Source organism: Streptomyces sp. NPDC031121, from assembly GCF_055570615.1.
The window spans coordinates 204,244-261,374 of sequence record NZ_JBVIGV010000004.1; the positions used below are offsets into that span (position 1 = coordinate 204,244).

Sequence of the window (57,131 nt, forward strand, 5' to 3'; positions counted from 1 at the left end):
CCATCCAGATGCCGAAGCGGATCCACGTGTCGACCGGCAGGTTGAGCATCAGCCACAGCGAGGCCGCCATCGACAGGATCGGGATGAACGGCACGAGCGGCGTGCGGAACGACCGGTGCAGGTCGGGCCGGGTCCGGCGCAGGATGATCACGCCGAGGGCGACCACGACGAACGCGAACAGCGTGCCGATGTTGACCAGCTCGGCGAGCTTCTCCAGGCTCGTGAACCCGGCGACGACCGCGATGACCACGCCGAGCAGGATCGTCGCCCGGTACGGGGTGCGGTACTTGGGGTGGGTGACGGAGAAGACGCGCGGCAGCAGTCCGTCGCGGCTCATCGCGAAGAACACGCGGGTCTGGCCCAGCAGCAGGATCATGCACACGGTGATCAGGCCGACGGAGGCGCCGAGACTGATGGCGCCCGCGAAGAACGGCTGGTTCACCGATTTGAACGCCTCGGCGAGCGGGGCGCTCGGCGACATCTGCGCGTAGTTCTGCATGCCGGTGACCACCAGCGTCACGGCCACGTACAGCACGGTGCAGATGAGCAGCGAGCCCAGGATGCCCCGGGGCATGTCCCGCTGCGGGTTCTTCGTCTCCTCCGCCGCGGTCGCCACCACGTCGAAGCCGATGAAGGCGAAGAAGACGAGCGAGGCCGCGGTGAAGATGCCCATGACGCCGAAGTTGGTCGGAGCGTACCCGAACAGCACTTGCACCAGGGGTGCGTGGAGGCCGCCCCCGGCGGGCTGCGGCTCGGCCGGCGGGATGAACGGCGAGTAGTTGTCGGCCTTGATGAAGAACACGCCGGCGACGATGACCAGCAGCACGACGGTCACCTTGATGGCGACGACGATCGCGGTGATCCGCGCCGACAGCTTGGTCCCGACGACCAGGATCGCCGTCAGGACGAGCACCAGCAGGAACGCGAACAGGTCGAAGGTGCCGCCCGCATCCGGCCCGGACAGCGCGGCCGGCATCTCCCAGCCGAGGTTCGTCTGCATCAGGTGGCGGATGTAGCCGGACCAGCCGACCGCGACGACCGCGGTGCCGAGGGCGAACTCGAGCACGAGGTCCCACCCGATGATCCAGGCGGGCAGCTCGCCGATCGACGCGTACGAGAACGTGTACGCCGAGCCCGCCACCGGCACGGTGGACGCGAACTCGGCGTAGCACAGGGCCGCCAGCGCGCAGACGATGCCTGCGGCGACGAAGGACAGGGCGGTGGCGGGGCCGGCATTGTTGCGCGCTGCGATGCCCGTCAGGACGAAGATGCCGGTGCCGATGATGACACCCACGCCGAAGACGGTCAGGTCCCAGGCCGACAGCGACTTGCGGAGCGCGTGTTCCGGCTCCTCCGTGTCGCGGATGGACTGCTCCACCGTCTTCGTGCGGAAGGGGCTGTTGAGATCCGTACTCACCGACGCACCTCCGAAAGGCGACGACGCAACGCAACGGGCCGGGAGGCCCACCCACTCCAGGGTGATCTCCCGGCCCGTGTGCTGCAACCGCGGGGGCGCGCCGCGCCCCGGCGGCTAGTCGACGGCGGCGGCCGGCTCGTTGTCGAGGCGGCCGTCCAGCTTGGCGACCAGGCCGGTGACCTGCCGGGCGATGTCCGGGGCGGTCAGGCCGACCTCGGCGAGGATCTCCTTGCGCAGCGCGTGGTCGAGGAACCGCTGCGGGATGCCGAAGTCGCGCAGCGGGACGTCCACGCCGGCGTCGCGGAGGGCCTGCGACACGGCGGCGCCCACCCCGCCCACGCGGCCGTTGTCCTCGACGGTGACGACGACGCGGTGCTGCTCGGCGAGCGGGGCGAGGGCCTCGTCCACCGGCTTGACCCAGCGCGGGTCGACGACGGTGGTGGAGATGCCCTGCCGGTCGAGGAGGTCGGCGACCTCCAGGCACATCGGGGCGAAGGCGCCGACCGAGACCAGCAGTACGTCCGGACGGGTGACCTCGGGGGCGGGGCGGCGCAGGACGTCCATGCCGCCGATGCGGCCGACCGCCGGGACGGCGGGGCCGACGACGCCCTTGGAGAAGCGGACGACGGTCGGGGCGTCCTCGACCTCGACGGCCTCGCGGAGCTGGGCGCGCAGCTGCTCCGCGTCGCGCGGGGCGGCGAGCCGCAGGCCGGGGACGACCTGGAGGATCGACATGTCCCACATGCCGTTGTGGCTGGCGCCGTCGTCGCCGGTGACGCCGGCGCGGTCCAGGACGAAGGTGACGCCGCACTTGTGCAGGGCCACGTCCATCAGGACCTGGTCGAAGGCGCGGTTGAGGAAGGTGGCGTAGACCGCGAAGACCGGGTGCACGCCGCCGGCGGCCAGGCCGGCCGCCGAGGTGGCGCCGTGCTGCTCGGCGATGCCGACGTCGTAGATGCGGTCCGGGAACTCCTCGGCGAACTTGTGCAGGCCGACGGGGTGGAGCATCGCGGCGGTGATGCCGACGACGTCCGGGCGCTCGTGCCCGATCTTGACCATCTCGTCGGCGAAGACGGAGGTCCAGCTGGCGGCGGCCGTCTTGACGGGCAGGCCGGTGTCCGGGTGGATGACGCCGACCGCGTGGAAGCGGTCCGCCTCGTGCTCCAGGGCGGGCGTGTAGCCGCGGCCCTTCTGGGTGAGGCAGTGGACGATGACCGGGCCGCTGAAGCGCTTGGCGCGCTGGAGCGCCGACTCCAGGGCCTCGATGTCGTGGCCGTCGATGGGGCCGATGTACTTCAGGCCCAGGTCCTCGAACATGCCCTGCGGGGCGATGAAGTCCTTCAGGCCCTTCTTGGCGCCGTGCAGGGTCTCGAAGAGCGGCTTCCCGACGACCGGGGTGCGCTCCAGGATCTCCTTGCCGCGGGCCAGGAAGCGCTCGTAGCCGTCCGTGGTGCGCAGGGTGGCCAGGTGGTTGGCGAGGCCGCCGATGGTGGGGCCGTAGGAGCGCTCGTTGTCGTTGACGACGATGACGAGCGGGCGGTCCTTGGCGGCGGCGATGTTGTTGAGGGCCTCCCAGGCCATGCCGCCGGTGAGCGCGCCGTCGCCGATGACGGCGGCGACGTGGTGGTCGGTACGGCCGAGCACCTCGTTGGCCTTGGCGAATCCGTCGGCCCAGCCCAGCACGGTGGAGGCGTGGGAGTTCTCGATGACGTCGTGCTCGGACTCGGCGCGCGAGGGGTAGCCGGACAGGCCGCCCTTCGTGCGCAGCCCGGCGAAGTCCTGGCGGCCGGTGAGCAGCTTGTGGACGTACGCCTGGTGCCCGGTGTCGAAGAGGACCTTGTCCTTGGGCGATTCGAAGACCCGGTGCAGGGCGATCGTCAGTTCGACCACACCGAGGTTGGGGCCGAGGTGCCCGCCGGTCTTGGAGACGGCGTCGACGAGGAAGGACCTGATCTCGGCGGCGAGCTGGTTGAGCTCCTCCTGGCTGAGCCGGTCCAGATCGCGCGGTCCCTTGATGCGGGTCAGCAGCACCCGTGCCTCCTTGCAGTTGCTGGCTGGTCTGTCGAGTCTAATGTTCCGTCGGCGACGCCGGTCATCGGGCTGCCGCAGGCGGGTCACAGCTTTGTCATTCCTGCGCGCATCGACCCGATGTCACACATCACATTCGGGTACATATCCGCGCATGTGCCCGCCCTATCGGCGAACTGATGTACGCACAGGTGCCCGGTGCCACGAGGAGTGGCACCGGGCACTGTGACCGGTCTTACCGCGCCGGGCGGGCTGTTACCGCGCCGGGCGGGCTGTCAGACGCGTCCGGCCGTCCTCTGGGTCTTGCGGGTGACCGAGTCGATCACCACGGTGGCCAGCAGCACCGCACCGGTGATCATGTACTGGACGGGGGTGGCGATTCCCTCGAGGGCCAGACCGTACTGGATCGAGGTGATGACCAGGACACCGAGGAGGGCGTTCCAGGTCCGGCCGCGGCCGCCGAAGAGGCTGGTGCCGCCGATGACGGCCGCCGCGATCACGTTCATCAGCAGGTCGCCGGCGCCGGCGCTCTGGTTCGCCGCCGCGATCTTGGAGGCCCAGAAGAGCCCGCCGACGGCGGCGAAGGTGCCCGCGATGGAGAAGACCGCGATCCGGACTCCGGTGACGTTGATGCCGGCGCGGCGGGAGGCCTCGACGCTGCCGCCGAGGGCGAAGACGTTCCTGCCGAAGGTGGTGCGGCGCAGGACGAAGTCCGTTCCGACCAGGACCAGCACGAAGAGCACCACCGCGAGCGGGAGGCCCTTGTACTGGTTGAACATCGCGGCGGGGCCGAAGGTGAACAGCGCCAGCAGGCCGGTGCGCAGCAGCAGCTCGCTCATCGGGCGCGACGGGACGCCGGCGGCCGCCCGGCGCTTGTTGTCGGTGAAGGCGGCCAGGAAGTACCCGGCGGTGGCGACCGCGGCGAGGCCGTAGGCGGCGGCCACGTCCGTGAAGTAGTACGTGGTCAGCCGGCCCACGACACCGTCGGAGTCGATGTTGATCGTGCCGCTGCTGCCGAGGATCTGGAGCATCGCGCCGGACCAGAACAGTAGGCCCGACAGGGTGACGGCGAAGGCCGGCGCGCCGATCTTGGCGAAGAAGAAGCCGTGGATTGCGCCGATCAGGGCACCGCCGCCGATGGCCACCAGGACCGCCACCCACTCGTTGACCCCGTTGGTGACCGCCAGGACGGCGAAGAGGGCGCCCGAGACGCCGCTGACCGAGCCGACCGAGAGGTCGATCTCGCCGAGCAGCAGCACGAAGATGATGCCGACGGCCATCATGCCGGTGGCGACCATCGTGATCGCGATGTTGGTGAGGTTCTCCGGGGAGAGGAAGTTCTCGTTCAGCCCCTGGAAGATGCCCCAGATCACGATCAGGCCGACGACGACGGGAAGCGACCCGAGGTCGCCGGCCTTCATCTTGCGGCCGAATTCGCTCAGGTAGCCCGAGAGGCCCTGCTCGCGGACGAGCAGGCGCGGGTCCACCGCGGGGATGGCGTCGGCCGGGGCCGCGGGGTTGGCCAGCTTGGCCACGTCCTCCGCGTGGTGGTGGTGGGTGCTCACTTGCGGGCCTCCCCGGTGCGGGCCGCCCGGCGGGTCACGGCGTTGTCCGTGGCCCCCGTGATGGCCGAAATGATCTCTTCCTGCGAGGTTTCGGCGACCGTGAAGACACCGTTGTTGCGGCCCAGCCGCAGGACCGCCACGCGGTCGGCCACGGCCTTCACATCGGCCATGTTGTGGCTGATGAGGATGACGGCGTGGCCGCGCTCGCGGAGCCGCTCCACCAGGTCGAGCACCTGTGCGGTCTGCTCGACGCCGAGGGCGGCGGTGGGCTCGTCGAGGATGACCAGCTTCGGCTCGCCCAGCATGGAGCGGGCGATGGCCACGGTCTGGCGCTGGCCGCCGGAGAGCGAGGCGATGGGGATACGGACGCTGGGGATCCGGATGGACAGGGTGGTCAGGAGCTCGCGGGCGCGGCGCTCCATCTCCACCTCGTCCAGGACGCCGCGGCGCTTGAGCTCGCGTCCGAGGAAGAGGTTGCCGACGACGTCGATGTTGTCGCACAGCGCGAGGTCCTGGTAGACCGTCGCGATGCCCAGGTTCTGGGCGTCGTGGGGCTTGGTGATCGTCACCGGCCTGCCCTCCCACTCGATGACGCCGTCATCGATGGGGTGGACGCCTGCGATCGTCTTGACGAGCGTGGACTTGCCGGCGCCGTTGTCGCCGACCAGGGCGACCACCTCGCCGGAGTGGATCTCGAGTTCTACGTCGGTCAGCGCCTGGACGGCGCCGAACCGCTTCGAGACCCCTCGCAACGCCAGCACGGGCGCAGCGGACACATGAACCATCTCCTTCGCCGCCGACGGGCGGGGATGTCGTGCAGTAAGTGCAGGAGCGGGGTGGAGGAATCGTTTCTGCCCGGCGTCCCCGCCTCTGGCGGGGGATGAGTGGGGCGGGGCGCCGGGCAGGCGCGGGGGTCCTGGGCCGGACCGGAGGCGTCGGGGGACGGCCTCCGGCCGGGAGGACGCTGGGGCCTACTTCAGGCCGAGGGAGGCGCAGGCGGCCGCGTACTTGTCGGTGCAGATCTCGTCCGCGGTGTAGACGCCGTCCTTGATGACAGTGTCCTTGATGTTGTTCTTCGTGAGCGAGATGACCGGGATCAGGACCGCGGGGACGCCCTGCGTGGTGGGGCTGTCGACCTTGTTGTTGATGATCCCGTCGATCTTCTCGCCCTTGGCGAGGGCGACGGCCATCTCGGCGGCGGCCTCGGCCTCGGGGGCGTACGGCTTGTAGACGCTCATGAACTGCTCGCCCGCGACGATGCGCTGCACGCCCGCGAGCTCCGCGTCCTGGCCGGTGACCGGCGGCAGCGGGCTCATGCCGGCGGCCTTGAGGGCGGTGATGATGCCGCCGGCCATGCCGTCGTTGGCGGAGTAGACGCCGACGATGTTGTTCTTGCCGAGGGCGGAGATGGCGCCGGCCATGTTGGTGTTGGCGTTCTCCGGCTTCCACTCCTTGGTGTCGTACTCCTTGCCGATGGTCACCTTGCCGTCGAGGACGGAGTGGGCGCCCTTCTTGAAGAGTGCGGCGTTCGGGTCGGTGACCGAGCCGTTCATCATCACGATCTGGCCGGACTGGGCCTTGTCGCCGAGGGCCTCCAGCAGGGCCTTGCCCTGCACGCGGCCGACCTCTTCGTTGTCGAAGGAGGTGTAGGCGTCGATCGGGCCCTCCGCCAGGCGGTCGTAGGCCACGACCGGGATGCCGGCGTCCTTGGCCCGCTTGACCGCGCCCGCGATGGCCTTGGAGTCCACCGCGTCGACGATCAGCACGTTCACCTTGTTGGTGATCATGGTGTCGACCTGGGAGTTCTGCGTGGTCGCGTCCTGCTTGGCGTTGGCGTAGACGACCTCGCCCTTGCCGTTGGTGAGCTGCGCGACCTTCTTCTCGATGAGCGGCTTGTCGAACTTCTCGTAGCGCGCGGTCTGGTTCTCGGGCAGGAGCAGCCCGACCTTGATCGCCCCATCCGCGGCCGCGGCCGTGCCGGTGCCGTTCGGCTGGGTGCCGGCCTCCTTGGCGCTGCCACAGGCGGCGAGGGAAACGGCGGCTGCGCCGGCGGCGACGACAACGGCGGCTCTACGCATACGCGTGTTCATTTCTTGAACCTCCCTGACGAGGCCGCAACGCTGCGGCCGAGGTGGGTGCGAGTCAACCCGGCCGCAACTTTGCCGTCAAGGAGTGAATCCTTAACGAGATGACAACGGTGCCATCCGTTATCTAACTGAAGACAAGAGCTTCGGCGACGGGGAATCGACCAAGAGGGTGGAATCACCCATTTCGCTCAGGACCAGCGCGAGGGCGCCGAGCACCTCGGCCCGACTGCCCAACGAGCCGGTCAGGACGGACAGTTGACGGGCCGCGCTGGGGATGGCGTACCGCCCCACGGACTCGCGTATGGGGGCCAGGACGAGCTCGCCCGCCTCGGCCAGGGACCCGCCGAGCACGACGCGCGTCGGGTTCAACAGATTGCAGAGGTTCGCCACGCCGCTGCCCACGTGGCGGCCGACGTCGGCGATGACGCGGCGGCACCCGGGGTCGCCGTCGCGGGCCAGCTCGACCACGCGCTCCATGGTCAGCCCGGGCCCGTGCGTGCCCTGGAGCAGCGGCAGGACGTACCGGGCCGCGGCGAAGGTCTCCAGGCAGCCGCGGTTGCCGCAGCGGCAGACCGGGCCGGACTCGTCGAGGGTGATGTGGCCGATCTCGCCTGCGGTGCCGCCGGGCCCGCGGTAGATCTGCCCGTTGATGACCAGGCCGGCGCCGACACCGCTGGCGACCTTGATGTACGCGAGGTCCTTGACCCCCCGCCCGCTCCCCCACACCAGCTCGCCGAGAGCGCCCAGGTTGGCGTCGTTGTCGACGTGGACGGGCACGCCCAGGCGCCGCGAGAGCTCCTCGCGCGGGTTGATCCCCGCCCACCCCGGCAGGATGGCCGTGGAGCCCAGCGTCCCGGACTCCACGTCGATCGGGCCGGGGACGCCGAGCCCCACCCCGATGACCTTGCCGAGGTCCACGCCTATGCCCGCGACCAGCTCCCCCACCAGGGCTTCCGCCCGGTCGAAGCCGTCGGCCCACGAGGCGTCCACGTCCAGCGGGGCGGCCTCCTCCGCCAGTACGCGGTGGGCCAGGTTGCCGACGGCGACCCGCAGGTGCGTGTGGCCGAAGTCGACGCCGATGACGATGCCGGCGTCCCCGCTGAGGGAGACGCTGCGCGCCCTGCGGCCCCCCGAGGAGGTGTCGGTGACCTCGACCGTCCCGCCCTCCTTGAGCTCACGGACGATGTTGGACACCGTGGCCGCCGACAGTCCGGTGGACCGGGCGATCTCCGCCTGGGTCAGCGAACCCGCGAGCCGTACCGCCCGCACGACCCGTTCGAGATTCGCGCGGTGCAGCGAGGACTGCGATCCGGGAGTCTGCACGACTCATCCACTCCTGCCCATGGGCGACGGCCCGCCGTCGCCCTCCGGCCGGCGGCCGCGGCTGACGGCTCCGAGACCCCGGCGTCTCCAACTTGTGAACCCTTAGTCGAACCCTCGGACATCCACACGTCAAGAGGCGGACACGGCGCAAAACGACCCTTATGGCTCATAAGTATGAGAGATGTCGAGCAGATCGTGCCACGGACGGCGCGGACCGGCGACCGGAGGCCACCGGAGCCGGGGAGGCAGGGACCGCGGAGAGGCGTGCGCGGAGGCGCCGCTACTTCAGGGTGCCCGAGGTCAGCCCCGCCTGGATCTGGCGCTGGAAGGACAGGTACACCACCAGCATCGGCACCATCGCGAGGGTCACGCCGGCGAACAGCACCGGCAGGTCCGTCTCGTACCCCATCTGGTACTGGAGCTGGATCAGGCCCTGGGTGAGCATGTACCGCTCCGGGTCCGAGCCCGTCTGCGGCTGCATGAGCACGGACGGCAGGATGTACTGGTTCCACTGGCCCAGGACGTTGAAGATCCCGACGCTGATCAGGCCCGGCTTGGCCATCGGCAGCATCACCTGGAAGAAGATCCGCGTGTCGGAGGCCCCGTCGAGCACCGCCGCCTCGTGCACGGCGGTCGGCAGCGTCCGGAAGAAGGAGTGCATGAAGAAGACGGTGAACGGCATCGAGTAGGCGACGTACACCAGGATCAGGCCCTGGTAGGTGTTCAGCATGTCCAGGCGCTTGACCATGAAGAAGAGCGGCACGAGCGCCAGGAACACCGGGAACATGGCCCCGCTGACGAAGAAGAAGTAGACCACCCGGTTGCCCGGGAAGGGGTAGCGGGCCAGCACGTACGCGGCCATCGACCCGAGCAGCATCGTCAGCGGCACCGAGAACGCCATCACGATCAGCGTGTGCGCGAAGTAGTCGCCGATCCCCTTCTCCCAGGCGCGGGCGAACGCGTCGAAGTGCCAGTTGGTCGGCCGGCTCAGCGCCGATCCGCCGATCTCGGTGTCGGTCTTGAACGAGCCGAGCGCCAGCCACACCAGCGGCAGCACGATCAGCACCGCCCAGACGGCCAGGAAGCCGTGGGAGAAGACGTTCAGCACCGCCCCGTCGGAGCGGCCCCCGCCCGGCGCGGCCGGGCGGCCGCCGCCGGCCCGCTCCGCCGAGGACTCCCCGGGCGCCTTGATCACTGCGGTCATCGTGGTCTCCCGGTCAGAACTCGATGCGGTCGCGCCGGGTGGCGCGCAGCACGACGACGGAGAGGGCCATGGTCAGGACGAGCATCACGACCCCCATCGCGCAGGCGTAGCCGCTCTTGCCGAAGTACAGGAAGTTGCGCATCAGCACGGTCGCCATGACCTCGCTGTGGTGGTCGGGGCCGCCGCCGAACTGCCCGGACGTCATCGTCGAGACCAGGACGAACATGTCCATGGCGGCGATGCCGAGGTAGACGGCGGAGGTCTGCACCGCGTCCCACAGCAGGGGCAGCGTGACCCGGAAGAAGGTCTGGGCGCGCCCCGCCCCGTCGAGGAGGGCGGCCTCGTAGACGTCCTTGGGGACGGACTGCATGGCGGCCGAGAACAGGACCAGGTAGAAGCCGACCCCGTGCCAGACGACGACCAGCAGCAGGCACCACAGCACCAGGTCGGGGTCGTTGAGCCATTCGACGGGCCGCCCGGCGTCGACGAGACCGAGCCGGATCAGCAGCCCGTTCAGCAGGCCGCCCTCGTCGCTGCGGTACACCGCGCCGAAGAGGACGGCGAGGATGGCGAGGGAGAGGACCTGGGGGAAGAAGTAGACGATCTTGTAGAAGGAGGAGCCGCGGACGCCCCGGACCCCTCCGGCCCCGCTGCGCCCTCCCGCGTTCACCATGAAGGCGAAGAAGAGGGCCAGCAGGATGGTGGTGGCCGGGACGAACACGAGGAGCAGCAGGTTGTGCCAGAGGGCGCCGCGGAAGACCCCGTCCTCCATGAGGGCCGCGTAGTTCTCCCAGCCGACGAAGTCGAAGGTGGGGGACTGGCCGGACCAGTTCGTGAAGGAGTAGCCGAAGGTCTGGACGTACGGCCAGATGACGAATGTCAGGTACAGCGCTAGCGGCAGGACGAGGAAGCCGGCGATGAAGCCGGCCCGCCCGCGCCCCCGGGCTACGTGGCTCATGGTGTCCGTCCGTCCCTAGGCGTCAGCTGCGGCGGTTGTTCTTCGCGTTGGGGTCCTTGGCAGCCTTGTCCACCGCGGCCTGGGCCCGCTTGATCCACTCCTTGGGCTGGATCCGCTTGGCCATCAGTTCATTGGACGCGTTCTGGATCTCGGTGTCCATTTCGCTGTACCAGTCGGGGTACAGGTACTGGAAGGTGTTGGTCCCGGCGGCCTTCACGGCGGCGACGGCGGACCGGGTGCCGGGGCGCAGGGAGACCCCCGGGTCGACGCCGTCCTTGACGACGGTGAGGGAGTTCGCCTGCTGGGCGAAGACGGTGGACCATTCGCGTGACAGCATCGAGCGCAGGAACTCCAGCCCGGCGGGCTTGTTGGCGGCCTTCTCGGGGACGATGAAGGGCTCGCCGGCTCCGGCCCGGATGGCCTCGAAGGGCAGCTTGCTGTCGGGCAGCAGCGGGACCGGCAGGAACCTCATGTCGAAGTCCTCGGGGGTCTGCTTGAGCTGCTCGTTCTCCAGCCAGGAGCCGGAGGGGATGAAAGCCGCCTTGTACTGGTTCCAGGCGGTCTGGGACTCCGTGTGGGTGAGGCCGTTGGTGCCGGCCATGAGGAGGCCCTTCTCGACGACCTCGTAGACGGCCTCGACGGCGGCGAGGGCGGCCGGGTTGTCCGCGAAGGCGTTCGGCTCCAGGTTGTCGATGGCCTTGACGGCGTCGAGGCCGCCCTTCTTGGCGATCAGGTCCATGATGACGACGTTGATGTAGTACGGGTACTTGCCCTGGTGGGCGAGGCCGCCGATGCCCGCGTCGCGGGCCTTGGTGCAGACGTCGAGGAACTGGTCCCAGGTCTTCGGCTCGGTCCAGCCCTTCTCCTTGAAGAGCTTGCCGGAGTACCAGAAGCCGAAGACGGTGTAGACGTAGTTGAGGGCGACGAACCTGCCGCCCTGGGTGCCCTGTTCGACGGTGCCGGGGATCAGGAGGTCGCGGACCTTCTTGCCCGGGTCGTCGAGCGAGGGGGCGTCGAGGACCGGGGTGAGGTCGGCGAGCTGGCCGCCCTTCGCCAGTACGTCGATCTTGATCGCCTGGGCTCCGGCGTCGTCGACGACGTCCGGCGGGTTGCCGGCGTTGAAGCGGGGCTGGAGCTTGGCGGCGATCTCCTGGGTGCCCAGGTGGGAGCTGGTGGTGCCCCACTTCTTGTCGAAGGCGGCCTCCCAGGCCTTGGCGTAGTCGTCGCCGAAGCCTCCCTTGAAGACGACGACGTCGAGCTTGCCGCCCTTGGCTACGCCGAAAGGGTTCTCCTTGGTGACGGCCGCCTTGCCGGGGCCGTTCGTCGCGGCCTCGCCGCCGGAGGCGCAGGCGGACAGGAGGCCCATCGCGGGCGTGGTGATGAGGCCGAGTGCCGCGGAGCGCTTGATCAGATCGCGGCGGCCGAGGCCGCCCTCGCCGGTGGATCCCATGCTCATGTCCTCGCCTTCGTCCGAAGTGTGAAGGAGGCCGGGAGCACGGGCGTTGCGGCACGCGCGGGCACAGCCGCAGGTCCCCGCCCATCCCCCCGTCCGGCGCCGCTGGACAGCGGCGGGCCGGACGCGCACAGGTATAGTCCACTTCCACTCGTGTGAGCAAGATCATGCGCAGCCATGTCTGGCAGCTTTTCCGAGTTGAGACCTCGGTGAAACCTGGGCCCTCCGCCATCCGGACAGACGAGAAGGGCCGCACCCCCGGGAGGGGTGCGGCCCTTCGGCGGCGGCGCGGGCGCCGCTCAGGCGGTTCAGCCGCGGATCAGGTTCCGCAGGACGTACTGCATGATGCCGCCGTTGCGGTAGTAGTCCGCCTCACCGGGGGTGTCGATGCGGACGACCGCGTCGAACTCGACACCGGTGTCGGTGCTCACCTTGACGGTGCGCGGGGTGGTGCCGTCGTTCAGCTCGGTGACGCCGGTGATGGAGAAGGTCTCCTCGCCGGTCAGGCCCAGGGAGGCGGCCGAGGCACCCTCGGGGAACTGCAGCGGCAGGACGCCCATGCCGATCAGGTTCGAGCGGTGGATGCGCTCGTAGGACTCGGCGACGACGGCCTTGACGCCGAGCAGCGCGGTGCCCTTCGCGGCCCAGTCGCGGGAGGAGCCGGAGCCGTACTCCTTGCCCGCCAGGATGACCAGCGGGATGCCGGCGGCCTGGTAGTTCTGGGAGGCGTCGTAGATGAAGGAGACCGGGCCGCCCTCCTGCGTGAAGTCACGCGTGAAGCCGCCCTCGGTGCCCGGCGCGATCTGGTTCCGCAGGCGGATGTTCGCGAACGTGCCGCGGATCATGACCTCGTGGTTGCCGCGGCGGGAACCGTACGAGTTGAAGTCGCGGCGCTCGACGCCGTGCTCGGTGAGGTACTTGCCGGCCGGGGTGTCGGCCTTGATCGCACCGGCCGGGGAGATGTGGTCGGTGGTGACCGAGTCGCCCAGCTTCGCCAGCACGCGGGCGCCGGCGATGTCGGAGACCGGGGTGGTCTCCATGGTCATGCCCTCGAAGTAGGGGGGCTTGCGGACGTAGGTGGACTGCGGGTCCCACTCGAAGGTGTTGCCGGTCGGGATCGGCAGCGCCTGCCACTGGGCGTCGCCCGCGAAGACGTCCTGGTAGGACTTGGAGAACATGTCCTCGCCGATGGCGTTGGCGACGACGTCGTTGACCTCGGCCTCGGACGGCCAGATGTCCTTGAGGAAGACCGGGTTGCCCTCGGTGTCGGTGCCGATGGCGTCCTTGGTGATGTCCACCTTCATGGAGCCGGCGATGGCGTACGCGACGACGAGCGGCGGGGACGCCAGGTAGTTCATCTTGACGTCGGGGTTGATGCGGCCCTCGAAGTTGCGGTTGCCGGAGAGCACCGAGGTGACCGCGAGGTCGTGCTCGTTGATCGCCTTCGAGATCTCCTCGTCCAGCGGACCGGAGTTGCCGATGCAGGTGGTGCAGCCGTACCCGACGAGGTTGAAGCCCATCTTGTCGAGGTACGGGGTCAGGCCGGCCTTGTCGAAGTAGTCGGTGACGACCTTCGAGCCGGGGGCCAGGGTGGTCTTGACCCACGGCTTGCGGGCCAGGCCCTTCTCGACCGCCTTCTTGGCCACGAGCGCCGCGGCGACCATGACGTAGGGGTTCGAGGTGTTGGTGCAGGAGGTGATCGCGGCGACGGTGACGGCGCCGTGGTCGATCTCGAAGGAGGAGCCGTCGGCCAGGGTGACCAGGGTCGGCTTCGACGGGGCGGCGGCGGAGATCGCCGGGGCGTCGGAGGCCGGGAAGGACTCCTTGCCCGCCTCGTCGACCTCGTCGACGTAGTTGCGGACGTCCAGGGCGAACTGCTCGGCGGCGTTGGCCAGGACGATGCGGTCCTGGGGGCGCTTCGGGCCGGCGATGGACGGGACGACCGTCGACAGGTCCAGCTCGAGCTTCTCGGAGAAGTCCGGCTCGGCGGCCGGGTCGAGCCACAGGCCCTGCTCCTTGGCGTACGCCTCGACGAGCGCGACCTGCTGCTCGGAGCGGCCGGTGAGCTTGAGGTACTTCAGGGTCTCGCCGTCGATCGGGAAGATCGCGGCGGTGGAGCCGAACTCCGGCGACATGTTGCCGATGGTGGCGCGGTTGGCGAGCGAGGTGGCGGCGACGCCCTCGCCGTAGAACTCGACGAACTTGCCGACGACGCCGTGCTTGCGCAGCATCTCGGTGATGGTGAGCACCAGGTCGGTGGCGGTGGTGCCGGTGGGCAGCTCGCCGGTCAGCTTGAAGCCGACGACGCGCGGGATCAGCATGGAGACCGGCTGGCCGAGCATGGCGGCCTCGGCCTCGATGCCGCCGACGCCCCAGCCGAGGACGCCGAGGCCGTTGACCATGGTGGTGTGCGAGTCGGTGCCGACGAGGGTGTCGGGGTACGCCTGCCCGTTGCGCACCATGACGGTGCGGGCCAGGTGCTCGATGTTCACCTGGTGGACGATGCCGGTGCCGGGCGGGACGACCTTGAACTCGTCGAACGCGGTCTGGCCCCAGCGCAGGAACTGGTAGCGCTCCTTGTTGCGGCCGTACTCCAGCTCGACGTTCTGGGTGAAGGCGTCCTTGGTGCCGAACTTGTCGGCGATGACCGAGTGGTCGATGACGAGCTCGGCCGGGGCCAGCGGGTTGATCTTGGACGGGTCGCCGCCGAGCTCCTTCACGGCCTCACGCATGGTGGCGAGGTCGACGACGCAGGGGACGCCGGTGAAGTCCTGCATGATCACGCGCGCCGGCGTGAACTGGATCTCCTGGCTCGGCTGGGCCTGCGAGTCCCAGTCGCCGAGGGCCCGGATGTGGTCGGCGGTGATGTTCGCGCCGTCCTCGGTGCGGAGCAGGTTCTCCAGCAGCACCTTCAGGCTGTAGGGCAGGCGGGCGGAACCCTCGACCTTGTCCAGCCGGAAGATCTCGTACGACTCGTCGCCCACCTGCAGCGTGCTGCGGGCGTCGAAGCTGTTCGCCGACACGACAGTCTCCTTCATGCATGAAATTCGCGCGTATAACCGCAATCCTGCCGCCACGCCCTGTGGCCAATCCGCTAAGGTAAGGCTAAGTTAGGTCACCCTTACCCGTTGTGGCGGCTGCGGTACGCCCTCGGCAGATATCTCGATGTCGAGATAACTCTAGTGCATCCCCGCCGGAAGGTCATGCCCGGCATGCCCACTGTCCGCTGTCCGCTGTCCGCTGTCCGCTGCCATCTCGAGGCGCAGCCAGTCGTTCCGCCTGCCTTGCCGGCGAACCCAGTCGTACGAGGGGACGTACTGGGGGTGCTGGGTGGCCGTACCGGCCGGGGCGGATCTTGCGGAGCCGTACGTCGAGCTGTCGTACACGGATGCAGCACGGGAGTGCTGGCGGCATCCGCTGCTGGAGTGGGTGACGGCACGGTTCGAGGACGTGGCCGCGGTGCGGCCGTTTTTCGCTGGACGCGTGGTGAGCGTCACTTCTCGGGCTGGTACTGGGCGGCGACGACCGGGCGGCACGTCGGTTTCGAGACGTGGCTCCCGGGGTCGTGGGGACCGCCTCGCAGCCGTTCTGGTTGCACGGGCACGACGGCGGGCGTGAGCGTCGGCACGCACCGGACTACTTCGTACGCCGCGCGGACGGCGACATCTCCGTGTCCTCCTCCATCAACGTCTACTTCCGGACCCGCCCACGGCCCGCCGGCCACATCAGCGAGTCCTGACACTGTTTGCCGATCGGGAGCCGATGGCGCCCAGTGTCGGCCGGGGAATCGCTTGGCCAGCGCTCGGCGGAGAGATCATCATGTGGGAATGCCTGACAACCGATCCTCTGCGGCACCCACTGTGGTGCGGCTCTCCCAGTACACGAAGGCGGACCAGGAGGAGATCCTTGGCAACGGCGATGATCCCTTCGGTGTCGTCTCGACCGGTCTGACCTGGCTGCCGAAAGAAGAACACTTCGGCATCAGACACGAAGACCGGCTCGTGGCACACACTGGCCTGCTGCGACTGCCTGTCGCGATCGGCGACACCAAGACAGAGGTGGTGGGCGTCGGCGGGGTCGCCGTCGCACCGGGCATGCAAGGCCAGGGCCTGGCTCGGCTCGTCGTCACAGCTGCCCTGGAGCATGCCCGCACGATGGGTCCTCAGCACGCACTCCTGTTCTGCCGACCTCCCCTCATGCCGCTCTACCAGCGCCTGGGATGGCACCCGCTCAACACGGACGTACTCGTCGAACAACCCGAAGGCCGCCTGGTGACCATGCCGCTGCGGACCATGGTGACGCCCCTGCGCGACGACGCCCGCTGGCCCCCGGGGCCAGTACGACTGTTCTCGCTCCCAATGTGACGGAGGGGCACCCAGCACGGCGACAAGGGTTCACACATCCCACATCGGCGGCCAACCCGCCTCACCTGATCGTTTGCCAATCAATCCAGTCGCCGCAGGCCAACGCGAGCAGAGCGACCAACTTCGCTGTCGTCACAGCCGCCGTCGTACAGGCACGACGGCTTCCGCTTGCTCGTCGGCTCGGCCACTCCGAACACGCCAGCGCCACATCGTGTGTCCCACAAGAACCAGGGCGACGAGGCATGCTGCGACGCGAGTCACGTTCCAAGTCATGGCGAAAGCGGGCCCCTCCGAGCCCACTTCCACCCTCAATCGCTGGGTGGCCTCAAAGAAGGCGATGAACGGAACAAGCAGACGGAACAGGAGGCCACCGATCCCGGGAGTCCGCGCGAGGTTCCCCATGAGCCCCAAGGGTGCACCAAACACGAAAGCCGCTATTCCCCACAGAGCAATATGCCCCCCGCCGACGGCGCCGGACTCCATCTCCATTTCGGGCGGGACGTAGGCGGCCTGTTTCATTCCCTCTGGAATGGTGGGGTTGACTTCCTTGAACAGGTAGTACGTAACCACACCGACGGCCAATCCAAAGCAGGCAAGCAGGGCCGACTCCATCTTGGAACGACGGAAACGACCCACCAGAAATGCATAGCAGGCCCACGGCCAGCCGCTGGAAAAAACTATTCCCACGGCGAGACACACAGGATTGTCCCATTTGTTGGCGACGGGGCCCACCAGGCCGAGCAGTGCACCCGCTGCGAGAGACACAGCCGCAGAAGCAACGCGAACACGTGCAGAGCGTGTGATTGCATTCCTCCGTTCAGTGGGCAACTCCGCGTTGGAAACCGTCTCTGGTGCTGCACGAGCTGCGCAACAGCCCCAGAGGAGGTGCCAACCTAGCGCACTCTCCCGGGAGTTACTGCCCCGGGGGTCCCGTCTGGTGCGAACGTCCGCCGGAACGTGAAGGCGTACGGCTCGGGACCCCTCCCGTGCAGGTTCTCGAGCCTGGCGACGCCTTCCCGCCACGTCGGTATCACCCCGTCGGAGACCCACCAGAACGCGTACGGCGGGTGCCCGGTCCGCTCGAACCAGTCGTGACGCCTGTTCAGCGCCTCGCGGTGCAGTCCGGAGTAGATGGCGTCGCGGGCAAGCCGCAGGTCGGTCCAGACGGAGAGCGTCGCGGCCAGGGCGACACGGTCCGCCGTCCTGCCCTTGCCGTACCACCACGGCACGGCGAACTCGCCCCACACGCCCCAGTCCAACTCGAAGTGCGTGCCCCGCCCGCCGGGCGCCGGCTCCGCATGGGCGACGTATCCGGGCTGCCGGGCGATCTCGGGGTAGACGGCCTCGCCCCTGGCGTGGAGTTCGCGCGTGAGCGGTCCGGGATCCGCCAGAGGCGCCTTCAGGACACCGAATGTGTACAGAGCAAGCTGAGGCATACGTCTCCCCCTGATGGTTGGCGCCGGGCGCGACCGCCGCACGCCGAATGCCCCGTGAACGTAGCCGCCTCCGCGAGCCTTGTCGAAGTTGCGCTTTTGCTCCCGAAATGGCCTCCCGCAGCCCCCGCCAGGAGGAGCGCCCGTTACAGGACGGCCCGCCCCGGAAGGACGAGGGGACTGGCAGCAAACCCCACCGCCGAGCCCTGTCCGCTCCCGAGCGCGCGCACCGGCACCGGCACCGGCACCGGCACCGGCACCGGCCCACACGAAATCCGCTTGCCCGACTCCCGCCGCCCTGCGAGCGTCCCCCGCATGCCCACCTTCACCTCGTACGACGGCACCCTCCTCAACTACCGCGTCCTGGACGGGCCCGGCCCGGACCTGGTCTGCCTCCCCGGCGGCCCGATGCAGGATTCCGCGTACCTCGGCGACCTGGGCGGCCTGGCCGCGCACCGCCGCCTGGTCCTGCTCGACCCGCGCGGCACCGGCGCCTCGGCCGTCCCCGCGGACCCGGCCACGTACCGCTGCGACCGCCAGGTCGCGGACCTCGAGGCCCTGCGCCGACACCTCGCCCTCCCCCACCTTGACCTGCTCGCGCACAGCGCCGGCGCGAACCTGGCCGCGCTGTACGCCGCCCGGCACCCGCAGCACACCGGGCGGCTCGCACTGATCACCCCGAGCGTCGCCGCCACCGGCATCACCATCACCGGCGAGCAGCGGCTGGCCGCCGCGCGGCTCCGCCGCGACGAGCCGTGGTTCCCGGCCGCGTTCGCGGCGCTGGAGCGCATCGTCGCGGGGCAGCCCGGCGCCGACGACTGGACGGCGGTGGAACCCCTCGTGCACGGCCGCTGGGACGAGTCGGCCCGGCGGTTCGCCGACGAGGGAGCGCGCCGCAAGAACCAGGAGGCGGCGTCCGTCTTCGGCGCGGACGGCGCCTACGACCCGGACGCCCTGCGGGCCGCACTCCGCCAGTCCGAGTCCCCCGCACTCGTACTGGCCGGCGAACTCGACCTACAAGGCCCGCTTCCCGCGATGACCGCGTACGCCGGCCTCTTCGGGAACGCGAAGCTCCTCGTCCAGCCGGGAGCCGGCCACTTCCCGTGGCGCGACGACCCGGCCGCCTTCACCGCAACCGTGGCAGCGTTCCTCGCGGACTGAGGGCGGGGGCCGGGGGCCCGGGGGGCCGAGGGCGGATCCAGGCCCCCGGCCACACGCCCACCCCGAGACTTCACCCATATGTCCGTATCAGAGCAGAATCCCCCAGCTCACCCCACCCTCACCGCCTTTAATCCACACCCCACCTGACGGTCGGTGACACCCGTCCGCCACACCCAACACGCGCCTCATCTCATATCTGAGATACGGTGCACCCATGGCAGACGACTACCTCGTACGCATCGGCAAGCTCATCCGTGACGCCCGGCAACACCGCGGCTGGACGCAGAGTCAGCTTGCAGACGCCCTGGGCACCAGCCAGAGCGCCGTGAACCGCATCGAGCGCGGCAACCAGAACATCAGCCTCGAAATGATCGCGCGGATCGGCGAAGCGCTGGACAGCGAGATCGTCTCCCTCGGCTACGCCGGCCCGATGCACCTGCGCGTCGTCGGCGGCCGCCGCCTCTCCGGCTCCATCGACGTCAAGACGAGCAAGAACGCCTGCGTCGCCCTCCTCTGCGCCTCCCTCCTGAACAAGGGCCGCACCGTGCTGCGCCGCGTCGCCCGCATCGAGGAGGTGTACCGGCTCCTGGAGGTCCTGAACTCCATCGGCGTCCGCACCCGCTGGATCAACGACGGCGTGGACCTGGAGCTCGTACCGCCGGCGGACCTGGACATGGACGCCATCGACGCGGAAGCAGCGGTCAGGACCCGGAGCATCATCATGTTCCTGGGCCCCCTGCTCCACCGGATGGACCAGTTCCGCCTCCCCTACGCGGGCGGCTGCGACCTCGGCACCCGCACCATCGAGCCGCACATGATCGCGCTGCGCCGCTTCGGCCTGGACATCACCGCGACCGAGGGCATCTACCACGCCAAGGTGGAGCCGAACGTCAGCCCGGACCGCCCCATCGTGCTGACCGAGCGCGGGGACACCGTCACCGAGAACGCGCTCCTGGCCGCAGCCCGGCACGACGGCGTCACCGTCATCCGCAACGCCTCCTCCAACTACATGGTCCAGGACCTGTGCTTCTTCCTGGAGGCGCTGGGCGTACGGGTCGACGGCGTCGGCACCACGACCCTCACCGTCCACGGCGTCCCGAACATCGACGTGGACGTGGACTACTCCCCCTCCGAGGACCCGGTCGAGGCGATGAGCCTGCTCGCCGCCGCGGTGGTCACGGAGTCGGAGCTGACCATCCGCCGGGTCCCGATCGAGTTCATGGAGATCGAGCTCGCGGTCCTGGAGGAGATGGGCCTGGACCACGACCGCTCGGCGGAGTACACGGCCGACAACGGCCGCACCCGCCTGGTCGACCTGACGGTCCGCCCCTCGAAGCTCGAGGCGCCGATCGACAAGATCCACCCGATGCCGTTCCCCGGCCTGAACATCGACAACGTCCCGTTCTTCGCGGCCATCGCGGCCGTCGCCCAGGGCCAGACCCTGATCCACGACTGGGTGTACGACAACCGGGCGATCTACCTCACCGACCTCAACCGCCTCGGCGGCCGCCTCCAGCTCCTGGACCCGCACCGCGTCCTGGTGGAGGGCCCGACGCGCTGGCGCGCGGCGGAGATGATGTGCCCGCCGGCCCTGCGCCCGGCGGTGGTGGTCCTCCTCGCGATGATGGCCGCGGAAGGCACCTCCGTCCTCCGCAACGTGTACGTCATCAACCGCGGCTACGAGGACCTGGCGGAACGCCTGAACTCGGTGGGCGCCCAGATCGAAACCTTCCGCGACATCTAGGTCTGTCGCCCCAACCCCGGCGCGCAAGGCGGCCGGTCAGAGCGCGGCGTGACACGCGGATGCCCCGGACTCCGAAGGGTCCGGGGCATCCTCCCGCCACGGCTCTACCGGCTCGCGAAGCCGACGAAGGCGGTCCACGCCGGTCCGCCGACCACGAGCCCCGGGCGGCTCGTGTCCTTGGAGTCGCGGACGTGGACGCTGTTCAGGCGCTCAGCCACCTCGACGCACTGCCCGCCGACCCCGGCGCTGCAGCTGCTCTTGAACCAGGCAAGCGTGTCGTTCTCGTGCTCGGACTTGTTCGCGTTCATCGGTCTCCCAGCAACCTCTCGAGCAGGATCCCGCCCAGTGTGCAGACGGGGGCATCCCCATGACGGCTCTACCGACCGGCGAAGCTGACAAAGGCGGTCCATGCCGGGCCGCCGACCACGAGCCCTGGGCGGCTCGTGCCCTTGGAGTCGCGGACGTGAACGCTGCCGGGGCACGCGGCCACCTCCACGCACTCCCCGCCCGATCCCGTGCTGTAGCTGCTCTTGAACCACGTCAACTCGTTCGCGGCCCCGGGGGGCTTTTCGGTGTTCATGACTCTCCCAGCAACTTCTCGACGAAGACCAGCGATGCCCGCGGAGTGAGCGCTTGGGCCCTGAGGAGGCCGTACTGCTCCTCCAACTCACGGACCGGCTTGCGATCGGTGTGCAACCGACTGTCCTTGTACCCCTCCACGTAGGCGATCCTCCGCCCGTCACGCGTCTCGATCAAGGTGAAGGGGCCCTCAAGTCCAGCGTGCTCCTCCAAGTCGGTGGGCACCACCTGAATCTCGACGTTTCGGCGCTGGCCAGTCATCAGCACGTGCCGGAGCTGACCGTGCATCACCGTCCGCCCTCCCAGAGGTCGCCGCAGTACCGACTCCTCGATGACGAAGCTGATCGTCGGCAGCGGCGTCCTCCTCAGGATCTGCTGTCGCGCGAGCCGCGCCGCAACGCGTTGCTCCACCGTCTCCTCAGCCAACAACGGGCGAGACATGGTGAACACCGCTCGGGCGTAGTCCTCGGTCTGGAGGAGGCCCGGCACGGCCTTGGTCGCATACACGTGCAGCTCAACCGCCTCGGCTTCGAGCCTCGCCGCATCACGGAAGAACGCCGGGTACTGCGCCCGCGCGACCTCCTCCTTCATCTCCTTCAGGACCTCGCCCGCGTCCAGCAGGTCGTCCGCCTGGTCGATGAAGCGCGGCGGCGGGACGCGCCGCCCCTGTTCGTACGCGGCGATGGTCGACGCCGAGTAGCCCAGCCGCGCCCCCATCTCGGTCCGCTCCACCCCGGCCCGGACCCGAAACCGTTTCAGCTGACGCCCGAAGACGCGCAGGATCCCGGAACCCGGGTCCGGCGCGGCGTCGCCCGCGTCCTCGTCCTCCGGCCGCTGGGTGGGTTCGCTCATGCCCGCCATCACCTCCACCGGCCAACGCCGCTCCGCATCGGCCGTCACGCTCCGCACCGCCTACAGGAACCGACACCTCGCGTACCGCCACCACCTGTAAGCGCTCGGTGTCTTACTCAGCGTAAGCGGCCCCCGGAAGCCTGTGTCCCATGAACAGCGAGACTTCCCCCACCAAGGCAGACCTTGAGTTCTCGATGCGTTTCACGTCCTCGCCCCGCGGCGCCCGTCTGGCCCGCCGACTCGTCTCCCACTGCCTCACCACGTGGGGCCACCCGTACGGCTCCGCAGCCAACCAGAAGCTGACGCTGATCGTCGCCGAGCTAACCGGCAAGGCCGTCCGTCACGGGCACGTCCCCGGACGGGACTTCCACATCCGGCTGACCGGCTCGACCCGCACCCTCCGCGTCGAGGTCACCGACACGCGCACCGAACGCGTGCCGCTGCTCCCCACCCAAGAGCCTCCCAATGACGCCGAGTCGGGGCGCGGGCTGCTCGTCGTGGCGCGGCTGGCGAGCCGCTGGGCGGTGGTGCCGCGGGCCGGTGCGCCGGAGAAGACCGTCTGGGCGGAGGTGTGCCTATCAGACCGTTGACCGACAATCCGTCGACCTGGTGTTCACCGCGGACGAGGTATCACCCAGCCCGTACGGCGCGGTCCGGTCAGGCCGGGAGGCTGCGGACGACGTACGCCATGTGCTGGATTGTGCCCGTCCTGAGCCCGTCCCGAAGGTCTCGCCCACGCTCGCCGCCGCGCCGGGAAGGCCCAGTAGGGCGCAAAGCTCCGCGGCGGCGGCTGTCAGGGTGACTGGGCTCGGTGCTCGTCCGGCGGACTTGCGGCCACTCCCGGATACCCGGCCGCACACAAATTCGCTCGTTCACGCCCGAATCCAGCCACAAGCCCGTAGCTTGATTCGCTCAAAGCACCGGTCTGCACCCAGGAGTTCCCTGTGACCAACCCGCCCGGTGGCAGCCGGATAAGGGCGCGCTGCGCAGGCGCCCTCGCTGCCATGGCCATCGTCCTGTCGCTCGCCGCCTGCGAACCCGCTGCGTCCGGCACCGTCCCGAACAGCAGCGGTACGGCGAGTGCGCCGGTGACCCCGTCGGAGACACCGACTCCGAGCCCCACTCCCACCCCGAGCGTCTCCCCGAGCACGGCATCGCCGACGCCGTCGGCCCCGCCGCCGTCCGCCGAGCCCACCGCCAAGGCTCCGGCACCGACACCGCCCGCCCCCGCGCGCACGCAGGCGCCCGCGCCGGCGCCTGCGCCCACCAAGGCGACAACCGACTGCTACCCGAAGTCGAACAGCGGGAACTGCTACAGGGCCGGCCAGATCTGCCGAAAGGCCGACGTCGGCACCTCCGGCCGCGACGCCAACGGCCGCACCATCCACTGCCGCCAGGACGACAGCGTCGGCCAGCGCTGGGGTTACTGACCGGAAGCGCAAGGTCGTCCACGTACTGCCCCGGCAGCGGCCGGTCTTCCGGGGAAAAGTCCCCTCACGCCGTGAATGGCGACCATCCCCACGAGGGGGCCATGACATGAGCGATGCGTCCTGGGAGAAATTCCGGCACCTGTCGGTAGCCGAAAAGCCCCGAGAGTGGTTCTCCTGGACGCAGTACGGCGGCGACCACGGGCCCGGCCTCGAAGTCCTGCACACCGGGCCCGGGAAGCGCGTGCTGCAGCTCGGCGTGGGCAAGGGGGACAACCTCGCCTCGTCACGCGAACCGGGGCCTCGGCCTCGGCGTCGACCTCTCCACCCCGCACATCGAGGCGGCCCGCGAGCGGTTCGGCGGTCTGATCGAGGCCCACCACGGGCGCTGGTTAGGCGCCTGCGGGCCGGGTCAGGTGAACACCCCCGGCTTGAGACAACTTTTGAACGGCTCGCATTTGCCTAGACCGTCACCAGGTTCAAACCTAGCGTCACTCCCTGGACATTGATCAACGAGTTGGGGAGGGGATCCCATGCTCATGCGAACATTGGCCATCGGAGCCGTCACCGGGGCACTCGTCGTCGGGGGGACCGCGGCCGCATACGCCGTCACCACCAGCACCAAGCTGAGCAACGGAACGCTGTCGTTCACCGCTCAGGACGGGTCCGCCTACGGGGACTCCTCGGTGTTCTACGCGTCCACCGCCTACAGGAAGACCGCCGGATCCACGGTCTCCGTTCGCCTGGAGATGATCACCAAGGACGGCCGCTTCGGGAGTGGCGACGCCTACAAGTCCGTCTCCGCCGGCCAGACGGTCATCACGCAGTGGGGCGGCGTCAGCAAGTCACGCTACGCCTCCGACTGCAAGGCCACCGGGTCTATGTGGGCCACCGGCAGCATCTACTACACGCCGACTGTCCATTTCTGCTGACCCGCCGCACCACCACCCTGCCGGGTGCGACGCTGACCGCCAGCGCCGCACCCGGCAGTCCTTTTTCAAGGAGACACCTTCATGATCGAAGCGTCGATGGACGCAGTGCCGGGCCTCATCCTCGGCTTCTGCATCCTGGCCGTGGTGCTCGGCGTACCGGCCGCAGTCTTCGCCCACCGCAACACCATCCCCGCCGTCCCGACCGTCTTGTCCGCCCTATCCGTGGCGGGCATCGTCTGCGTCACCCTCATGCCCGGTCTGTCCGCCGACGCAGGCCGCAACTCCTGCGACCTCGGCTTCGAACTCGCCGGGCTCGGCCCGTCAGCGTGGCTGAACTTCGCCCTGTTCATCCCCGCCCCCCTGTTCGCCGCCATCGCATCCCGCAAACCACTGCTGACCGCGGCGGCGGCCGTCGTCGCCAGCGCCGCCATCGAGGCCGCCCAGACCCGCCTGGCGACCGGCCGCACGTGCAGCCTCACCGACCTCGTCATGAACTCCGCCGGAGCCCTCACCGGCACCGCAGTCGCCGTCACGTGGCTGCTCGCCGCCGCGGCTTCGCCCGCCCTGCGCTGGAAACGTGACGCCGTCCTCTCCGCGATCACGGCGGTTGCCGGATCCGTGGTCCTCACGGCCGTCCTCGCGATCTGGACACCCGACACCCGCGACGGCGTCGCTTCTGATCGAGAGACGGCCGCTATGGTCGCCGCCACCGAGGAAGCCGTCCACTGGATGGGCGAAGTCTCCACCGCAGCGTTCGGCCCAAACCAGCAGAACAGCGGCATCCGCACCGAACGCCGCGACGGCCGATGGATGCTCGCCTTCGAATCCGATAGCGGCACCATCGACGGCGTGTGGCCGGACCGCACCCTGACCAGCATCAAGGCCCGCAACAACGAAGCCGAACCTGGCACTCTGACCGCCGCCGACGCAATCGCCGCCGGGAAGACGTTCGCCGAGACCTGGTTCCCCGAGCAAGTCCGGGGGAGCACCCTCACCACACAGCCGCTCGGCACCAGTCCACGCACCGTGTACGAACTCACCTACCGCAGGCACGCCAACGGCGTCATGCTCCCGATGCGCCTCGACCTCGCCGTCACCTCCACAGGCCGCATCCTGCACGTCTCATGCATCCCCGAACCAGACCCCGCCATGCCCACCCCCGTCCTCAACCGTGAAACGGCCGAGACCCGCGCCCGAGAACACACCGGCCGTACTCCGACCGCTGCCGTCCTGCTCGCACAGAGAATCGGCGGGACATGGCGGCCGGTATGGATGGTCGGCATGCCCGAGGGATCCCCCCAGCCCGACGTCTTCCTCGACGCCGTCACCGGAACGCCAGTCACCCCCGACCCCGCCCGTCAGCCCCCCAGCTAGGATTCAACCAGCGCGCAGGCGCTGTTCAGCCCCCTGGGTGAGAACCAGTCGTGGGGGTTGCGTGCTTTGCTGATCCGGCAGGTCATGAGGGTGACGGCTGCCCAGGTGATGAGGGTGTCGGAGTCTCCTCACCATCACCCGGTGGTGCTTCCGCCCCTACATGTGGGAGGAGAGGCTGCGCGCCGCCGGTTTCGCCTCGGCCGCCGGTCAGCGGCTTCCCTGTCCGAAGCACCGGCAGACGATCGGCACGCTCATCGTGCAGGCGACGGCATGAGCATCGGTCCCCTCGCCCGTCAGGGTGAATGGGCGGGCGACTCGCCCGGGGGCGGGGTGCAGGGCGGGCGATCATGGGTCGCGCGTGCACGCGACCGCGTGCCGGCGGAGCTTTCGGAGGGCGGATCCATGGCCGACAGGATCACCATCGACACCGACGTCTGCATCGGCAGCAGCCAGTGCGCCCTCAGAGCGCCCGCGGTGTTCACCAGTGACGACGACGGCTTCGGGATGGTCATCCCGGGGCGCGAGGACGGCGGCGGCGACCCGATGCTGAAGGAGGCCGCCCGCGCATGTCCCGTACAGGCGATCACACTCCCCGGCACGTGACCTCGGGCTGGCTGCCCGCCGAGGAGTTCGCCGCGACCCTGCCCAAGGCGACCGCCTTCGGCTGCCTGTTCTTCACCGACGAGCAGGACCGGCCCGTGCAACTGCGGGCCGTGTACTCGCGCAGCAACCCCTGGCAGTGGCCCGGCGGCTGCATGGACGAGGGCGAGCGCCCCTGGGAGACCGCGCTGCGCGAGTGCCGCGAGGAGACAGGCATCGTGTACGAGGGCCCCAGGCGGCTCCTGGCCACCGTCTTCGGGCTGCCGGGGAAGGAATGGCCGCTGAGCTCCATCGGGTTCGTCTTCGACGGGGGGCGGCTGACCTCCGGGCAGGTCGACGGCATCGTCCTCGACCCGGCCGAGCACGACGACGTACGCGCCCTGCCGCTCGCGCAGTGGCGTCCGCTGATGCCGCCGCGGGACTTCGAGCGGCTCGAAGCGGTCATGGCGGCCCGGCGGACCGGGACGGCCGCGTACTTCGACACCTGGGACTGGGGCGACTGAGCGCCTGCCCGGCGCCCGCCCTCTGTCCGGATACCGCCCCTACGGCGATTTTCGGCCAGCCGGAGCACCGGATCGGCTCGCTCCGCCCGGGGACGGGGCAGAATCGGCAGGCCGGAACAGGTCCGGCGGGGTGAGGAGTCAGGGGGCGGCCATGGCCACACTGGGCACGGGGACGGACGAGGGCACGGGGACGGGAGCCGCGCCCGGCGCGGGCGGCGGCCGGCAGGTGCCCGTCCTGGCCGGGAACCCGCTGCTCGGCTCCCTCCCGGAGCTCAAGTCCGACGCCCTCGGCACCTACCTGCGGGCCCACCGCGAGCACGGCGACGTAGTCCGGGTGTCCGCGGGCCCGCCCGGACTGCGCACCGACCTGTACTGCGTCTTCTCCGCGGAGGGCGCGCAGCAGGTCCTGGCCTCGGAGTCCGCCAACTTCCGCAAGGACAACCCCTTCTACCAGGAGATCCGCGACTCCTTCGGAAACGGCCTCCTCACCAGCCAGGACGCGGACTACCTGCGCCAGCGGCGCCTCGTCCAGCCGCTGTTCACCAAGCGCCGCGTCGACGGCTACGCCGCAGCCGTCGCGGCCGAGGCGCGCACGACGCTCGCCGCCTGGGAGCGGCTCCCGGACGGGGTCGTCGACGTCTCCGAGGCGATGATGCAGCTCGCGCTGCGGGCGGTCGCGCGGATCCTGTTCGGCACGGACGTCGACACCACCGTCGACGTCGTCGACCGGTGCTTCCCCGTGATCACGGAGTACGTGCTGCGCCGCGGGTACTCCCCCGTCAACATCCCGCGGACGTGGCCGACGCCCGGCAACCGGCGGGCGTCGGAGGCGCTGGACGAGCTGTACGCGGTCTGCGACCGGATCATCGCCGAGCGCCGGTCGGGCGGGCAGGACGCCCAGGGCGAGGACCTGCTGGGGCTGCTGTCCGCGGCGTCGAGTTCGGAGGACGGCGCGTTCGACGCCGCCGAGCTGCGCGACCAGGTGCTGATCTTCCTGCTCGCCGGGCACGAGACGACCGCGACGTCCCTGGCGTACTCGCTGCACCTGCTGGCGCTGCACCCGGAGCAGCAGGCGCTGGCCCGGGAGGAGGTCGCCCGCGTGCTGGGCGACCGGGAGCCGGAGGCGGCCGACCTGGAGCGGCTGCCGTACCTGACGCGGGTGCTGAAGGAGGCGATGCGGCTGTACCCGGCGGCGCCGGTGATCGGCCGGAACAGCGTCGCCGCGACGGAGATCGGCGGGTACGCGATCCCCGGCGGCGCCAATGTGATCCTGGCGCCGTGGGTGACGCACCGGCACCCCCGCTACTGGCCGGACCCGGAGCGCTTCGACCCGGACCGCTTCACCGCGGAGGCGGAGGCGGGCCGGCCCCGGTACGCCTGGTTCCCGTTCGGCGGCGGGCCGCGCGCGTGCATCGGGCAGCACTTCTCGATGCTGGAGTCGGTGATCGCGCTGGCGGAGCTGCTGCGGGCGTACGAGTTCGAGGCGGTCGACCGGGACGTGCCGCTGAGCGCGGGCATCACCCTGCGCACGCACGGCGCGCTCCGCTGCCGCGTCCGCCGCGTGGCCGGGTGAGGGGTCCCGTGGCTGCGCTCGTGTATTTCCGCAAGGTCTCCGAGACCGGACGGCTGGTGGAGTACGAGTTCGGCGGCGACCCCGGCGCCCTCGGGCGGCGGCTGGCCGTGGACAAGGCGTCCCGCACCGCGACGGCGGGGGACGGGCGGGTCGACCACGCGTTCCTGCTGGCCTCGCGGAAGCTCGCCGTCCTGTACGCGGAGCGGGGTGTGTGGCCGGAGCGCGGCATGAGCGCGACCTGATCACAGGTGCGGGCTCCCGTCACGCCTCCGCTGCCGTCGGCTGCTTGCGGCCGCGGAGGCGTTCCAGGTCGGAGGGGCGGACCTTGATGGCGAAGACCGCGATGACCGCGCCGACCAGGGTGAACGCGGCCGCGACGACGAACGCGGCGTTCACGCCCGCGGTGAGCACCTGGTCGGCCCACGGGTCCGGCAGCCGGCCGGTGCGCCGGAAGGCGAGGAGCTGCTCGGGGGTGGCGGTGGCGAGGAAGTCGCGGGCCTGGGCGCGGCCCTCGCTGCGGCCGGCGGTGCCGAAGACGGTGACGAGGACGGACAGGCCGAGCGAGCCGCCGACCTGCTGGGTGGCATTGAGGAGCCCGGACGCGGCCCCGGATTCGCGGTCGGTGACGTGGGACAGCGCCATGAGGGTCAGGGACACGAACTGCAGGCCCATGCCGAGGCCGAAGAGGAGCATCGGGCCGAGGACGCTGCCGAGGTAGGTGGAGTCGGCGTCGGCCCGGGTCAGCCAGGCCAGGCCGGCGGAGCAGCACAGGGCGCCGCTGACCATGAACGGTTTGGGGCCGCGGACGGGCAGCAGGTGGGAGGTGATGCCGGCGCCGACGGCGATGATCGCGCTGACCGGCAGGAAGGCGAGGCCGGCCTCCAGGGGGCTGAAGCCGAGGACGTTCTGGACGTAGAGGGTCAGGAAGAAGAACATGCCGAAGATCGCGCAGGCGAGGAAGAGCATGATGCCGTAGGTTCCGGCGCGGTTGCGGTCGGCGAACATGTGCAGCGGGGTGATGGGCTGGGCCGAGCGCCGCTCGTTCACGACGAAGAGGGAGAGCAGCACCACCGCGGCGCCGAACGAGGCGAGGGTGAGGGGGTCGCGCCAGCCGTCCTGGGCCGCGCGGATGAACCCGTAGACGAGTGAGGCCATGCCGAGCGTCGACAGGAGGGCGCCGGCCACGTCGAAGTGCCCGGGGTGCCGCTCGGACTCCTGGAGGACGCGGGCGGCGAGGACGGCGATCAGTACGGCGATGGGGACGTTGACGAAGAGCACCCAGCGCCAGTCGAGCCACTCCACCAGCATGCCGCCGGCGAGCAGTCCGATCGCTCCGCCCGCGGCGGAGACGGCGGCGAAGACGCCGAACGCCCGGCTGCGGGCGGGCCCCTCGCGGAAGGTGGTGGTGATGAGGGCGAGCGCGGTCGGCGAGGCGATGGCTCCGCCGGCTCCCTGGAGGGCGCGGGCGGCGAGCAGCTGGCCCTCGTTCTGGGCGAATCCGCCGAGCAGCGAGGCCAGTCCGAAGAGCAGGACGCCGGCGATGAAAACGCGTTTGCGTCCGAGGATGTCGCCGGCGCGGCCGCCGAGGAGGAGGAGTCCGCCGAAGGTGAGCGTGTAGGCGTTGACGACCCAGGCGAGGCTTTCGGTGGTGAAGCCCAGCGACGTCTGGATGTGCGGCAGCGCGATGTTCACGATGGTGATGTCGAGGACGACCATGAGCTGGCACGAGGCGATGGTGAAGAGGGCGAGCCCGCTGCCGTTGCCGCGGCCGCCCGCGCGGCCCGCGCCGTCCTCGCCGCCGCCGGTGGCGTCGGTCCCCTTGCCGGGTGCTGCGTTGGGGTCCACCTTGTCGACGCTAAACCTGCTCCCACCCGTACACCACTCGAATGGGCTAGCCGACGTTACATGTACAGTGTGCCATTTCACATGGCACACTCGCCTGCATGGACGAATTCCTCCGCCTCTCCACCGACACCGGCCGCTTCGCCCACGGCGCTCCCCGCGCCTTCGCCTTCGGCGACGACGGCCGGCTCCTCTGGTTCCTGCGCTCCACCGGCCCCACCGACCCCCGCGACTCGCTCTGGGTCCTCGACGCCTCCACCGGTGCCGAGACCCTCCTCGCCGACCCGCGCCGGCTCGCCGCCGAGCCCGGCCCCCTGCCCGAGGCCGAGCGCCGGCTGCGCGAGCGGATCCGGCTCACCGCCGCCGGCATCGGCAGCTTCGCCCTCTCCGACGACGGCCGCCACGCCGTCTTCGCCCTGTACGGCCGGCTCTACCGCGTCTCGTACGCCGGCCCCGGCGCCCCCGCCGCCCCGCCCGCCGAGGTCCCCACGGCCGGGCCCGCCTTCGACCCCCGCCCCAACGGCGACGGCTCCCGCACCGCCTACGTCGCCGGCGACGCCCTCCACACCTCCCCCGGCGGCCGCGTCAGCCCCGCCGACGGGGCCCGCTGGGGCGTCGCCGAGTTCGCCGCCGCCGAGGAGCTGGGCCGCGACCGCGGGCACTGGTGGTCCCCGGACGGAGTCACCCTGCTGGCCGCCCGCGTCGCCGAAGGCGCCCTCCAGCGGCGCCACTTCACCGACCCCGCCCACCCCGAGCTGCCGCCCGAGGACTTCGCCTACCCGGAGGCCGGCGGCCCCAACGCGGACGTCCAGCTGTGGGTGCTCGGACCGGGCGGCCACCGCGTCCGCATCCACTGGGACACCGGCCGCCACCCCTACCTGTCCGACGCCGGCTGGGAGTCCTCCGAGGAGATCCTGCTCACCGTCCAGGACCGGCTCCAGCGACACGTCCTCCTGCTCACCGCCGACCCCGCCACCGGCCGCACCCGCGAGCTGTCCCGCACCACCCACCCCCAGTGGGTCGACCCGCTCCCCGGCACCCCCGCCCGCCTCCCCGACGGGCGGATGCTCACCGCCGCCGACACCCCCGGCGGAGCCGCCCGCACCCTCGCCGTCGACGGCCGGCCGCTCACCGGCGACGCCCTGCAGATCCGCCGCGTCGCCGGCCTCCACCAGGGCCGGCTGCTCGTCGAGGCCGGCCTGCGCGACCCCGCCGAGCAGCAGGTGCTCCTCCTCGACCCGGACTCCGGCGCACACTCCGTCCTCGCCGACGACACCGGCGTCCCGACCGTCCACAGCGTCCTCGCCTCCGCCGGATCGCTGCTGCTGACCGCCGCGAACCGCGACGGCATCCGCCGCACCCTGCACACCGCCGACGGGCGGCAGTTCACCCCCGGCGACCTCTCCCAGCCGATGCCGTACCGGACCGCCCCGCTGCTGGAGCGCGTCACCGAGCACGGCGTCCCCACCGCGCTCGTCCTGCCCCGCGGGCACGCCCCCGGCCGGCGGCTGCCCGTCCTCGTCGACGGCTACGGCGGGCCCGGCTTCCAGGACGTCAGCGCCGAACCGCGCCGCTGGCAGTACCGCCAGTGGTGGGCCGACCAGGGCTTCGCCGTGGTGACCGTCGACAACCGCGGCACCCCGTACGTCTCCCCCGCCTTCACGCACGCCATGTACCGCGGCTTCTCCGAGGTCACCCTGGAGGACCAGGTCGCCGCCCTGCAAGCGCTCGGCGCCCGGCACCCCGACCTCGACCTGGGCCGCGTCGGCGTCCGCGGCTGGTCCTACGGCGGCTACCTCGCCGCGCTCGCCGTGCTGCGCCGGCCCGACGTGTTCCACGCGGCTTCCGCCGGGGCCGCGCCCACCGACTTCCGCCACTACGACACCGCGTACACCGAGCGCTACCTCGGACTCCCCCAGGACCACCCCGAGGTCTACGAGCGGGACTCGCTGATACCCGACGCCCCGAAGCTGACCCGGCCGCTGCTGCTCAGCACCGGGCTCGCCGACGACAACGTCCACCCCTCCCACACCCTGCGCCTCTCCCGGGCGCTGACCGACGCGGGCCGCCCCCACCAGCTGCTGGCGCTGCCCGGCGTCACCCACATGACGCCGGGCGGCACCAGGGAGAAGCTGATGGCGCTGGAACTGGAGTTCTTCCGCCGCGAACTCGCCCCCTGAGCCGTACGGCCGGGAAACGGCGACGGGCCCCGGAGCCGATCGTGTCGGCTCCGGGGCCCTCACCTTCCCGGGGTCACCCGTCAGTCGCCCGGGAAGTGGCAGGCCACCTCGCGTGAGGCGGCGATCCGCAGCAGGGGCCGCTCCGTGCGGCAGACCTCCTGCGCCTTGGGGCAGCGCGGGTGGAAGGAGCAGCCCGGTGGCGGCGCGGCCGGGCTCGGCGGGTCCCCGAGCAGGACGATCCGCTCCCGCCGCCGCTCCGCCGCCGGATCGGGCAGCGGCACGGCGGACAGCAGCGCCCGGGTGTAGGGGTGCTGGGGGTCGGCGTACAGGTCGCGCTTCGCGCCGATCTCGACGATCCGGCCGAGGTACATGACCGCCACGCGGTCGCTGACCCGCTTCACCACGGACAGGTCGTGCGCGATGAACACGTACGACAGCCCCAGCTCCGCCCGCAGCCGCTCCATCAGGTTGACGATCTGCGCCTGCACGGAGACGTCCAGCGCGGACACCGGCTCGTCCGCGACGATCAGCCGCGGCCCGGTGGCCAGCGAGCGGGCGATGCCGATGCGCTGCGCCTGCCCGCCGGAGAACTCGTGCGGGTAGCGGTCGATGTGCTCGGGGATCAGGCCGACCAGCTCCATCAGCTCCGCGGCGCGGCGCCGGGCGTCGGCCGCCGACCAGCCCTGCACGAGCAGCGGGTCGGAGATGATCCGCGAGACCGTCTGGCGCGGGTTCAGCGAGGAGTGCGGGTCCTGGAAGACCATCTGGACGTCGCGGCGCAGGGGCCGCAGCGCCCGCTGCGACAGGCGCGTGACGTCCCGGCCGTCGAAGACGACCGACCCCGAGGTGGGCTCCAGCAGGCGGACGAGCATCCGGCCGGTGGTGGACTTCCCGCAGCCCGACTCGCCGACGAGTCCGAGGGTCTCCCCCGCCGCGAGGTCGAAGGAGACCCCGTCGACGGCGCGGACCGGGGCACCCCGGCGGCCGGTCGCGGAGCGCCGGCCGGGGAAGGCCATGGTCAGGTCGCGCACCGACAGCAGCACCGCCGGGCCGGCCCCGGCCGGGTGCCCCGCGGACGACGCGGCGTGGGTGGGTGTGGTCATCGGGCCGCCTCCTCGGCGATGGGGGATCCGGCGACGTGGCAGGCGGCCGCCCGGCCGGGGAGTTCCCCGTACGGCAGGAGCGGCGGCCGCTCCTGCGTGCAGCGGTCCACGGCCAGCGCGCAGCGCGGGGCGAAGGCGCAGCCGGGGGCGGGGGTGAGCAGGGAGGGCGGGGAGCCCGGGATGGCGCGGAGCGGGCCCTCGTCGCCGTCGTCGGCAAGGCGGGGCATGGAGTCGAGCAGGCCGCGGGTGTACGGGTGGGCGGGGTCGGCGAACAGGTCGTCGACGCCCGCCTGTTCGGCGGCCCGGCCGCCGTACATGACGAGCACCTCGTGGGCGACGCGGGCGACGACGCCCAGGTCGTGGGTGATCATGACGATGCCGAGGCCGCGTTCCTGCTGGAGGCGGGCGAGGAGTTCGAGGATCTGCGCCTGGACGGTGACGTCGAGGGCGGTGGTGGGCTCGTCCGCGATGAGCAGGTCGGGCTCGCAGGCCAGGGCCATGGCGATCATGGCGCGCTGGCGCATGCCGCCGGAGAACTGGTGCGGGTACTCGCCGGCGCGGCGGGCGGGTTCGGGGATGCCGACCTCGCCGAGCATCTCCACGGCGCGCTTGCGGGCGGCCGCGCGGCCGCTGCGGAAGTGGACGCGTACGTGCTCGGCGATCTGCTCGCCGACGGTGTAGTAGGGGTGGAGGCTGGAGAGCGGGTCCTGGAAGATCATGGCCATCTTCCGGCCGCGGAGCCGGGAGAACTCCTTCTCCGCCATGCCGGTGAGCTCTTGTCCGGCCAGGCGGACGGAGCCCTCGACCTCGGCGCCGCGGTGCAGTCCCATGACGGCGAGCGAGGTGACGGACTTGCCGGATCCGGACTCGCCGACGATGCCGAGGGTGCGGCCGGCCTCGACGGTGAAGTCGAGGGAGTCGACGGCGCGGACGGGTCCGCGGGGCGTGCGGAAGGTGACGCCGAGGCCGCGTACGGCGAGGAGCGGCGCGTCCGGGCCGCGGGGGGTCGCGGGAGCGTCGGTGGCGGCGGCCATCAGTACCTCACCCTCGGGTCGACGACGGCGTACAGGAGGTCGACCATGAGGTTGGCGACGACGATGAAGAAGGCGGCGAGCAGGGTGACGCCGAGGACGACCGGCTGGTCGGAGCTGACGAGCGCGCCGTAGAACAGCCTGCCGATGCCGGGGAGTCCGAAGATGGACTCGGTGATGACGGCGCCGGCGAGGAGCCCGCCGAGGTCCATGCCGAAGATGGTGAGGATCGGCGTCATGCCGGAGCGCAGGCCGTGTTTGACGACGACGGTCCGCTCGGGCATGCCCTTGGCGCGGGCGGTGCGGATGTACGGCTCGGCCATGGCCTCGATCATGGATCCGCGGCTCTGGCGGGCGTACATGGCGGCGTAGAGCAGGGCCAGTGCGGTCCAGGGCAGCAGGAGGTTGGAGGCCCAGCCGAGCGGGTCGGAGCCGAAGGGCGTGTAGGTGGGGTACGGCAGCAGGCCGGCGATGCGGATGACGCCGTAGATGAGCATGACGGACGTGAAGTAGACCGGCAGGGAGGCGGCCGCGACGGCGCCGACCATGAGGGCCTTGTCGGTGGCGGTGTCCTTGCGCAGGGCGGCCGTGACGCCGGCGCCGAGGCCGAGGACGAGCCACAGGGCGGCCGCGCCGAGGGCGAGGGAGGCCGAGACGGGCAGGCGGTCCGTCAGCAGGTCCCACACGGGCAGGGAGTTCTCGTAGGAGTAGCCCAGGCAGGGGAAGTCGCAGCGGACGGCGTACTGGCCGGTGCCGAGGGTGCGGCCGGTGAAGATGCCGGTGAGGAAGTCGGTGAACTGCCGCCACAGCGGCAGGTCCAGGCCGAGGTAGGCGCGGACGTCGGCGATCCGCTCGGGGCTGCACGTCTTGCCGCAGGCGGCCGCGGCGGGGTCGGAGGGCAGGACGTAGAAGATGAGGAAGGTGACGGCGGCGATGGCCAGGAGGACGCCTGCGAGGGCGAGCAGCCGGCGGGCGAGGTAGAGGATCAACTGCGGCTCCCCCTCGGGTCGAGGATGTCGCGCAGGGCGTCGCCGAGCAGGGTGAAGGCGAGGACGGCGAGGAAGAGGAAGGTGCTGGGGATGGCGAAGTACATCGGGTCGGTCTCGTAGTAGGCCACGGACTCGGCGATCATCTGGCCCCAGGAGGGGGTGGGCGGGCGGACGCCGACGCCGAGGTAGCTGAGGGCGGCCTCGGTGCTGATCATTCCGGGGATGAGCAGGGTGGTGTAGGCGATGACCGGGCCGGAGACGCCGGGGAGGATCTCGCGGGTCAGGATCCGCCAGGAGCCGGAGCCGGCGACGCGGGCGGCGTCGACGTACTCGCGGTGTTTGAGGGAGAGGGTCTGGCCGCGGACGACGCGGGCGACGCCGGGCCAGCCGAAGACGCCGATGACGGCGGTCATGAGGACGATGCGGTTGACGTCCTTGGCGACGGACAGCATCGCGATCATGAAGATGAGGGACGGGAAGGACATCGTCAGGTCCATCAGGCGGGACAGGACGGCGTCGGTGCGGCCGCCGAAGTAGCCGGCGGCGATCCCGGCCGCGGTGCCGGTGACGACGACGATCGCGGTCGCGGCGAACGCGATGAGCAGGGAGACCTGGGCGCCGGTGACGACGCGGGCGAACAGGTCGCGGCCGGTGACGGGTTCGACGCCGAGCCAGTGCTCGGGGCTGATCCCGCCGAAGGAGCCGAGGGGGAGGCCGCCGAGGTAGGGGTCGACGGCGGTCTTGTCGAACTCCTCGGGGGACCAGCCGCCCAGGGCGCTGAGCCAGGGGGCGGTGGCGGCCATCAGGACGAAGAGGGCGACGACGCAGAGGCTGATGCGGACGGCGGGGCGGCGGCGGAGCTCCCGCCGGGCGAGCTGCCAGGGGCTGCTGCCCGGGGGGAGCGTCTCGGCCGTCGCGGCCTCGGGGGCTGCGGTGGCTGTCATGGGTGTCGTGGGTGTCGTGTCTCGGGTCCCGGGGCCGCTCAGCCCTGGCTCTTCGAGGGGTCCTTGAGGCCGACGGTCGCGTAGTCGATGGTGCCGGTCCACACGGGGTGGCCGAAGGCGCCGGCGATGTTGGTGCCGACGAGGAGGGGCTTGCGCTCCAGCAGGACGGGGATGGAGGGCGCCTTCTTCATGATCTCGGCGTCCAGGTCGATCCAGGCCTGGTTGGCCTGCTTCGCGTCGGCCATGGCGTTGATCTCGTCGATGCGCTTCTGGACGGCCTCGTCGCGGAACTGGGCGTAGTTGCCCTGGTTGCCCTTCTCCTTGATGGTGCGGCCGTCGAAGACGAACGGGATCCAGGTGGAGCCCGACGGGTAGTCGGGGCACCAGCCGGAGAAGGTCATGTCGGGGGTGGTGGAGAGGTCGCCGATGACGTCGTAGTAGGCGCCCGGGTCGACGGTGTCGATGACGACCTGGACGCCGGCGCGGGCCAGGCCCTGCTGGATGGCCTCGGCGGCGCCCTTGTCGCCGGTGGAGACCGCGAGGGAGACCTTCAGGTTCTCCTTGCCGGCGGCCTTGAGGAGCTCCTTGGCCTTGGCCGGGTCGCCGGCCGGGGCGATCTTGAGGGTGTCGGCCTGCTTGCCGCCGGTGAGGGCGGGCGGCAGGTAGGCGGTGGCGATCTCGTTGAGGGCGGGGCCGCCGCCCGCGGTGACGACCGCTTCCTTGTCGAGGGCGTAGTGCATGGCCTCGCGGACCTTCGGGTCGTCGAAGGGGGCGCGGGAGTTGTTCAGGTGCAGCATCGTGGTGCAGCCCTGGGACTCGGCGAGGAGGCGGGACTTGACGTCGGGCTTGGGCAGCACCTTGGGGGCGCTCTCGGGGCGCATGTCGGAGTACTGCACGGCGGAGGCGTCGGCGCCCGCGGAGGCGATGATGCGGTCGTCTATCTGGCCGCCCTTGAGGCCCATGACGACGACGAACCTGTCCGGGTAGGCCTTGCGGACCTGGTCGGTGGAGGGGTCCCAGTGCTCGTTGCGGACGAGGACGAGCTGCTTGTCGCGGTCGTAGGTCTCGATCTTGTACGGGCCGGAGGAGAACGGGCGGGCGTCGTACTGGGTGCCCTTCTCCTGGGACTGCGGTACGGGGGCGAAGGTGGGGAGGGTGGCGGTCGCGGAGAACTCGGCGACGGGCCGCTTCAGTTCGAAGACGATGGTGCGGTCGTCGGGGGTCTTGACGGAGTCGAGGTGCTGCCCCTGGAGCGGGCCCTTGTAGTTCTCGCCGCCGGCGAGGTACTGGGCGGCGTAGTCGGGGCCGCCGGTGAGGTCGGGGGCGAAGGACCGCTCGACGTTGTACTTGATGTCCTGGGCCTTGATCGGGGTGCCGTCCTCGTACTTCAGGCCCTCCTTGAGGGTGAAGGTCCAGGTGCGGCCGCCGTCGGAGGGGGTGCCGAGGTCGGTGGCGAGGTCGGGGACGAGCTCGCTGCCGGCTTTGCCGGGCTCGGCCTTGAAGGTGACGAGGGTGCGGTAGAGCAGCCGGGTCCCGAAGTCCATCGCGGGCATCGTCCAGTTGCGGGCCGGGTCGAGGTGGGAGAAGTCCTGGTTCGACAGGACGGTGAGGGTGCCGCCCTTGACCGGGGTGCCGCCGAGGACCTTGCCGTCGTTGGCGGCCGCCGGGTTGGAGGCGCCCCCGCCGGCGGAGCCCTTCTTGGGGTCGGAGCATCCCGTCGCGCCGAGTGCGATGGCCGCCACCAGGGCGGTGGCGAGGGCGAGTTGGCTGCGCTTGGTCATGGTCACTCCAGTGAAGGGCCGCGCTCTATGATGTGACCGGTAACATAGTAATGTGAAATTGCACTGACAAGGGATCGGGACCGCCGTTATCCAGCCGTGTCCAAATCCGGCGGGCCGCCGTCCGCTCAGGGGCCGGCCGGGCGGAGTCCGCCCGGCCGGCCCGTTCAGCCGGTGAGGCCGGAGCCGAGGCCGCCCTGCGCGGGGCGGCCCACGGGCTCGTCGCGGCCCTCCGCCCACAGCGAGCGGACGTGGCCGAGATGGCGCGCCATGCACGCCTCGGCCCCCTCCGCGTCGCCCGCGATCATCAGGTCGAGCAGTTCCAGGTGCTCCTCGGCGGAGGAGACCAGCTTGCCCGCCTCGTCCAGGCCCGTGAGCCCGTAGAGGCGCGAGCGCTTGCGCAGGTCGCCGACGGTCTCGACCAGGCGCTCGTTCCCGGCGAGGCCGAGCAGCGTCAGGTGGAAGCGGCGGTCCGCCTCCAGGTAGCCGATGAGGTTGTGCTCGCGGGCACTGGTGACGATCTCCTCCGCGATCGGACGCAGCGCCTCCAGCTGCTCGCGGGTGGCCATCCGGGTGACCCTGCCGACGGTCGGGACCTCGATCATCGTGCGGAGCTCGGTGTACTGGTCCAGGTCGCGTTCGCTGACCTCGGTGATCCTGAAGCCCTTGTTGCGGACGGGCTCGACCAGGCCCTCGCGGGCGAGGTCGAGCATGGCCTCGCGGACGGGGGTGGCGGAGACGCCGAGCTCGGCGGCGAGGCCGGGGGCCGAGTAGACGCTGCCGGGGCGCAGTTCGCCCGCTATCAGGGCCGCTCGGAGGGCGTGGCCGACCTGGTCGCGGAGCCGTTCCTGGGCCTTGATGAGGCTGTGCTGCTTCAGGTCACCCATTGCTTGTCCTCCGAGAGATCGCAGAGGAACAGCGTACAATGTCACGTTTCGCTGCTCTCCCCGGCGGCCGCGTACAGCGCCACCGCCACGGCGAGATCCTCCCAGGCCATGCCCACGCTCTTGAAGAGCTGTGGACAACCCGCCGGGCCCGGCCCCGGCGCCCGCCCCGCCACCAGGTCGGCCAGGGTGGCCGCGATGCGGCCGGGCCCGATCGCGCCCTCCGCCTCCGGCAGCAGCAGGTCCCCGGCCTCCCGCAGGGCCGCGGACCGGGCCTCGACGTACACGGCCGAGCGCCGCACCAGCGCCGTGTCCGTCTCGCGGGCGTCCGGCTCGTGCGAGCCGACCGCCACGACCACCGCGCCGGGCTCCACGAGCCGCCCGTCGAAGAGCGGGGTGCGGGCGGTGGTGCAGCACAGCACCAGGTCGGCCCCGGCGACGTCCGCCGCGGTGCCCGTCCGCGCCGGGATGCCCAGCGCGCGGGCGTGCTCCGCGAGGGCCTTGGCGCCCGGGCCGTCCGGATCGCGGCCGACGACCACGGCCTCGGCCAACTGCCGCACCGCGGCCGCGGCTTCGAGGTGCCCGTACGCCTGCGGGCCGGTCCCGAAGAGCACCAGCCGCAGCGGCCGCCCGGCCGGGGCGAGGTGCCGCAGGGCCAGCGCCGAGACCGCCGGCGTGCGCAGCGCCGTGAGGGCGGCGCCGTCGAGCAGGGCGACCGGGCGCAGGGTGGGCCCGTCGAGGAGGAGGTAGGAGCCGGTGATCCGGGGCAGGCCGCGCGCCGGGTTCCCGGGCGCCACACCGGCGATCTTCACACCGGCGTACGCCCCCTGCGCGGCCGGCATCAGCAGCAGTTCCCCGCCGCCCGGCACGGCGACCGCGCTGCGCTGCGGGCAGGTCTCCGGGTCGAGCCCGGCACGCAGGGCGGCGGCCAGCGCGTCGGCCGCGGCGGCGGGGCCGAGCAGCGCGCGGATCTCGGCGGCGCCGATCTGCCGGATCACAGAAGGAACCCGGCGGCGAGCGCGTCGTGCGGGTCGAGCGTGAAGCGGTGCTCGCCGGTGCGGTAGGCGCTCCCGGTGACCTCGGTGACCAGGCCCGCCGGGGCCGCCCCGGGCGCGGCGCCCGCGGGGACGGTCCGGCCGGTGAACACCGTCCCGGCCACCGACTCGTGAAGCAGGGACTCCCCCGGCCCGAGCCGGCCGTCCTCGGCGAGGAGGGCGAGCCTCGCGGACGTGCCGGAGCCGCAGGGGGAGCGGTCGACCTGCCCGTCGGCGAAGACGGTCACGTTGCGCTGGTGCGGGCCGAAGGGCGTGTCGGGGAGTTCCTCGTGGAGGATCACCCCGTAGACGCCGGAGAGCAGCGGGCCGTCCGGGTGCCAGGTGGCGGGGTGCCCGGCGAGCGCGGTGCGGATCTCGCGGCCGGCGCGCACCAGGTCCCCGAGCGCGGCCCGGGAGACGTCCAGGCCGAGGTCGCGCGCCCGGACGGAGGCGTAGCAGGCTCCGGCGTGGGCGATGTCGGCCTCGGCGATCCCGAAGCTCGTGGCGACGGGGATCTTCCGGGCGCCCACCCTCGCCGCGACGTTGCGGAAGGTGACGCCGGTGGTGCGGCCGCCGCTGCGGTGGACGGTCGCGGCGACCCGGCCCGAGGGCACGTCGATCCGCACCGGGACGTCGCCCTCGTCGGGGGCGGGGACCCGGCCGGTGTCCACGGCCCAGGCCCCCAGGGCCATGGTGCCGTGGCCGCAGGCGGTGGAGTAGCCGTCCTTGTGCCAGAACAGGACGCCGAAGTGGGCGCCGTCGTCGTCCGGGGGGACGACGAACCCGCCGTACATCCCGGCGTGTCCGCGGGGCTCCTGCACGAGCAGGCGCCGTACGGAGTCCAGCGCGCCCGGCCGCGGGGCCGTGCCGGAGCCGCCGGGGCCGATCGCGGTGGCGCAGCGCTCGGCGACGGTGTCGCCGGGGACGGGCGGGAGGCCGGGGTCGGCGGTGTCGACGATCCGGAACGGCTCTCCGGCCGCGTGGTAGTCGGCGGTGCGCACCTCGGGCGGAGCCGGGTCGTCGGCGGTCACAGGAGGAACCCTCCGGGGAAGGGGTCGGACGGGTCGAGGAAGTACTGGGCGGTGCCGGTGATCCAGGCCCGTCCGGTGACGGTGGGCACGACGGCCTCGTGTCCGCCGACGGTGGTGCGGCCGACGAGCCGGCCGGTGAACTCGGTGCCGATGAAGGACTCGTTCACGAAGTCGGCGCCGAGGCCGAGGAGGCCGCGGGCGTGCAGCTGGGCCATGCGCGCGCTGGTGCCCGTACCGCAGGGCGAGCGGTCGAACCAGCCGGGGTGGATGGCCATGGCGTGCCGGGAGCGGCGGGCGTCGGAACCGGGAGCCGCGAGGTAGACGTGCTTGACGCCGGCGATGGCCGGGTCCTCGGGGTGGACGGGCCGGTCGGCGGAGCCGTTGATCGCGTCCATGATCGCGAGTCCGGCGGCGATCAGGTCGTCCTTGCGGGCGCGGTCGAAGGGGAGGCCGAGGGCGTCGAGTTCGACGAAGGCGTAGAAGTTGCCGCCGTAGGCGAGGTCGTAGGTGACGGTGCCGTGGCCGGGGACGTCGGCTTTGAGGTCGAGGCCGGCGCAGTAGGCGGGGACGTTGGTGAGGGTGACGGCGGTGGCCGCCCCGTCCTCGACGCGGACGTCGACGGAGACGAGTCCGGCGGGGGTGTCGAGGCGGACGGTGGTGACCGGCTCGACGGCCGGCACCATGCCCGTCTCGACGAGGACGGTGGCGACCCCGATGGTGCCGTGCCCGCACATGGGCAGCAGGCCCGACACCTCGATGTAGAGGACGCCGAAGTCGGCGTCGGGGCGGGTGGGGGGCTGCAGGATCGCGCCGCTCATCGCGGAGTGGCCGCGCGGCTCGTACATGAGCAGGGTGCGGACGTGGTCCATGTGCTCGATGAAGTGGAGCCGTTTCTCGGCCATGGTCGCTCCGGGGATCACCCCGACGCCCCCGGTGACGACCCGGGTCGGCATGCCCTCGGTGTGCGAGTCCACCGCGTGGTAGATGTGGCGCGTGCGCATGGGTTCCCCCTGTCGGCTAGTTGAGTCCCTCGGCGAGGGCCTTCTCGGTCGCGGCGCGGACGGCCGCCTCGGTCTCCCCGGTCAGCGGGAAGCGCGGCGGGCGGGTGGCGCCGCCCGGGCGGCCGGCGAGGTCCATGGAGAGCTTGATGGCCTGGACGAACTCGGTCTTGGAGTCCCAGCGCAGCAGCGAGTGCAGGGACTTGTAGAGCGGCAGCGCGGTGTCGAGGTCACCGGCGACGGCCGCCCGGTAGAGGGTGGCGCAGGCGGCGGGCAGCGCGTTGGGGTAGCCGGCGATCCAGCCGACGGCACCGGCGAGGGCGAGTTCGAGCAGGACGTCGTCGGCGCCGATCAGCAGGTCCAGGCCCGGGGCGAGTTCGGCGATCTCGTAGGCGCGGCGGACGTCGCCGCTGAACTCCTTGACGGCGACGATGCTGCCGTCGGCGTGGAGCCGGGCGAGCAGGGCGGGCGTGAGGTCGACCTTGGTGTCGATCGGGTTGTTGTACGCGACGACGGGCAGGCCGGTGCGGGCCACCTCGGCGTAGTGGGCGCGGACGGCGGCCTCGTCGGCGCGGAAGGCGTTGGGCGGCAGCAGCAGGACGGAGCCGGCGCCGGCCTCGGCGGCCTGCTCGGTCCAGCGGCGGGCCTCGGCGCTGCCGTAGGCGGCGACGCCGGGCATGACGCGGTTGCCGTCGCCGCCCGCGGCCTCGACGGCGGTCCGCACGACGCGGGCCCGCTCCTCGTCGGTGAGGGTCTGGTACTCGCCGAGGGAGCCGTTGGGGACGACGCCGTCGCAGCCGTTGGCGATGAGCCACGCCACGTGGTCGGCGTAGGCGTCGTAGTCGACGGAGAGGTCCTCGCGCATGGGCAGCGCGGTGGCGACCATGATGCCGTGCCAGGGGCGGGTGCGCGGGTCGGCGGCGGTGGGCGCGGGGGTGTGCGCGTCGGTCATGAGAGAGCTCCCTAGTGTGGTGTGTGACATTTTACTAGTGGGTTGAACTCGGCCACAAGACTCCGGACGGGCCGGGTCGTACGGGCCGGGGTGGAAGGGGTACAGGGCGCCGGGGCGCCCCGCGCCCGCGGGCGGTCAGCCGTCGGCGGGCGGCAGGCCGGCGAGCAGGCGCAGCGGCACCGGGCAGGACAGCGGCCGCCGGTCGGGCGCCTGCTCCTCGCCGGCGAGGGCGGCGACGGCCGGTCCGCACATCCGGCCCTGGCACCAGCCCATGCCGGCGCGGGTGAGCAGCTTGGCGGTACGGGCGTCCCCGGCTCCGAGGTCCGCGACGGCCTCCCGGATCCGCCCGGCCGGCACCTCCTCGCACCGGCACACGTCCGTGTCGTCCCGCAGCCAGCCGGTCCAGCCCGCGCCGGGCCGGTGGGCGCGGGCCATCGCGTCGGCGAAGGCCCGCAGCCGGGCGCGGCGGCGGACCAGGGCCGGCGGGACGGGCCGGCCGGCGATGGCGTGGGCCGCGATCTCCCCCTCGACCAGCGCCGGCTGCGCGCCGGCGATGCCGCCCGTCTCGCCGGCGGACCAGATGCCGGGGACGGAGGTCCGCTGGAGGGCGTCGAGGTCGAGGGCGGGGGTGCCGTCGGCGGCGCGGCGGGTGGCGCAGCCGAGGCCCGTGGCCAGCTCCAGCTGCGGGACCAGGCCGTGCCCGACGGCCACGGCGTCGCAGGGGATCCTGCGGGCCGTACCCGGCAGCGGCCGCCAGTCCGCGTCCAGGCGGGCCACGGTGACGGCCTCCACCCGGTCGGTGCCGTGCGCCTCGGTCACGGCGTGCCGGGTGAGCAGCCGCACGCCGTGGCGCAGCAGGGCGCCGCCGTACGCGGCGCCCTCGGCGAGCTTGGCCGGGTTGCGCAGCAGGGCGGGCAGGGCGGGGGCGTACCCGGTGTAGGCGGCGGCCTCGACGACGGCGGGGACCCGCGCCCCGGCGGAGGCGAGGGATCCGGCGACGGCGAGCAGCAGCGGGCCGCTCCCGGCGACGACGACGCGGCGGCCGGGCAGGACGAGGCCGCCCTTGAGCATGGCCTGTGCGCCGCCGGCGCCGACGACGCCGGGCAGGGTCCAGCCGGGGAACGGCAGTTGGCGCTCGTAGGAGCCGGTGGCGAGGAGTACGGCGCGGGCGCGGACGGCCACCGCGCGCTCCTCGGGTCCGGCGACGGCGTGCAGCACCCAGGCGGCCGGGGCCCTGCGGGCCGCGCCACCGGCGGCGGCGCCCTCGGCGGCGGCCTGGGGCGCGTCCTGCGGGGTCACGGTCCAGACGTGGTGGCCGGGCAGGTACGTGACGCGGCCGGAGGCGGTGTGGGCGCGCAGGGCGCTCTCGCGGGCGGCGAACGCGGCCCAGCCGTGGTGGAGGGCCTCGGGCCGCTCGGCGCCCAGCTGGGGCGCGGGGTGCCGGTAGAACTGCCCGCCGGGCCGCTCCCCCGCGTCGAGCAGGGTGACGCGCAGTCCGAGCCGGGCGGCGGTGACGGCCGCGGCGAGGCCGGCGGGGCCGGCGCCGACCACGGCGAGGTCGGCGGGGGCCGTGTCGGGGCGGCCTGCGGCGGCCGGGGCGCCGGGGTTCGGGAGGTCAGACGGCGAGGTCGGCACGGCCGGTCCCTTCCTGGGTGGTGACGGTGTCGCCGGGGCGGGCGGGGACCAGGCAGGCGCGCTGGTTGGGGCGGCCGTTGACGGTGACGAGGCAGTCGTAGCAGCTGCCGATCCCGCAGAACGCGCCGCGCGGGGCGCCGCCCTGCCGGGTGGTGCGCCAGGCGAGGATCCCGGCGCCCCACAGCACGGCGGCGATGCTCTGCCCGGCGTGGGCGGTCAGCTCGCGCCCGTCGAAGCGCAGGGTGTACGCGGCGTCGGGGCGCCCGCCGACGAGGTCGCGCGGGGACCGGCGGTGCGAGGGGTCGGTCATCGGCCGGTCTCCTTCGGCTGCGCCGCGGGCTCCGTGAAGCGGTCCGGGCGGAAGGGGTGGAGCGGGAGCGGGGGTTCGGCGCCGGTGAGGGCGGCGGCGACGAGCACCCCGGTGGCGGGGGCCAGGCCGATGCCGGCGCCCTCGTGCCCGCAGGCGTGGAGCAGTCCGGGGACCCGGGGGTCGGGCCCGATGGCGGGGAGGTGGTCGGGGAGGTAGGGGCGGAAGCCGTGGTAGGCGCGCAGGACGCGGGCGTCGGCGAGGACCGGGAAGAGCGCGGCGGCCTGTCCGGCGAGGCGGCGCAGGGCCTCCGTGGACAGCGACCGGTCGAAGCCGACGCGCTCCCTGGTCGCGCCGATCAGCACCGGCCCTGCCGGGGTGCCCTCGACGACCGCCGAGGACTGGAGGGCCGCGGAGCCGCTCGCGACGTCCGCGATGTAGTCGGCGGCGTACACCTTGTGCCGTACGACCCGGGGCAGCGGCTCGGTGACGAGGACGAAGCCGCGCCGCGGCAGGACCGGCAGGGCGGTGCCGGCGAGTTCGGCGATGCGGCCGCCCCAGGTCCCGGCGGCGTTGACGACGGCGGGGGCGGCGAGTTCGCGGCGCGTGGTGCGCACGCCGCGGACCGCACCGCCGGCGGTGAGGACGGCGACGGCCTCCTCGCCGAGGTGGAGTTCGGCGCCGGAGGCGGCGAGCAGGCGGGCGGCCGCCTGTGCGGGCTGGACCTGTGCGTCCTGGGGGTAGAGGAAGCCGCCCGCCCGGCCGGGTGCCAGGTGGGGCTCCAGTTCGCGCAGGGCCGCCGCATCGGCCTCGACGGCCTCCACGCCGGCGGCGCGCTGCCCCTCGGCGAAGGCGCGCAGGGCCTTCAGCGCGGTCTCGTCGGGGGCGATGACGAGGCCGCCCTTCGGCTCGTACTCGACCTCCTCGGGGAGGGCGGCGGCCAGCTCGCGCCACAGGCCGGCGGACAGCAGGGCGAGGTCGAGTTCCGGGCCGGCCTCCTTGTCGGAGACGAGGAGGTTGCCCTCGCCCGCGCCGGTCGTCCCGCCGGCGACGGGGCCGCGGTCGACGACGGCGGCGCGGAGGCCGGCGCGTGCGGCGTAGTAGGCGCACGCCGCTCCGACGACGCCGGCTCCGACGATCACGACGTCCAGGGGATGTCTCTTGGGCACGGCAGTAATATGTCACATTCTTTAGCGGCTGCCCAGAGCATGCAGCCGGAACGGTCCGGCGGCCGGCCCTCCCCCCGCTCCGGGGGTCGCCCGGAGAGCAGGGCCGGCCGCCGGCGGCACGGGGTCAGCTGCGCAGCGGGCCCTCGCAGCTGTAGGCCGAGGTGCCGGCCGTGCGGTTGTCCCAGATCTCCACCGGGCCGAAGGAGCAGTTCATGTCGGCCAGGTTGTTGGACGCCGCGCCGGCCCGGTCGAGGATGAAGTAGTCGACCGTCTCGGACATGTCCTTGAAGTTCTGGTCGTCACTGCGCCAGTTCTTCAGGTTCGCGGAGATCCGGCCCGTACAGGTGAACCGCCGCTTGCCGGGGTCGCCGTTCTCCACGCAGTCCGGCGTGTTGTAGGTGGCCGCCGCGAACGAGGACTTCACCGAGGCGAGCGCGGAGTCGCGCAGCTGCTCGTTCGGCGTGTAGGTGGTGTTGGGCACGAACAGCTGGTCCACCTTGGCGATCTGCGCGTCCAGGAAGCGGTCGTAGTCGCGCTGGAGGTAGCTGTCCGAGCCGAGGCGGTGGCGCCAGGCGTCGTACTTCGCCACGTCGTTGTTGCGCAGGTGGGTGTACATCTCGCGCAGCAGGGACGGCCTCTCGGTCCACAGGAACTCGAAGAACGTGCCGGCGTAGCTGTAGAAGCGGAAGCCGTCGCCGTCGTACGTGGCGTTGAGGATCTGCCCGACGCTCATGCGGGGGCCGCCGCCCGCGGTGTCACTGATGATGCTCTTGACGAGCGACTTGCGCACCGCGATGCCGTCGGAGCGGGTGGCCCCGTCGAAGAACTCGGCCGTGCCCTCGTCCATGGCGGTGGTGCGGTCGCCCTCGTACCAGGGGCCCTGGCCGAAGAAGCCGTGGACGGCGAAGCGGCCGTTGAGGTAGTGCACGTACTCGTGGCGGAAGAGCTCTTCCAGTGTCAGGGTGGAGTCCTGCGGGACGCGGCGCTGGTAGGTGTAGAAGGTGGCGCCGTTCTCGATGTAGATGCCGCCGTTGTTCGTGTCGTACCCGGTCAGGATCGGGTGGTAGTTCACGTAGTCGGCGCGCGAGGCGTACAGCACGATGTTGAGGGTGCTGTTCGGGTCGTCGGCGAGCGGCTGGTCGGTGCCGATCACCCGGTGGTACTGCGCCTTGACCTGCTTGCTCGCGTAGTAGAGCTGGTCGACGGTGGCCCGGTCGAGGGCGGTGCGGACCTTGATGGCGCCGTTGTCGTAGGTGAAGGTGTTGGGGAAGAGCTGCTTCTCGATGTCCTCCTTGCAGACCCCGTACGGCTTGCAGGCCTCGTAGAAGTTGAGCCAGGAGACGACCTTCGCCCACTGCTCGCTGCCGTCGCCGAAGGTGGCGCGGGCCGCCGGCAGGAGCGCGCCGAGGTCGGCGACGACCCGGTCCTTCAGGGACGGGATCTGGCCGAAGCGGCCGTACTCGCCGAGGGCGTCGCGCGCCACCCAGGCGTTGGCGGTGCCCTTGAGGTGGCCGTAGCCGGCGAACGCCTTGAACAGGTCGCGGTAGCCCGGGTCGGCGGCCGCCGCCGCGTGGAAGGCGGCGTCCTGGTTGCCCGGGTAGACGCCCAGGTAGTTCACCGACAGCGCGGCCAGGGCGGCGCCCGCCCAGTTCGCGTCGTGGTGGGTGGCCGGGTGGGCCGGGTCCATGGTGGCCAGGACCTTCTTGATCAGGCCGATCTGGTGGTGGCGCAGGCCGGGCGCGCTGCCGGCGTAGAGGGCCTCGCGCAGGGTGCGGGCGTTGGAGGCGGTGGTGTCGAAGGTGCGGGCGGCGGCGCCGAAGTCGGCGATGGCGCGGCGCATGGCCTCGACGGTCGGCGCGTCGGTGACGTCGATCTCGGAGCGCGAGTAGTCGTGGTAGGCGACGGCGTGCAGGTAGGTGAACATCTCCTCCAGATGGGAGGAGTTCTTGCCGTCGTGTGCCGCGGCCAGGGTGGATATGCGCCGGGAGACGGCCTGCACGTGGGCGTCGGACATGACCGGGACAAGGCGGGCGTCCCAGTTCCAGATGATGCTGCGCAGGCAGCCGTCGGCCGTGACGGCCTCGTCGGCGAGGAAGTCGGCGAACTGCTCCGGCGACAGGCCCGTGACGCCGTCGAGGGTGCAGGGGACGCCCGCGGCGAGGGTGCGGCCCGTCGGGGTGGCCGCCGCGGCGGCCTTGCGGCTCTTCTCGGCGCGCTCGGAGGCCGGAGCGGCGGCGGTCGGGGCGCCGGGGATGCGGCCCTGGGCGACCTGGGCCGCGGCCGCGTCCGCGGCGGAGCGGACGGCCTGGCCGCCCGGGGTGCGGCCCGCACCCGGGGCGACGGCGGACGCGGGGGCCGCCTCCTTCGGCGAGGCGAGGCGGTCGACCTCGTCGAACGGGTTCCCGCCGCGCGCCCCGCCGGCGGCGGGGGCGGCGGGGGCGGCGGCCGTGCCGGGCGCCTGGGCGGGGACCGCGGTATCGGCGGCCTGGGTCACGGCCTGGCCCGCCGTGGCGAGGAGCGTGACCGCGACCGCGGTGGCGAGGAGCGAGGAACGCACCATTTTGTGCTGGGACACCAAGGACTCCTGGAAGGGGAGGTGGGGGACATGGTGGACACGGCGCGGGGATGCTGCGTGGGGTGTGCCGGACGAGCGGTCGTGCGTGAACTGCCCTGCGCCACACGGCGTTTGACGGGGATTAACGCGCCGCGGTGTGAGCTGTAACATAGTAATGTGAAATTGCACTGACAAGACCTGTGCGCACACCAGTTCACGCCTTTCCCAGGGAGCCCCCGTGACCGAACCCCTCTCCCGCCTCAACACCGGGAGTCACGATCTGCCGGTATCCGCCGAGTTGTCCCGGTACATGGCCGGCAACTGGGCCCCGTCACCGCTGCCCGACTCCGAGCGCGTCGCCGCGTACGCCGTCACCCCGGCCCGCCGCGCCCGCCTGTCGGCACTCTTCCCCGGCGAGCGGCTGATCGTCCCGGCGGGCGAGCTGAAGGTCCGCTCCAACGACTGCGACTTCCGCTTCCGCCCGCACAGCGCGTACGCCTGGCTGACCGGCCTCACCGGGGAGGACCAGGTCGGCCACGTGCTCGTCATGGAGCCCTCCGGCCCCCACGGCCACGAGGCCGTGCTGTACCTGCGCCCCCGCTCCCCGCGCACGGGCGGCAGCGAGGAGTTCTACCGGGACCGCCGGTACGGGGAGTTCTGGGTCGGCCGCCGCCCCGACCTCGCGGAGGCGGAGCGGCTGACCGGGCTGCGCTGCGCGCACCTGGAGGCGCTGGGCGACCCGGCCGGCCGCAGCGCCGCCACCGACGCCGAGCTGGCCACGGCCCTGTCCGAGCTGCGCCTGGTCAAGGACGCCTGGGAGGTCGGGCAGCTCCAGCTCGCCGTCGACCACACGGCCGCCGGGTTCGAGGACGTCGTACGGGCACTGCCGCGCGCGCTCGCGCACCCGCGGGGCGAGCGGTGGATCGAGGGGGTCTTCGGCCTGCGCGCCCGGGCGGAGGGCAACGGCACCGGCTACGACACCATCGCCGCGTCCGGCGCGCACGCGTGCGTGCTGCACTGGATCCGCAACGACGGGCGGCTCGACCCGGGCGACCTGCTGCTCCTCGACGCCGGCGTGGAGACCGACACCCTCTACACGGCCGACATCACGCGCACCCTGCCGCTGTCGGGGCGCTTCTCCCCCGTGCAGAAGCAGGTGTACGAGCTGGTGCTCGCCGCGCAGGAGGCGGGCATCGCCGCGCTGCGGCCGGGGGCGAGCTTCCGGGACTTCCACCGGGCCGGGATGCGGGTGATCGCCGAGGGCCTGGCGGACTGGGGCGTGCTGAAGGACGCCGAGGGCGACCTGCACCGCCGGTACACGCTGTGCAGCAGCGGCCACATGCTGGGGCTGGACGTCCACGACTGCGCGAAGGCGCGCGCCGAGGCGTACCTGGACGGGGTGCTGGAGGAGGGGCAGGTGCTGACGGTCGAGCCGGGCCTCTACCTCCAGCCGGACGACGAGACGCTGCCGCCGGAGCTGCGCGGCATCGGGGTGCGCATCGAGGACGACCTGGTCGTCACCGCGACGGGGGCCCGGCTGATGTCGGGGGCCCTGCCGCGCACGGTGGCCGGCATCGAGGAGTGGATGGGCGGCCTGCTGGAGGGCTGAGCCCGCCGCCCCGGCCGCACCGAGGGGGACGGTGCGGGCGGGGCGGACAGCGGTGACGGCCCGCGCGGGATGCGCGGACCGTCACCTGCCGGTTGCGTCCGGCGTGTTCGGGATGCGGAATGAACAGGCGGTTCAGTTCCGGTGTGCGGAGTTACCTGCCGCCACCGCCGCCACCGCCGCCACCGCCGCCGCCGCCGTGGCCACCGTTGCCACCGCCGCCGCCGTTGCCACCGCCGTTGCCACCGCCGCCGTTGCCGCCGTCGCCGCCGCGGCCTCCGCCGTCGTGGCCGTTGCCGCCGTAGCCGCCGTTGCCGCCGTAGCCGCCGTCGTGGCCGTTGCCGCCGTAGCCGTTGTGGCCGTTGCCGCCGTAGCCGTTCCAGTCGTGGTCGTTGTAGTCGCGGTAGTCGTGCCGGTCGCCATAGTCGCGGTTGCTGTGGTGGACGTTGTCCCAGCACCAGTCGGGCCGGTCGTCCCACCGGTTCCAGTGCTCGCAGCAGTCACGCCAGTCGTGGCTTCCGCGCCGGTCGTCCGAACACCGCCAGTCCTGCCGGGTCTCCGGGGTCAGCGAGGTCTGCGCGGCAAAGGCTCCGCTCACCGGCGTCAGGCCGAGAGCGACGCCTGCGGCGCCCGCCACGGCTGCCGCAATGATCCCACGGCGCATGATCATGCACCTCCGAGCGTCTTGACAATTGATCCCATAAGGGGCATTTCCACACTCCCCCCTCTCCCGCTCCCTGTCAAAGGCCGCTTGCCGGCCCCGTACCCCGCGACCCCCCGCAAGCCGCTTCCCAACTGGGATTACCGGGCTGCGAAATCACTTCGGGCGGGCCGTCGAGGACGGCGATACCGTCCAGTTCGACCAGGGCCTCCTCGTCCCAGAGCCGGACGACGCCCACGACCGCCATCGCCGGGTACTCGCGGCCCGCCAGCCGCCGCCAGATGCGGCCCAGTTCGGGCGCGTGCGCCCGGTAGTCCGCCACGTCCACCGCGTACACCGTCACCCGCACCAGGTCCGCCGGCGCGCCGCCCGCCGCCGCCAGGGCCGTCAGCAGCCCGGACAGCGCCCGCTCGAACTGCTCCGGCAGCGTCACCCCGACCACCTTGCCCGCCGCGTCCAGCGCGGTCTGCCCCGCGAGGAACACCAGTCGGGAGCCGCTCGCCGCCACGGCGTGGGAGAAGCCCGTCGCCGGCGACAGCCCCGCCGGGTTGATCCGCTCCGGGCTCACCGGTACAGCTCCCGCGCGATGATCGTGCGCTGGACCTCGCTCGCGCCCTCGTAGATGCGCGGGGCCCTGACCTCCCGGTACAGGTGCTCCAGCAGGTGCCCCCGCCGCAGCGCGGCGGCCCCGTGCAGCTGCACGGCGTGGTCCACCACGTACTGCGCCGTCTCCGTCGCCAGCAGCTTGGCCATCGCCGAGCGGCGCGGGACGTCCGCGTCCCCCGCGTCGTACGCGCCCGCGGCGGCGTACACCAGCAGCCGGGCCGCCTCGGTCCGGGTGGCCATCTCCGCGACGCGGTGCCCGACCGCCTGGAGGTCGCCGAGCACCCCGCCGAACGCGGGGCGGTTCGCGGTGTGCGCCAGCGTCGCGTCGAGGGCGGCGCGGGCCATGCCCACCGCGAACGCGCCCACGCTGGGCCGGAACAGGTTCAGCGTGGCCATCGCCACGGCGAAGCCGCGACCGGGCCGGCCCAGCAGATCCTCGGGGCCGACGGGGACCCCGTCGAAGACCAGTCTGCCGATGGGGTGCGGGGAGAGCATCTCCAGCGGCTCCCCGGACAGCCCCGGCCGGTCGGCGGGGACGAGGAAGGCGGTGACGCCCTTCGCCCCGGGGCCTTCGCCGGTGCGGGCGAAGACGGTGTAGAAGTCGGCCTCCGGGGCGTTGGAGATCCAGCACTTCTCGCCGCTGAGCCGCCAGCCGCCAGCCTGCCCGGGCCCGGAGCCGGGGTCGGGCTCCGCCGAGAGCGCCAGGGCCGCCGCGTCCGAGCCGGCGCCGGGCTCGCTCAGCGCGAAGGCCGCCACCGCCCGGCCGGCCCGCACCTGCGGCAGCCAGCGCTCCCGCTGCGCGTCCGTGCCCGCACTGAGCACCGGGTGCGCGCCGAGCCCCTGGAGGGCCAGCGCCGTCTCCGCCTCGGTGCACCCGTACGCGAGGGACTCCCGCAGCAGGCACAGCTCCAGCGCGCCCGAGCCGAAGAGCCGGTCCAGCAGGCCCAGCGCGCCGAGCTCCGCGAGCAGCGGGCGGTTGACCCGGCCCGGCTCCCCCTTGTCCGCCAGCGGCCGCAGCCTCGTGGCCGACAGCTCGCGCAGCTGCCCGCACCACTGCTCCTGTTCCGCTCCGAGCGCGAATCCGGTCATCCGAACATCCCCGCTTCTATCGCGTCCTGTTGACTGCCGTCACCATCACGATACGCTCGTGGGGCAACCGCACGGCCGGCTCCACCCGTTTCGGCCCCGACCGGGGACCGCAGCCGTCGCAAGGGGGCGAACCCGCCTTGGAGCTCAAGCCTTCCGCCCACGCCGACACCTTCGCGCGCGACCACCTGCCGCCGCCGCACGCGTGGCCGGACCTCCTCTTCGAACTGCCCGAACTGGCCTACCCCGACCGCCTCAACTGCGCGTCGGAGCTGCTCGACGCCACCATCGCCCGGTTCGGGCCGGACCGCCCCGCCTTCCGCAGCGGCAGCGGCGAGACCTGGTCGTACGGGGAGCTGCGCGACCGGGTGGACCGCATCGCCCGCGTCCTGACCGCCGACCTCGGGGTCGTGCCCGGCAACCGGGTGCTGCTGCGCGGCCCGACCGGCCCCTGGCTCGCCGCCTGCTGGCTCGCGGTGGTGAAGGCCGGGGCGGTCGCCGTCACCGTCCTGGCGCAGCAGCGGGCGCACGAACTCGCGACGGTGTGCGCGATGGCCCGGGTGGGGCACGCCCTGTGCCACGAGTCGGTGCTGGAGGACCTCGCCCGCGCGGACGTCCCCGGGCTGCGCATCACCCCGTACGGCGGAACCGGCCAGAAGGACTTGCTCCGCCTCGTCGAGCAGCACACGGAGCCGTTCCCGGCGGTCGCGACCTCCGCGGACGACGTGGCGCTGATCGCCTTCACCTCCGGCACCACGGGCCGGCCCAAGGGCTGCATGCACTTCCACCGCGACGTGCTGGCCATCGCCGACACCTTCTCCCGGCACGTGCTGCGGCCCCGGCCCGACGACGTCTTCGCGGGCAGTCCCCCGCTCGGCTTCACCTTCGGCCTCGGCGGCCTGGTCGTCTTCCCGCTGCGCGCCGGCGCCAGCGCCCTGCTGCCGGAGCAGGCCGGGCCGCGCGTCCTGCTGCCGGCCCTGGCCGAGCACCGGGTCTCCGTACTGTTCACGGCGCCCACCGCCTACCGGGCGATGCTGGACGCGCTCGAATGCGGGGCGTACGACCTGTCCGCGCTGCGCCGCTGCGTCTCGGCGGGCGAGAACCTGCCCGCCGCGACCTGGCAGGCCTGGTACGAGCGGACCGGGCTGCGGATCATCAACGGGATCGGGGCGACGGAGCTGCTGCACATCTTCATCTCCGCCGCGGACGACGACATCCGCCCCGGCACCACCGGCCGCGTCGTGCCCGGCTGGCAGGCCCGCGTGGTGGACCGCTCCGGCCGGCCGGTCGGGGACGGCGAGCCGGGGCTGCTCGCCGTGCGGGGCCCGGTCGGCTGCCGCTACCTGGCCGACCCGCGGCAGGAGGAGTACGTACGGGACGGCTGGAACCTCACCGGCGACACGTACGTCCGGGATGCGGAGGGCTACTTCCGGTACGTCGCCCGCGCCGACGACATGATCGTCTCCGCCGGGTACAACATCGCCGGCCCGGAGGTGGAGGAGGCGCTGCTGCGCCACCCGGACGTCGCCGAGGCGGCCGTCGTGGGACGCGCGGACGAGCGGCGCGGCCAGATCGTCGTGGCGTACGCCGTCCCCCGTCCGGGCGCGGTCCTGACGGAGGAGGCGCTGCGGGAGTTCATGCGGGCCGAACTGGCCCCGCACAAGTGCCCCCGCGTGTTCGTCTTCCTGCCCGAGCTGCCACGGACCCCGACGGGCAAACTTCAGCGGTTCCGGCTGCGCGACCTAAAGTGAACCCGTGGCCGAGCAGCACACTCCGCGATCCCTGATCGTCACCTTCTACGGCGCCTACGGGCGGGCCTTCGAGGGGCCCGTGCCCGTGTCGGCGCTGGTCCGCCTGCTGGGCGCCGCGGAGGTGGACGCCCCGTCGGTGCGGTCCTCGGTGTCCCGGCTCAAGCGGCGCGGCTTCCTGCTGCCCGCGCGGGCCGCGGACGGCTCCGCCGGCTACGAGCTCTCCGACGAGGCGCGGCAGCTCCTCGACGACGGCGACCGGCGCATCTACGGCGACCGGGCCGTCCGGGGCACGGGCGAGTGGCTGGTGGCCGTGTTCTCCGTGCCGGAGCAGGAGCGGCACAAGCGGCACCTGCTGCGCTCCCGGCTGGCGCGGCTGGGCTTCGGCTCGGTGGCCCCCGGCGTGTGGATCGCCCCCGCGCACCTGTACGAGGAGACGGGGCACACCCTGGACCGGCTGCACCTGACGGCGTACGTCGAGCTGTTCCGCGGCACGCACCTGGGCTTCGCGCCGACCGCGGAGGCGGTGGCCCGCTGGTGGGACCTGACCGCGCTGGCCAAGGCGCACGAGGACTTCCTCGACCGGCACGAGCCGGTGCTGCGGGCCCTCCAGCAGGGCGGCTCGCCGACGCCGGAGCAGGCCTACGCCGACTACCTGCGGGCCCTGGACGGCTGGCGGCGCCTGCCGTACGCCGACCCGGGGCTGCCGCAGGACCTGCTGCCGTCGGACTGGCCTGGCGACCGGGCCGCCGCGGTCTTCGCGGAGCTCCACGCCCGCCTGCGGGACACGGGCGCCCGGTTCGTGCAGGGGTAGTCCGGCAGGCGGCCGGCGGGCGGAATTCCGGGTGCGGGGCGGCGCGGGCGGGCGCCATCATGGGCCATGACCTGGACCTTCACGCATGACCTGGCGGCCTACCGGGCCGCGGCCGGGGCGGCCGTCGCCGCCGACCCCGTCTCGAACACGCTGCTGCTGACCGTGGAGGGCGCCCTGCTGCGCGGCGGCCCGCACGCCTTCTCGGACCGGGACCCGGTGTTCGGCTGGTGGACCGGCGCGGACGGTACCGTCGCGGGCGGCTTCCTGTGCACGCCGCCGTACCCGCTGGTCCTCGGCAGGGTTCCCGGCGAGGCGGTGGCCGCGCTGGGCGAGGCCCTGCGGCGGGAGCCGGTGCTGGGCGGGATCGGCGGGTTCAACGCCCGGCACGCGGACGGCGAGCGGCTCGCAAAGGCCTGGGGCCGGCCGGTCGGCGAGCCGGAGGTGCTGCGGCTGTACCGGCTGGGGCGGCTCGCGGCGCCGGATCCGGCGCCCGCGGGGCGGGCCCGGGCGGCCGCGGAGGCGGACCTGCCGCTCGTACGGGAGTGGTTCGCCTCCTTCGCGGCGGAGGTCGGCGACCCGGCACCGGGCGAGGGCGCCGTACGGGACCGGGTGGCCGGGGGCGGGGTGCTGCTGTGGGAGGACGCCGCGGGCCGTCCGGCGGGCCTCGCCGCGTTCAGCCCGCCTGCCGGCGGGACCTCCCGGATCGGCCCGGTGTACACGCCGCCCGTGCACCGCCGGCGCGGGTACGCGGCGGGCGCCACGCACGCGGCGGTCGGCGCGGCCCGGGCGGCGGGCGCCCGGGAGGTGCTGCTGTTCGCGGACACGGCGAACCCGACGAGCACGGGTGTCTACCTGCGGCTCGGCTTCCTGCCGGTGGAGGACCGCGCGGTGGTGGTGCCGCGCTGAGCGGCTCCCCTGCCCGCTCAGCCCTTCCCGGTGGGCGGTTTGCGGCTGCCGGCGCGGTAGGGGGCCGGCCAGGGGGCGGCCGGTCCCGCGTACTCCTGGTCGGCGGCCGCGTGGAGGGTCCAGTGCGGGTCGTACAGGTGGGGGCGTCCGACGGCGCAGAGGTCGGCGCGCCCGGCCAGGAGCAGCGAGTTGACGTCGTCCCAGGAGGAGATGGCGCCGACGGCGATGACGGGGACCCCGAGCGCGTTGCGGATCCGGTCGGCGTACGGGGTCTGGTACGAGCGCCCGAACTCGGGAGCCTCGTCGGGGACGACCTGCCCGGTGGAGACGTCGACGGCGTCGGCGCCGTGCTCGGCGAAGGCGGCGGCGATGCGGACGGCGTCCTCGGCGGTGGTGCCGCCGGGCGCCCAGTCGGTGGCGGAGAGCCTGACGGTCATGGGCCGGTCGTCGGGCCAGGCCTCCCGGACGGCGTCGAAGACCTCCAGGGGGAAGCGGAGCCGGTTCTCCAGCGGGCCCCCGTAGGCGTCCTCGCGGTGGTTGGCGAGCGGCGAGAGGAACCCGGACAGCAGGTAGCCGTGGGCGCAGTGCAGTTCGAGGAGGTCGAAGCCGCAGCCGGCGGCGCGGGCGGCGGCCGCCGCGAAGTCGTCGCGGATCCCGGCGAGGTCCCTGCGGTCCAGGGCCCGGGGGACGGGCGAG

General features: G+C 72.2%; 50 protein-coding genes and 1 pseudogene (2 of these 51 only partly in view). 17 read left to right on the forward strand and 34 right to left on the reverse strand.

Annotated features, from left to right (window positions below; all coding sequences use genetic code 11):
• From ACZ462_RS08930 to acnA, 10 genes are all read right to left on the reverse strand, one after another.
• Window positions 1–1,417, reverse strand: the 5' portion of a protein-coding gene (locus ACZ462_RS08930) for an amino acid permease (protein ID WP_467804412.1). 80 nt of this gene lie to the left of the window's left edge; 1,417 of the gene's 1,497 nt are visible here — the first part of the coding sequence; it begins with the start codon at window positions 1,415–1,417; its stop codon lies off the left edge, out of view.
• Window positions 1,418–1,531: 114 nt separating this feature from the next.
• Complete coding sequence (dxs, locus tag ACZ462_RS08935; RefSeq protein ID WP_467804413.1) at window positions 1,532–3,448, reverse strand: 1-deoxy-D-xylulose-5-phosphate synthase; 1,917 nt, start codon at window positions 3,446–3,448, stop codon at window positions 1,532–1,534.
• A gap of 272 nt (window positions 3,449–3,720) precedes the next feature.
• Window positions 3,721–4,980 carry a sugar ABC transporter permease gene (locus tag ACZ462_RS08940; protein ID WP_467804600.1) on the reverse strand — a complete coding sequence of 420 codons (1,260 nt, stop codon included), beginning with the start codon at window positions 4,978–4,980 and terminating at the stop codon, window positions 3,721–3,723.
• A 26-nt stretch (window positions 4,981–5,006) separates the two neighbouring features.
• Window positions 5,007–5,795 (reverse strand): ATP-binding cassette domain-containing protein, encoded by a 789-nt coding sequence (locus ACZ462_RS08945; RefSeq protein ID WP_467804414.1) that lies wholly within the window; start codon window positions 5,793–5,795, stop codon window positions 5,007–5,009.
• Window positions 5,796–5,981: 186 nt separating this feature from the next.
• Window positions 5,982–7,088 carry a substrate-binding domain-containing protein gene (locus ACZ462_RS08950; protein ID WP_467804416.1) on the reverse strand — a complete coding sequence of 369 codons (1,107 nt, stop codon included), beginning with the start codon at window positions 7,086–7,088 and terminating at the stop codon, window positions 5,982–5,984.
• Between the two features lie 129 nt (window positions 7,089–7,217).
• Window positions 7,218–8,420: an ROK family transcriptional regulator gene (locus tag ACZ462_RS08955; RefSeq protein WP_467804417.1), complete on the reverse strand. Its 1,203-nt coding sequence runs from the start codon at window positions 8,418–8,420 to the stop codon at window positions 7,218–7,220.
• Between the two features lie 280 nt (window positions 8,421–8,700).
• Window positions 8,701–9,624, reverse strand: coding sequence for a carbohydrate ABC transporter permease (locus tag ACZ462_RS08960; protein ID WP_467804418.1), 924 nt, complete (start codon window positions 9,622–9,624; stop codon window positions 8,701–8,703).
• A gap of 13 nt (window positions 9,625–9,637) precedes the next feature.
• Window positions 9,638–10,582 (reverse strand): carbohydrate ABC transporter permease, encoded by a 945-nt coding sequence (locus ACZ462_RS08965; RefSeq protein WP_467804420.1) that lies wholly within the window; start codon window positions 10,580–10,582, stop codon window positions 9,638–9,640.
• Between the two features lie 22 nt (window positions 10,583–10,604).
• A complete protein-coding gene (ngcE, locus tag ACZ462_RS08970; RefSeq protein WP_467804601.1) occupies window positions 10,605–12,032 on the reverse strand; it encodes an N-acetylglucosamine/diacetylchitobiose ABC transporter substrate-binding protein in 1,428 nt (475 codons plus the stop codon).
• A 311-nt stretch (window positions 12,033–12,343) separates the two neighbouring features.
• Entirely contained in the window at window positions 12,344–15,058 is a 2,715-nt protein-coding gene (acnA, locus tag ACZ462_RS08975) for an aconitate hydratase AcnA (RefSeq protein WP_467804421.1), read from the reverse strand.
• A 527-nt stretch (window positions 15,059–15,585) separates the two neighbouring features.
• Between acnA and ACZ462_RS08980 the strand changes: the two genes are divergently transcribed.
• Window positions 15,586–15,774: a hypothetical protein gene (locus tag ACZ462_RS08980; protein WP_467804422.1), complete on the forward strand. Its 189-nt coding sequence runs from the start codon at window positions 15,586–15,588 to the stop codon at window positions 15,772–15,774.
• A gap of 88 nt (window positions 15,775–15,862) precedes the next feature.
• Complete coding sequence (locus ACZ462_RS08985; RefSeq protein ID WP_467804423.1) at window positions 15,863–16,399, forward strand: GNAT family N-acetyltransferase; 537 nt, start codon at window positions 15,863–15,865, stop codon at window positions 16,397–16,399.
• A gap of 132 nt (window positions 16,400–16,531) precedes the next feature.
• On the opposite strand, the gene ACZ462_RS08990 is transcribed toward ACZ462_RS08985, so the two are convergent.
• Entirely contained in the window at window positions 16,532–17,164 is a 633-nt protein-coding gene (locus ACZ462_RS08990; protein WP_467804424.1) for a hypothetical protein, read from the reverse strand.
• 128 nt (window positions 17,165–17,292) lie between these two features.
• Window positions 17,293–17,835 carry a DUF3291 domain-containing protein gene (locus tag ACZ462_RS08995; protein ID WP_467804425.1) on the reverse strand — a complete coding sequence of 181 codons (543 nt, stop codon included), beginning with the start codon at window positions 17,833–17,835 and terminating at the stop codon, window positions 17,293–17,295.
• A gap of 312 nt (window positions 17,836–18,147) precedes the next feature.
• Between ACZ462_RS08995 and ACZ462_RS09000 the strand changes: the two genes are divergently transcribed.
• Complete coding sequence (locus ACZ462_RS09000) at window positions 18,148–18,993, forward strand: alpha/beta fold hydrolase (RefSeq protein ID WP_467804426.1); 846 nt, start codon at window positions 18,148–18,150, stop codon at window positions 18,991–18,993.
• 214 nt (window positions 18,994–19,207) lie between these two features.
• On the forward strand, window positions 19,208–20,737 hold the full coding sequence (locus tag ACZ462_RS09005; protein ID WP_467804428.1) for a helix-turn-helix domain-containing protein: 1,530 nt from the start codon (window positions 19,208–19,210) through the stop codon (window positions 20,735–20,737).
• Between the two features lie 104 nt (window positions 20,738–20,841).
• Here ACZ462_RS09005 and ACZ462_RS09010 read toward each other — a convergent pair whose 3' ends face one another.
• The 3 genes from ACZ462_RS09010 to ACZ462_RS09020 form a co-directional block, all read right to left on the reverse strand.
• On the reverse strand, window positions 20,842–21,045 hold the full coding sequence (locus tag ACZ462_RS09010) for a DUF397 domain-containing protein (protein WP_467804429.1): 204 nt from the start codon (window positions 21,043–21,045) through the stop codon (window positions 20,842–20,844).
• Between the two features lie 68 nt (window positions 21,046–21,113).
• Window positions 21,114–21,317 carry a DUF397 domain-containing protein gene (locus tag ACZ462_RS09015; protein WP_467804430.1) on the reverse strand — a complete coding sequence of 68 codons (204 nt, stop codon included), beginning with the start codon at window positions 21,315–21,317 and terminating at the stop codon, window positions 21,114–21,116.
• Window positions 21,314–22,168, reverse strand: a complete 855-nt coding sequence (locus tag ACZ462_RS09020; RefSeq protein ID WP_467804432.1) for a helix-turn-helix domain-containing protein — start codon at window positions 22,166–22,168, stop codon at window positions 21,314–21,316. The genes ACZ462_RS09015 and ACZ462_RS09020 overlap by 4 nt, the downstream gene beginning before the upstream one ends.
• 149 nt (window positions 22,169–22,317) lie before the next feature.
• Between ACZ462_RS09020 and ACZ462_RS09025 the strand changes: the two genes are divergently transcribed.
• The 8 genes from ACZ462_RS09025 to ACZ462_RS09060 all read left to right on the forward strand — a co-directional run bounded on the left by ACZ462_RS09025 (window position 22,318) and on the right by ACZ462_RS09060 (window position 28,819).
• Window positions 22,318–22,758, forward strand: coding sequence for an ATP-binding protein (locus tag ACZ462_RS09025; protein WP_467804433.1), 441 nt, complete (start codon window positions 22,318–22,320; stop codon window positions 22,756–22,758).
• A 354-nt stretch (window positions 22,759–23,112) separates the two neighbouring features.
• Window positions 23,113–23,598: a hypothetical protein gene (locus tag ACZ462_RS09030; protein WP_467804434.1), complete on the forward strand. Its 486-nt coding sequence runs from the start codon at window positions 23,113–23,115 to the stop codon at window positions 23,596–23,598.
• A 530-nt stretch (window positions 23,599–24,128) separates the two neighbouring features.
• A complete protein-coding gene (locus ACZ462_RS09035) occupies window positions 24,129–24,527 on the forward strand; it encodes a hypothetical protein (protein ID WP_467804436.1) in 399 nt (132 codons plus the stop codon).
• An 81-nt stretch (window positions 24,528–24,608) separates the two neighbouring features.
• Entirely contained in the window at window positions 24,609–25,901 is a 1,293-nt protein-coding gene (locus ACZ462_RS09040; RefSeq protein WP_467804437.1) for a VanZ family protein, read from the forward strand.
• Window positions 25,902–26,303: 402 nt separating this feature from the next.
• Entirely contained in the window at window positions 26,304–26,504 is a 201-nt protein-coding gene (locus ACZ462_RS09045; protein WP_189809418.1) for a ferredoxin, read from the forward strand.
• A complete protein-coding gene (locus tag ACZ462_RS09050; RefSeq protein WP_467804438.1) occupies window positions 26,468–27,004 on the forward strand; it encodes an NUDIX domain-containing protein in 537 nt (178 codons plus the stop codon). Before ACZ462_RS09045 ends, ACZ462_RS09050 begins: the two co-directional genes overlap by 37 nt.
• Window positions 27,005–27,155: 151 nt before the next feature.
• Window positions 27,156–28,577, forward strand: coding sequence for a cytochrome P450 (locus tag ACZ462_RS09055; RefSeq protein ID WP_467804439.1), 1,422 nt, complete (start codon window positions 27,156–27,158; stop codon window positions 28,575–28,577).
• A gap of 8 nt (window positions 28,578–28,585) precedes the next feature.
• A complete protein-coding gene (locus ACZ462_RS09060; protein WP_467804440.1) occupies window positions 28,586–28,819 on the forward strand; it encodes a hypothetical protein in 234 nt (77 codons plus the stop codon).
• Window positions 28,820–28,838: 19 nt separating this feature from the next.
• On the opposite strand, the gene ACZ462_RS09065 is transcribed toward ACZ462_RS09060, so the two are convergent.
• A complete protein-coding gene (locus ACZ462_RS09065; RefSeq protein WP_467804602.1) occupies window positions 28,839–30,293 on the reverse strand; it encodes an MFS transporter in 1,455 nt (484 codons plus the stop codon).
• Between the two features lie 227 nt (window positions 30,294–30,520).
• Here ACZ462_RS09065 and ACZ462_RS09070 point away from each other — a divergent pair, with 227 nt between their 5' ends.
• Entirely contained in the window at window positions 30,521–32,599 is a 2,079-nt protein-coding gene (locus ACZ462_RS09070; protein WP_467804441.1) for a S9 family peptidase, read from the forward strand.
• Window positions 32,600–32,679: 80 nt separating this feature from the next.
• On the opposite strand, the gene ACZ462_RS09075 is transcribed toward ACZ462_RS09070, so the two are convergent.
• The 14 genes from ACZ462_RS09075 to ACZ462_RS09140 all read right to left on the reverse strand — a co-directional run bounded on the left by ACZ462_RS09075 (window position 32,680) and on the right by ACZ462_RS09140 (window position 49,029).
• Window positions 32,680–33,702: an ABC transporter ATP-binding protein gene (locus ACZ462_RS09075; protein WP_467804442.1), complete on the reverse strand. Its 1,023-nt coding sequence runs from the start codon at window positions 33,700–33,702 to the stop codon at window positions 32,680–32,682.
• Window positions 33,699–34,736 carry an ABC transporter ATP-binding protein gene (locus ACZ462_RS09080; protein ID WP_467804443.1) on the reverse strand — a complete coding sequence of 346 codons (1,038 nt, stop codon included), beginning with the start codon at window positions 34,734–34,736 and terminating at the stop codon, window positions 33,699–33,701. The genes ACZ462_RS09075 and ACZ462_RS09080 overlap by 4 nt, the downstream gene beginning before the upstream one ends.
• Window positions 34,736–35,722, reverse strand: a complete 987-nt coding sequence (locus tag ACZ462_RS09085; protein WP_467804444.1) for an ABC transporter permease — start codon at window positions 35,720–35,722, stop codon at window positions 34,736–34,738. The genes ACZ462_RS09080 and ACZ462_RS09085 overlap by 1 nt, the downstream gene beginning before the upstream one ends.
• Window positions 35,719–36,666, reverse strand: coding sequence for an ABC transporter permease (locus tag ACZ462_RS09090; RefSeq protein ID WP_467804445.1), 948 nt, complete (start codon window positions 36,664–36,666; stop codon window positions 35,719–35,721). The genes ACZ462_RS09085 and ACZ462_RS09090 overlap by 4 nt, the downstream gene beginning before the upstream one ends.
• Before the next feature lie 38 nt (window positions 36,667–36,704).
• On the reverse strand, window positions 36,705–38,447 hold the full coding sequence (locus ACZ462_RS09095) for an ABC transporter substrate-binding protein (protein ID WP_467804446.1): 1,743 nt from the start codon (window positions 38,445–38,447) through the stop codon (window positions 36,705–36,707).
• Window positions 38,448–38,611: 164 nt separating this feature from the next.
• The gene (locus ACZ462_RS09100) at window positions 38,612–39,331 is read right to left on the reverse strand and encodes a GntR family transcriptional regulator (RefSeq protein WP_467804447.1); all 720 of its coding nucleotides are present in this window, start codon (window positions 39,329–39,331) and stop codon (window positions 38,612–38,614) included.
• 41 nt (window positions 39,332–39,372) lie between these two features.
• Window positions 39,373–40,326, reverse strand: coding sequence for an ornithine cyclodeaminase family protein (locus ACZ462_RS09105; RefSeq protein ID WP_467804448.1), 954 nt, complete (start codon window positions 40,324–40,326; stop codon window positions 39,373–39,375).
• Entirely contained in the window at window positions 40,323–41,393 is a 1,071-nt protein-coding gene (locus ACZ462_RS09110; protein WP_467804449.1) for a proline racemase family protein, read from the reverse strand. Before ACZ462_RS09110 ends, ACZ462_RS09105 begins: the two co-directional genes overlap by 4 nt.
• Window positions 41,390–42,394 (reverse strand): proline racemase family protein, encoded by a 1,005-nt coding sequence (locus tag ACZ462_RS09115; RefSeq protein WP_467804450.1) that lies wholly within the window; start codon window positions 42,392–42,394, stop codon window positions 41,390–41,392. Before ACZ462_RS09115 ends, ACZ462_RS09110 begins: the two co-directional genes overlap by 4 nt.
• 16 nt (window positions 42,395–42,410) lie before the next feature.
• The gene (locus tag ACZ462_RS09120; protein WP_467804451.1) at window positions 42,411–43,343 is read right to left on the reverse strand and encodes a dihydrodipicolinate synthase family protein; all 933 of its coding nucleotides are present in this window, start codon (window positions 43,341–43,343) and stop codon (window positions 42,411–42,413) included.
• A gap of 135 nt (window positions 43,344–43,478) precedes the next feature.
• Window positions 43,479–44,978 carry an FAD/NAD(P)-dependent oxidoreductase gene (locus ACZ462_RS09125; protein WP_467804452.1) on the reverse strand — a complete coding sequence of 500 codons (1,500 nt, stop codon included), beginning with the start codon at window positions 44,976–44,978 and terminating at the stop codon, window positions 43,479–43,481.
• Window positions 44,959–45,288, reverse strand: a complete 330-nt coding sequence (locus tag ACZ462_RS09130; RefSeq protein WP_467804453.1) for a (2Fe-2S)-binding protein — start codon at window positions 45,286–45,288, stop codon at window positions 44,959–44,961. Before ACZ462_RS09130 ends, ACZ462_RS09125 begins: the two co-directional genes overlap by 20 nt.
• The gene (locus ACZ462_RS09135; protein WP_467804454.1) at window positions 45,285–46,454 is read right to left on the reverse strand and encodes an NAD(P)/FAD-dependent oxidoreductase; all 1,170 of its coding nucleotides are present in this window, start codon (window positions 46,452–46,454) and stop codon (window positions 45,285–45,287) included. The genes ACZ462_RS09130 and ACZ462_RS09135 overlap by 4 nt, the downstream gene beginning before the upstream one ends.
• Window positions 46,455–46,578: 124 nt before the next feature.
• Complete coding sequence (locus ACZ462_RS09140; RefSeq protein ID WP_467804455.1) at window positions 46,579–49,029, reverse strand: collagenase; 2,451 nt, start codon at window positions 49,027–49,029, stop codon at window positions 46,579–46,581.
• 217 nt (window positions 49,030–49,246) lie between these two features.
• On the opposite strand from ACZ462_RS09140, the gene ACZ462_RS09145 reads away from it, so the two are divergent.
• On the forward strand, window positions 49,247–50,617 hold the full coding sequence (locus ACZ462_RS09145) for an aminopeptidase P family protein (RefSeq protein ID WP_467804456.1): 1,371 nt from the start codon (window positions 49,247–49,249) through the stop codon (window positions 50,615–50,617).
• Between the two features lie 151 nt (window positions 50,618–50,768).
• Here the strand turns inward: ACZ462_RS09145 and ACZ462_RS09150 are convergent, their stop codons facing one another.
• From ACZ462_RS09150 to ACZ462_RS09160, 3 genes and pseudogenes are all read right to left on the reverse strand, one after another.
• Entirely contained in the window at window positions 50,769–51,284 is a 516-nt protein-coding gene (locus ACZ462_RS09150; RefSeq protein WP_467804457.1) for a hypothetical protein, read from the reverse strand.
• Between the two features lie 166 nt (window positions 51,285–51,450).
• Window positions 51,451–51,843, reverse strand: a pseudogene (locus ACZ462_RS09155) (RidA family protein); the annotation flags it as partial.
• Window positions 51,840–52,970: an acyl-CoA dehydrogenase family protein gene (locus ACZ462_RS09160; RefSeq protein WP_467804459.1), complete on the reverse strand. Its 1,131-nt coding sequence runs from the start codon at window positions 52,968–52,970 to the stop codon at window positions 51,840–51,842. The gene ACZ462_RS09160 and the pseudogene ACZ462_RS09155, both read right to left, overlap by 4 nt.
• A 137-nt stretch (window positions 52,971–53,107) precedes the next feature.
• Here ACZ462_RS09160 and ACZ462_RS09165 point away from each other — a divergent pair, with 137 nt between their 5' ends.
• The 3 genes from ACZ462_RS09165 (at window position 53,108) to ACZ462_RS09175 (ending at window position 56,435) form a co-directional block, all read left to right on the forward strand.
• Window positions 53,108–54,718, forward strand: coding sequence for an AMP-binding protein (locus ACZ462_RS09165; protein ID WP_467804460.1), 1,611 nt, complete (start codon window positions 53,108–53,110; stop codon window positions 54,716–54,718).
• A gap of 4 nt (window positions 54,719–54,722) precedes the next feature.
• On the forward strand, window positions 54,723–55,529 hold the full coding sequence (locus tag ACZ462_RS09170; protein ID WP_467804462.1) for a PaaX family transcriptional regulator: 807 nt from the start codon (window positions 54,723–54,725) through the stop codon (window positions 55,527–55,529).
• 66 nt (window positions 55,530–55,595) lie between these two features.
• Window positions 55,596–56,435, forward strand: coding sequence for a GNAT family N-acetyltransferase (locus ACZ462_RS09175; RefSeq protein ID WP_467804463.1), 840 nt, complete (start codon window positions 55,596–55,598; stop codon window positions 56,433–56,435).
• A 17-nt stretch (window positions 56,436–56,452) separates the two neighbouring features.
• Here ACZ462_RS09175 and ACZ462_RS09180 read toward each other — a convergent pair whose 3' ends face one another.
• Window positions 56,453–57,131 carry the end of a bifunctional salicylyl-CoA 5-hydroxylase/oxidoreductase gene (locus ACZ462_RS09180; protein ID WP_467804465.1) on the reverse strand. Its footprint extends 1,580 nt past the window's final position, so only the last 679 of its 2,259 coding nucleotides appear in the window; the start codon falls outside the window, past its right edge; it ends in the stop codon at window positions 56,453–56,455.

Excerpts from the sequence above, each read along its gene's own strand:
- ACZ462_RS09010 (WP_467804429.1), bottom strand. The coding sequence starts at position 21,045 with ATGAACGCGAACAAGTCCGAGCACGAGAACGACACGCTTGCCTGGTTC.
- ACZ462_RS09020 (WP_467804432.1), bottom strand. The coding sequence starts at position 22,168 with ATGAGCGAACCCACCCAGCGGCCGGAGGACGAGGACGCGGGCGACGCC.
- ACZ462_RS09025 (WP_467804433.1), top strand. The coding sequence starts at position 22,318 with ATGAACAGCGAGACTTCCCCCACCAAGGCAGACCTTGAGTTCTCGATG.
- ACZ462_RS08950 (WP_467804416.1), bottom strand. The coding sequence starts at position 7,088 with ATGCGTAGAGCCGCCGTTGTCGTCGCCGCCGGCGCAGCCGCCGTTTCC.
- ACZ462_RS08960 (WP_467804418.1), bottom strand. The coding sequence starts at position 9,624 with ATGACCGCAGTGATCAAGGCGCCCGGGGAGTCCTCGGCGGAGCGGGCC.
- ACZ462_RS09035 (WP_467804436.1), top strand. The coding sequence starts at position 24,129 with ATGCTCATGCGAACATTGGCCATCGGAGCCGTCACCGGGGCACTCGTC.
- ACZ462_RS09015 (WP_467804430.1), bottom strand. The coding sequence starts at position 21,317 with ATGAACACCGAAAAGCCCCCCGGGGCCGCGAACGAGTTGACGTGGTTC.
- ACZ462_RS08945 (WP_467804414.1), bottom strand. The coding sequence starts at position 5,795 with ATGGTTCATGTGTCCGCTGCGCCCGTGCTGGCGTTGCGAGGGGTCTCG.
- ACZ462_RS09005 (WP_467804428.1), top strand. The coding sequence starts at position 19,208 with ATGGCAGACGACTACCTCGTACGCATCGGCAAGCTCATCCGTGACGCC.
- ACZ462_RS09065 (WP_467804602.1), bottom strand. The coding sequence starts at position 30,293 with ATGGTCGTCCTCGACATCACCATCGTGAACATCGCGCTGCCGCACATC.
- ACZ462_RS09045 (WP_189809418.1), top strand. The coding sequence starts at position 26,304 with ATGGCCGACAGGATCACCATCGACACCGACGTCTGCATCGGCAGCAGC.
- ACZ462_RS09130 (WP_467804453.1), bottom strand. The coding sequence starts at position 45,288 with ATGACCGACCCCTCGCACCGCCGGTCCCCGCGCGACCTCGTCGGCGGG.
- ACZ462_RS09040 (WP_467804437.1), top strand. The coding sequence starts at position 24,609 with ATGATCGAAGCGTCGATGGACGCAGTGCCGGGCCTCATCCTCGGCTTC.
- ACZ462_RS08965 (WP_467804420.1), bottom strand. The coding sequence starts at position 10,582 with ATGAGCCACGTAGCCCGGGGGCGCGGGCGGGCCGGCTTCATCGCCGGC.
- ACZ462_RS09050 (WP_467804438.1), top strand. The coding sequence starts at position 26,468 with ATGTCCCGTACAGGCGATCACACTCCCCGGCACGTGACCTCGGGCTGG.
- ACZ462_RS09150 (WP_467804457.1), bottom strand. The coding sequence starts at position 51,284 with ATGATCATGCGCCGTGGGATCATTGCGGCAGCCGTGGCGGGCGCCGCA.
- ACZ462_RS08995 (WP_467804425.1), bottom strand. The coding sequence starts at position 17,835 with ATGCCTCAGCTTGCTCTGTACACATTCGGTGTCCTGAAGGCGCCTCTG.
- ACZ462_RS09075 (WP_467804442.1), bottom strand. The coding sequence starts at position 33,702 with ATGACCACACCCACCCACGCCGCGTCGTCCGCGGGGCACCCGGCCGGG.
- ngcE (WP_467804601.1), bottom strand. The coding sequence starts at position 12,032 with ATGGGATCCACCGGCGAGGGCGGCCTCGGCCGCCGCGATCTGATCAAG.
- ACZ462_RS09120 (WP_467804451.1), bottom strand. The coding sequence starts at position 43,343 with ATGACCGACGCGCACACCCCCGCGCCCACCGCCGCCGACCCGCGCACC.
- ACZ462_RS09160 (WP_467804459.1), bottom strand. The coding sequence starts at position 52,970 with ATGACCGGATTCGCGCTCGGAGCGGAACAGGAGCAGTGGTGCGGGCAG.
- ACZ462_RS09000 (WP_467804426.1), top strand. The coding sequence starts at position 18,148 with ATGCCCACCTTCACCTCGTACGACGGCACCCTCCTCAACTACCGCGTC.
- ACZ462_RS09055 (WP_467804439.1), top strand. The coding sequence starts at position 27,156 with ATGGCCACACTGGGCACGGGGACGGACGAGGGCACGGGGACGGGAGCC.
- ACZ462_RS09115 (WP_467804450.1), bottom strand. The coding sequence starts at position 42,394 with ATGCGCACGCGCCACATCTACCACGCGGTGGACTCGCACACCGAGGGC.
- ACZ462_RS09175 (WP_467804463.1), top strand. The coding sequence starts at position 55,596 with ATGACCTGGACCTTCACGCATGACCTGGCGGCCTACCGGGCCGCGGCC.
- ACZ462_RS08985 (WP_467804423.1), top strand. The coding sequence starts at position 15,863 with ATGCCTGACAACCGATCCTCTGCGGCACCCACTGTGGTGCGGCTCTCC.
- ACZ462_RS09080 (WP_467804443.1), bottom strand. The coding sequence starts at position 34,736 with ATGGCCGCCGCCACCGACGCTCCCGCGACCCCCCGCGGCCCGGACGCG.
- ACZ462_RS09095 (WP_467804446.1), bottom strand. The coding sequence starts at position 38,447 with ATGACCAAGCGCAGCCAACTCGCCCTCGCCACCGCCCTGGTGGCGGCC.
- ACZ462_RS09090 (WP_467804445.1), bottom strand. The coding sequence starts at position 36,666 with ATGACAGCCACCGCAGCCCCCGAGGCCGCGACGGCCGAGACGCTCCCC.
- ACZ462_RS09070 (WP_467804441.1), top strand. The coding sequence starts at position 30,521 with ATGGACGAATTCCTCCGCCTCTCCACCGACACCGGCCGCTTCGCCCAC.
- ACZ462_RS09100 (WP_467804447.1), bottom strand. The coding sequence starts at position 39,331 with ATGGGTGACCTGAAGCAGCACAGCCTCATCAAGGCCCAGGAACGGCTC.